This is a genomic window from Thioclava sp. F34-6 (assembly GCF_002213235.1).
Lineage (GTDB): Bacteria > Pseudomonadota > Alphaproteobacteria > Rhodobacterales > Rhodobacteraceae > Thioclava > Thioclava nitratireducens.
The window spans coordinates 565,641-607,597 of the sequence record NZ_NBOA01000003.1 but is presented as its reverse complement, the minus strand read 5'-3'; the positions used below and the strand labels follow the sequence as shown (position 1 = coordinate 607,597).

At 64.2% G+C, this 41,957-nt stretch carries 45 protein-coding genes and 1 tRNA gene (1 of these 46 only partly in view); 14 read left to right on the top strand and 32 right to left on the bottom strand.

The window, feature by feature from the left end; genetic code table 11:
* Nucleotides 1–249 precede the first annotated feature (249 nt).
* Complete coding sequence (locus tag B6V72_RS08880) at nucleotides 250–462, top strand: hypothetical protein (protein ID WP_088735351.1); 213 nt, start codon at nucleotides 250–252, stop codon at nucleotides 460–462.
* Nucleotides 463–537: 75 nt separating this feature from the next.
* On the opposite strand, the gene B6V72_RS08875 is transcribed toward B6V72_RS08880, so the two are convergent.
* The 3 genes from B6V72_RS08875 to B6V72_RS08865 form a co-directional block, all read right to left on the bottom strand.
* Nucleotides 538–1,713, bottom strand: a complete 1,176-nt coding sequence (locus tag B6V72_RS08875; protein ID WP_088735350.1) for a DUF6538 domain-containing protein — start codon at nucleotides 1,711–1,713, stop codon at nucleotides 538–540.
* Nucleotides 1,714–1,774: 61 nt separating this feature from the next.
* Nucleotides 1,775–1,850: transfer RNA gene (locus tag B6V72_RS08870), tRNA-Thr, on the bottom strand.
* 48 nt (nucleotides 1,851–1,898) lie between these two features.
* Nucleotides 1,899–3,461 (bottom strand): iron ABC transporter permease, encoded by a 1,563-nt coding sequence (locus B6V72_RS08865; RefSeq protein WP_088726141.1) that lies wholly within the window; start codon nucleotides 3,459–3,461, stop codon nucleotides 1,899–1,901.
* Nucleotides 3,462–3,738: 277 nt separating this feature from the next.
* Here B6V72_RS08865 and B6V72_RS08860 point away from each other — a divergent pair, with 277 nt between their 5' ends.
* Nucleotides 3,739–4,614: a hypothetical protein gene (locus B6V72_RS08860; protein ID WP_075774392.1), complete on the top strand. Its 876-nt coding sequence runs from the start codon at nucleotides 3,739–3,741 to the stop codon at nucleotides 4,612–4,614.
* Nucleotides 4,615–4,660: 46 nt separating this feature from the next.
* Here B6V72_RS08860 and B6V72_RS08855 read toward each other — a convergent pair whose 3' ends face one another.
* Nucleotides 4,661–4,912 carry a DUF2312 domain-containing protein gene (locus B6V72_RS08855; protein ID WP_075774391.1) on the bottom strand — a complete coding sequence of 84 codons (252 nt, stop codon included), beginning with the start codon at nucleotides 4,910–4,912 and terminating at the stop codon, nucleotides 4,661–4,663.
* A 204-nt stretch (nucleotides 4,913–5,116) separates the two neighbouring features.
* On the opposite strand from B6V72_RS08855, the gene B6V72_RS08850 reads away from it, so the two are divergent.
* Nucleotides 5,117–5,332 carry a hypothetical protein gene (locus B6V72_RS08850; protein ID WP_075774390.1) on the top strand — a complete coding sequence of 72 codons (216 nt, stop codon included), beginning with the start codon at nucleotides 5,117–5,119 and terminating at the stop codon, nucleotides 5,330–5,332.
* Between the two features lie 27 nt (nucleotides 5,333–5,359).
* Here B6V72_RS08850 and B6V72_RS08845 read toward each other — a convergent pair whose 3' ends face one another.
* Together B6V72_RS08845 and B6V72_RS08840 are read right to left on the bottom strand one after the other, a co-directional pair.
* Nucleotides 5,360–7,357, bottom strand: a complete 1,998-nt coding sequence (locus B6V72_RS08845) for an enoyl-CoA hydratase/isomerase family protein (protein WP_168173028.1) — start codon at nucleotides 7,355–7,357, stop codon at nucleotides 5,360–5,362.
* 155 nt (nucleotides 7,358–7,512) lie between these two features.
* Nucleotides 7,513–7,851, bottom strand: coding sequence for a TraR/DksA family transcriptional regulator (locus B6V72_RS08840; RefSeq protein WP_075774388.1), 339 nt, complete (start codon nucleotides 7,849–7,851; stop codon nucleotides 7,513–7,515).
* A gap of 198 nt (nucleotides 7,852–8,049) precedes the next feature.
* On the opposite strand from B6V72_RS08840, the gene B6V72_RS08835 reads away from it, so the two are divergent.
* Nucleotides 8,050–8,475, top strand: coding sequence for a YeeE/YedE thiosulfate transporter family protein (locus tag B6V72_RS08835; protein ID WP_075774387.1), 426 nt, complete (start codon nucleotides 8,050–8,052; stop codon nucleotides 8,473–8,475).
* On the top strand, nucleotides 8,475–8,975 hold the full coding sequence (locus B6V72_RS08830) for a DUF6691 family protein (RefSeq protein WP_240496906.1): 501 nt from the start codon (nucleotides 8,475–8,477) through the stop codon (nucleotides 8,973–8,975). The genes B6V72_RS08835 and B6V72_RS08830 overlap by 1 nt, the downstream gene beginning before the upstream one ends.
* A 41-nt stretch (nucleotides 8,976–9,016) precedes the next feature.
* Here the strand turns inward: B6V72_RS08830 and B6V72_RS08825 are convergent, their stop codons facing one another.
* From B6V72_RS08825 to B6V72_RS19170, 7 genes are all read right to left on the bottom strand, one after another.
* Nucleotides 9,017–9,337 carry a hypothetical protein gene (locus tag B6V72_RS08825; RefSeq protein WP_088735349.1) on the bottom strand — a complete coding sequence of 107 codons (321 nt, stop codon included), beginning with the start codon at nucleotides 9,335–9,337 and terminating at the stop codon, nucleotides 9,017–9,019.
* Nucleotides 9,325–9,990 carry a hypothetical protein gene (locus tag B6V72_RS08820; RefSeq protein ID WP_088735348.1) on the bottom strand — a complete coding sequence of 222 codons (666 nt, stop codon included), beginning with the start codon at nucleotides 9,988–9,990 and terminating at the stop codon, nucleotides 9,325–9,327. Before B6V72_RS08820 ends, B6V72_RS08825 begins: the two co-directional genes overlap by 13 nt.
* Before the next feature lie 81 nt (nucleotides 9,991–10,071).
* Nucleotides 10,072–12,798: an ATP-binding protein gene (locus B6V72_RS08815; protein ID WP_075774384.1), complete on the bottom strand. Its 2,727-nt coding sequence runs from the start codon at nucleotides 12,796–12,798 to the stop codon at nucleotides 10,072–10,074.
* Between the two features lies 1 nt (nucleotide 12,799).
* Nucleotides 12,800–13,141, bottom strand: coding sequence for a hypothetical protein (locus tag B6V72_RS08810; RefSeq protein ID WP_233243029.1), 342 nt, complete (start codon nucleotides 13,139–13,141; stop codon nucleotides 12,800–12,802).
* Nucleotides 13,141–13,536: a response regulator gene (locus B6V72_RS08805; protein WP_075774383.1), complete on the bottom strand. Its 396-nt coding sequence runs from the start codon at nucleotides 13,534–13,536 to the stop codon at nucleotides 13,141–13,143. Before B6V72_RS08805 ends, B6V72_RS08810 begins: the two co-directional genes overlap by 1 nt.
* A gap of 51 nt (nucleotides 13,537–13,587) precedes the next feature.
* The gene (locus tag B6V72_RS08800; protein WP_088735347.1) at nucleotides 13,588–14,946 is read right to left on the bottom strand and encodes a helix-turn-helix transcriptional regulator; all 1,359 of its coding nucleotides are present in this window, start codon (nucleotides 14,944–14,946) and stop codon (nucleotides 13,588–13,590) included.
* A 75-nt stretch (nucleotides 14,947–15,021) separates the two neighbouring features.
* Complete coding sequence (locus B6V72_RS19170) at nucleotides 15,022–15,189, bottom strand: hypothetical protein (protein WP_157771568.1); 168 nt, start codon at nucleotides 15,187–15,189, stop codon at nucleotides 15,022–15,024.
* 169 nt (nucleotides 15,190–15,358) lie between these two features.
* On the opposite strand from B6V72_RS19170, the gene B6V72_RS08795 reads away from it, so the two are divergent.
* Nucleotides 15,359–16,522 carry a mechanosensitive ion channel family protein gene (locus B6V72_RS08795; protein WP_088718961.1) on the top strand — a complete coding sequence of 388 codons (1,164 nt, stop codon included), beginning with the start codon at nucleotides 15,359–15,361 and terminating at the stop codon, nucleotides 16,520–16,522.
* A 44-nt stretch (nucleotides 16,523–16,566) separates the two neighbouring features.
* On the opposite strand, the gene B6V72_RS08790 is transcribed toward B6V72_RS08795, so the two are convergent.
* From B6V72_RS08790 to B6V72_RS08755, 8 genes are all read right to left on the bottom strand, one after another.
* Nucleotides 16,567–17,031, bottom strand: a complete 465-nt coding sequence (locus B6V72_RS08790; protein WP_088735346.1) for a hypothetical protein — start codon at nucleotides 17,029–17,031, stop codon at nucleotides 16,567–16,569.
* A gap of 108 nt (nucleotides 17,032–17,139) precedes the next feature.
* The gene (locus B6V72_RS08785; RefSeq protein ID WP_088735345.1) at nucleotides 17,140–18,126 is read right to left on the bottom strand and encodes an ABC transporter substrate-binding protein; all 987 of its coding nucleotides are present in this window, start codon (nucleotides 18,124–18,126) and stop codon (nucleotides 17,140–17,142) included.
* A gap of 71 nt (nucleotides 18,127–18,197) precedes the next feature.
* On the bottom strand, nucleotides 18,198–19,046 hold the full coding sequence (locus B6V72_RS08780) for an ABC transporter permease (RefSeq protein ID WP_088735344.1): 849 nt from the start codon (nucleotides 19,044–19,046) through the stop codon (nucleotides 18,198–18,200).
* Nucleotides 19,043–19,906 (bottom strand): ABC transporter permease, encoded by an 864-nt coding sequence (locus B6V72_RS08775; RefSeq protein ID WP_075774377.1) that lies wholly within the window; start codon nucleotides 19,904–19,906, stop codon nucleotides 19,043–19,045. The genes B6V72_RS08780 and B6V72_RS08775 overlap by 4 nt, the downstream gene beginning before the upstream one ends.
* 102 nt (nucleotides 19,907–20,008) lie before the next feature.
* On the bottom strand, nucleotides 20,009–20,797 hold the full coding sequence (locus tag B6V72_RS08770) for an ABC transporter ATP-binding protein (RefSeq protein WP_075774376.1): 789 nt from the start codon (nucleotides 20,795–20,797) through the stop codon (nucleotides 20,009–20,011).
* Nucleotides 20,794–21,216 carry a VOC family protein gene (locus B6V72_RS08765; protein ID WP_075774375.1) on the bottom strand — a complete coding sequence of 141 codons (423 nt, stop codon included), beginning with the start codon at nucleotides 21,214–21,216 and terminating at the stop codon, nucleotides 20,794–20,796. Before B6V72_RS08765 ends, B6V72_RS08770 begins: the two co-directional genes overlap by 4 nt.
* Nucleotides 21,217–21,222: 6 nt before the next feature.
* On the bottom strand, nucleotides 21,223–22,674 hold the full coding sequence (gene hydA / locus B6V72_RS08760; protein ID WP_075774374.1) for a dihydropyrimidinase: 1,452 nt from the start codon (nucleotides 22,672–22,674) through the stop codon (nucleotides 21,223–21,225).
* A 102-nt stretch (nucleotides 22,675–22,776) separates the two neighbouring features.
* On the bottom strand, nucleotides 22,777–24,027 hold the full coding sequence (locus tag B6V72_RS08755; protein WP_088735343.1) for a Zn-dependent hydrolase: 1,251 nt from the start codon (nucleotides 24,025–24,027) through the stop codon (nucleotides 22,777–22,779).
* Between the two features lie 127 nt (nucleotides 24,028–24,154).
* Between B6V72_RS08755 and B6V72_RS08750 the strand changes: the two genes are divergently transcribed.
* Nucleotides 24,155–24,817, top strand: coding sequence for a TetR/AcrR family transcriptional regulator (locus tag B6V72_RS08750; RefSeq protein WP_088721845.1), 663 nt, complete (start codon nucleotides 24,155–24,157; stop codon nucleotides 24,815–24,817).
* Nucleotides 24,818–24,821: 4 nt separating this feature from the next.
* On the opposite strand, the gene B6V72_RS08745 is transcribed toward B6V72_RS08750, so the two are convergent.
* On the bottom strand, nucleotides 24,822–25,685 hold the full coding sequence (locus B6V72_RS08745; protein WP_075774371.1) for a hypothetical protein: 864 nt from the start codon (nucleotides 25,683–25,685) through the stop codon (nucleotides 24,822–24,824).
* Between the two features lie 176 nt (nucleotides 25,686–25,861).
* Here B6V72_RS08745 and B6V72_RS08740 point away from each other — a divergent pair, with 176 nt between their 5' ends.
* A complete protein-coding gene (locus tag B6V72_RS08740; RefSeq protein WP_075774370.1) occupies nucleotides 25,862–26,443 on the top strand; it encodes a VOC family protein in 582 nt (193 codons plus the stop codon).
* Nucleotides 26,444–26,568: 125 nt separating this feature from the next.
* Here the strand turns inward: B6V72_RS08740 and B6V72_RS08735 are convergent, their stop codons facing one another.
* The gene (locus tag B6V72_RS08735) at nucleotides 26,569–27,894 is read right to left on the bottom strand and encodes an aspartate aminotransferase family protein (protein ID WP_088718966.1); all 1,326 of its coding nucleotides are present in this window, start codon (nucleotides 27,892–27,894) and stop codon (nucleotides 26,569–26,571) included.
* A gap of 200 nt (nucleotides 27,895–28,094) precedes the next feature.
* Here B6V72_RS08735 and B6V72_RS08730 point away from each other — a divergent pair, with 200 nt between their 5' ends.
* The gene (locus tag B6V72_RS08730; protein WP_199224627.1) at nucleotides 28,095–28,745 is read left to right on the top strand and encodes a TetR family transcriptional regulator C-terminal domain-containing protein; all 651 of its coding nucleotides are present in this window, start codon (nucleotides 28,095–28,097) and stop codon (nucleotides 28,743–28,745) included.
* Between the two features lie 112 nt (nucleotides 28,746–28,857).
* Nucleotides 28,858–29,490, top strand: coding sequence for a hypothetical protein (locus tag B6V72_RS08725; RefSeq protein WP_075774368.1), 633 nt, complete (start codon nucleotides 28,858–28,860; stop codon nucleotides 29,488–29,490).
* A gap of 10 nt (nucleotides 29,491–29,500) precedes the next feature.
* Here B6V72_RS08725 and preA read toward each other — a convergent pair whose 3' ends face one another.
* On the bottom strand, nucleotides 29,501–30,802 hold the full coding sequence (gene preA, locus B6V72_RS08720) for an NAD-dependent dihydropyrimidine dehydrogenase subunit PreA (RefSeq protein WP_075774367.1): 1,302 nt from the start codon (nucleotides 30,800–30,802) through the stop codon (nucleotides 29,501–29,503).
* 3 nt (nucleotides 30,803–30,805) lie between these two features.
* Nucleotides 30,806–32,149 (bottom strand): NAD(P)-dependent oxidoreductase, encoded by a 1,344-nt coding sequence (locus B6V72_RS08715; protein ID WP_088735342.1) that lies wholly within the window; start codon nucleotides 32,147–32,149, stop codon nucleotides 30,806–30,808.
* A 295-nt stretch (nucleotides 32,150–32,444) separates the two neighbouring features.
* Here B6V72_RS08715 and accB point away from each other — a divergent pair, with 295 nt between their 5' ends.
* Both accB and accC read left to right on the top strand, forming a co-directional pair.
* On the top strand, nucleotides 32,445–32,945 hold the full coding sequence (accB, locus tag B6V72_RS08710; RefSeq protein WP_075774721.1) for an acetyl-CoA carboxylase biotin carboxyl carrier protein: 501 nt from the start codon (nucleotides 32,445–32,447) through the stop codon (nucleotides 32,943–32,945).
* A 10-nt stretch (nucleotides 32,946–32,955) separates the two neighbouring features.
* Entirely contained in the window at nucleotides 32,956–34,299 is a 1,344-nt protein-coding gene (gene accC, locus B6V72_RS08705; RefSeq protein WP_075774365.1) for an acetyl-CoA carboxylase biotin carboxylase subunit, read from the top strand.
* Nucleotides 34,300–34,344: 45 nt separating this feature from the next.
* On the opposite strand, the gene B6V72_RS08700 is transcribed toward accC, so the two are convergent.
* Nucleotides 34,345–35,055, bottom strand: a complete 711-nt coding sequence (locus B6V72_RS08700) for a class I SAM-dependent methyltransferase (protein ID WP_088735341.1) — start codon at nucleotides 35,053–35,055, stop codon at nucleotides 34,345–34,347.
* Nucleotides 35,056–35,126: 71 nt separating this feature from the next.
* On the opposite strand from B6V72_RS08700, the gene aat reads away from it, so the two are divergent.
* Nucleotides 35,127–35,765 (top strand): leucyl/phenylalanyl-tRNA--protein transferase, encoded by a 639-nt coding sequence (aat, locus tag B6V72_RS08695; RefSeq protein ID WP_088735340.1) that lies wholly within the window; start codon nucleotides 35,127–35,129, stop codon nucleotides 35,763–35,765.
* Here aat and B6V72_RS08690 read toward each other — a convergent pair.
* From B6V72_RS08690 to B6V72_RS08665, 6 genes are all read right to left on the bottom strand, one after another.
* The gene (locus B6V72_RS08690; protein WP_075774362.1) at nucleotides 35,729–36,139 is read right to left on the bottom strand and encodes a DUF2155 domain-containing protein; all 411 of its coding nucleotides are present in this window, start codon (nucleotides 36,137–36,139) and stop codon (nucleotides 35,729–35,731) included. The genes aat and B6V72_RS08690 overlap by 37 nt on opposite strands.
* Complete coding sequence (gene mlaD, locus B6V72_RS08685; RefSeq protein ID WP_075774361.1) at nucleotides 36,136–36,606, bottom strand: outer membrane lipid asymmetry maintenance protein MlaD; 471 nt, start codon at nucleotides 36,604–36,606, stop codon at nucleotides 36,136–36,138. Before mlaD ends, B6V72_RS08690 begins: the two co-directional genes overlap by 4 nt.
* Nucleotides 36,607–36,618: 12 nt before the next feature.
* Nucleotides 36,619–36,993 (bottom strand): NADH:ubiquinone oxidoreductase subunit NDUFA12, encoded by a 375-nt coding sequence (locus tag B6V72_RS08680; RefSeq protein ID WP_075774360.1) that lies wholly within the window; start codon nucleotides 36,991–36,993, stop codon nucleotides 36,619–36,621.
* Between the two features lie 70 nt (nucleotides 36,994–37,063).
* The gene (locus B6V72_RS08675) at nucleotides 37,064–38,134 is read right to left on the bottom strand and encodes an acyltransferase (RefSeq protein ID WP_088735339.1); all 1,071 of its coding nucleotides are present in this window, start codon (nucleotides 38,132–38,134) and stop codon (nucleotides 37,064–37,066) included.
* 129 nt (nucleotides 38,135–38,263) lie between these two features.
* A complete protein-coding gene (gene clpX, locus B6V72_RS08670) occupies nucleotides 38,264–39,529 on the bottom strand; it encodes an ATP-dependent Clp protease ATP-binding subunit ClpX (RefSeq protein ID WP_075774358.1) in 1,266 nt (421 codons plus the stop codon).
* Between the two features lie 117 nt (nucleotides 39,530–39,646).
* Nucleotides 39,647–40,276, bottom strand: coding sequence for an ATP-dependent Clp protease proteolytic subunit (locus B6V72_RS08665; RefSeq protein WP_075774357.1), 630 nt, complete (start codon nucleotides 40,274–40,276; stop codon nucleotides 39,647–39,649).
* A 221-nt stretch (nucleotides 40,277–40,497) separates the two neighbouring features.
* On the opposite strand from B6V72_RS08665, the gene B6V72_RS08660 reads away from it, so the two are divergent.
* Nucleotides 40,498–41,957: the 5' portion of a methyl-accepting chemotaxis protein gene (locus B6V72_RS08660; RefSeq protein WP_168173027.1), read on the top strand. It continues 1,147 nt past the right edge of the window; 1,460 of the gene's 2,607 nt are visible here — the first part of the coding sequence; its start codon is at nucleotides 40,498–40,500; the stop codon falls past the right edge of the window.

Here is a 41,957-nt window from a genome sequence, read left to right as displayed (position 1 = left end):
GTTAGCCCTCGTTTCGCTGAGGCTTGTGGCCGATGCGGTGCCTGCAACGGGAAACAAACCCACTCCGCCGGCACCACAGCATCAGTCAAGCCATTGATTAGCCTCAGCTTTATCTCAGGATGGAGCGAGCGTAGAACATGGCGCTGCAGTTCCTCTGGAAATTAAGTCCCACCATCGATGACAGAAACCTTGTGATCCGCTGCAGGCATGATGCCTGAAGCGCTTTTACCTCAATCGAAAGGACAAACCATGGCAACGAATAACCACAAAATCGACATCGATGCCGTACGGGAAATGCACCTCGCAACCGGGCTCATCCTCCGTGACATCGAGCTTTTGGAATTAAACCTTAATACGTTGGAGTTTCTCGTTTCGCAACTTGGTGAGACCTGCACCCTTGGCGAAGCCGTTCGCCAAAACGCAGCGGAACTTGAGGCGTGTATGGCCGAACTGAACGCCTGACTTACATCAAGAAAAGCAGGGGAGAAATTCCTCCTCTGCGCTTTAGCGAATTATGCACTGCCCATCAGCCGCGAACTAAATACGAGATAGCCACTTCTGCAGGATTTCGAGCGGATAGCCTCTTCCGTAGCCTTGCCCAACACCCTCGGCCTGCCAGCCTCCGATCTGGTCAACGATGTCGGAAGGACACTCAACCGCACGAAGCCTGTCCCGCATCGAATGACGGAAGCTATGCATCGAACACTTCTTCGGGACGTTTGGCTTCATCCATTTGTTCAGGGCCGCACTTGCTGAGTTCGCATTTGTCCGGTCGTCGCGGTTGTACCTCGGGAAGGCGAACTCGCTGTCTGGGACGCGTTCATGCACTCGCTGTGCTGCCCAAAGGGACATGCCGACAAGAGGCACGATCCGAGCCGATGAGGTTGTTTTCAGCCGTCGCCACGGATGCTCTCGGATGACCACGTGGGGAATGGGATCGTCGAGCTTGAGATCTTCCTTGAGCAACCCTGCAGCTTCGGCAAGCCGCATCCCAGTGTCGGACACCAGTGCGACCAGCCAGCGAAGGTCATCATCAGTCTTTCTGCACTCTGCCTGCAGGGTGTGTATCACGTCGAGCGGAAGTGGTGATCTGTCTTCGACACCAGCGTTCCGGTCGTAGTAGACGTGTCCGAAGGGGTTCTTGATGTCGATGCCGAGTTCACTTGCGGCGAAGTTGACCACCGCTCGGACGGTCCCGAAGATGCGGGTGATGCTACTCCCAGCGAGCTTTCGCTTGATCAGGTCATCGCGGAAAGCGTTGGCATCAGCCTTCTTGTAGTCCGTGATGTCCCGGTCCCCGCAGACGTCGATCACATAGCCACAGGACCGCTCTGCAGCTCTGTGGAAGGTCACTGGCCTCCCCTGCCCCTTGAGACGCAGATAGATGCCAACCGCCTCCGAGAGCTTCACTGTTTCGGCTACTGGCGATGCGGCAGTGAGAGGGACAGTCTCGGCACCGTGCGCCTGAGCCATGCGGAGCATGTGCTTTCCGGGCAAGTCGCTGTCTTTGATCCGCAGATGATACCAATGTTCATCGAGCCGCTGTGCCGCTCTGAGGGCGCGTGAAGTAGCAACGGCGGCAGACCTCGTGCGCAACGAATAGGAGATTTTTCGGGACGTGTAGTGGTGCAACAAATCCTTAGGCACACGTCTAACGAAGTAGAAGACGCCGTCTTTGACGAATGAGTGGGGTGCAGCTTTGTTCTCCGCCATGTTCTACGCTCGCTCTATCTTGAGACAAAGCTGAGGCTAATCAATGGCTTGACTGATGCTGTGGTGCCGGCGGAGGGACTCGAACCCCCGACCCCCTGATTACAAATCAGACGCTCTACCAACTGAGCTACGCCGGCGTGACCGGCCCGCAATAGCGCGGCTGAGAAATTCGTGCAAGACGCCGCTCAGCGGGAACGCGCAAGATCTGCGCGCGCCGCATCCGCGCGGGCGAGGATCGCGACGGCGACAAGGCCCACCGCGCAGACCAGAAGCGCGGCCGGGGAGGCATCGCCCAGATTCTCGAGGCTCGCCTTTTCCTGCGTGCGCGTGGCCAGCGTCTCGAAGTTGAACGGGCGCAGCAGCAGCGTCGCGGGCAGCTCCTTCACGCAATCCACGAAGACCAGAAGCAGCGCCGAGCCGACCGACCCGCGCATCAGGGGCAGGTAGAGGCTACGCAGAACGCCCCCTGGCGTGCGCCCCAGAGACCGCGCGGCCATCGGCAACGATGGCGGCACGCGCCCGAAGGCGGCGTCGCTCGCGCCTTGGGCGATGGCGAAGAATCGCACGACATAGGCGAGGATGATCGCGAAGGCCGAGCCCGTCAGCAGCAAGCCCGGATCATAGCCGGTCAGCGCCAGTACGGTGTCGGCCAGCGCATGATCGAGACCGGCGAGCGGGATCAGGATGCCGACCGCCAGCACAGCCCCCGGCGCGGCATAGCCGAGTGTCGTCAGCGGCAGCACGGCACGCGGCAGGCGCTGTCCCGAGAGGCGCACCCCATAGACCATGAACAGCGCGAGCGTCACAGTGATCGCAGCGGCCGCGCCCCCGGTCAGGATCGTGTGCCATAGCGCGAGCCCGAGCCCCCGGCCGAACCACGCCTCGGGATTGGCGAGCGCATGCCCGCCCATCACTGCGACCGGCAGCACGAAGCCCAAAGCCACCGGGAGCACGCAGGCTAGCGTCGCCACCCAGCCAGCCGCACCCTTCAGGCGCTGCGCCTGAACCGGACGGGCCTGACGCGCGCTTTGGTAATACTGGACACGACGGCGCGAGAGTTTCTCGACCATAAGGAGCGCGAGCACGATCCCGAGGATCACCAGCGCGAGCTGCGCCGCCCCGCCTGCATTGCCGCCCGAAAGCCATGTCGAGAAGATGCCCGTGGTCAGGGTCTGCACGCCGAAATGATCCACGACGCCGAAATCCGCCACCGTCTCCATCATGGCGATCGCGGCCCCTGCGGCGATGGCTGGACGGGCGAGCGGCAGGCCTACGCGCCAGACCAGCCCCCACGGCCCGGTGCCGAGCGCGCGGGCGACCTCGTAGCTGGCGCCGGATTGCTCGCGCAGGGCCGCACGGGTGATCAAATAGATATAGGGGTACAGCGCGGCAGACAGCACGACGACCGCCGCCTCGCGCGAGCGGATTTCGGGAAACCAGTAATCGCGCGCCGAGGCCCAGCCGAAAGCGCCGCGCATGGCGGTCTGCACCGGGCCGGAATAGTCGAGGAAATCGGTGAGGGCGTAGGCTCCGACATAGGCCGGGATCGCGAGCGGCAGCAGGAGCAACCATTGCAATATGCGATGCCCCGGAAAGCGATACATCACCACGAGCCACGCGGCCCCCGCCCCGATGGCGGATGCCAGAAGCCCCACGCCGCCCGTCAGCACTGCCGTGTTGATCAGGTAGCGCGGCAGCACGGTCGCGATCAGATGCGGCCAGATATTGTCGCGCGGATCGAGCGCCATCCATCCAACGGCCAGGATCGGCGCAAGCACCAGCACCGCGATCACTACGGCCCCGAGCGACCACAGCCCACCAGCCGGACGCAAGCGCCCGCGCGATGCAGAGATGGGGCGGGCCGGGAGGGATGGGGCGGATTTTGGCACGGGCTTTCCCGATCAGTTTTGTCGGAATTGTCCCGACCTCCTACCCCGAAACGGGTTTGCCTGTCCAGAACGGAGCGGCTAGAGTGAGCGCCAACAATAAGGGCTTGACCCGGCAGACGATATTGAGGCGCGCAGAATGAAAGTCGTTTTCCATCTCGGAGCGCATTCGACCGATGAAGATCGTATCGTTGGCGCGCTTTCGAGCAATGATCGGCTTCTCGAATCTCATCGCATCGCCGTGCCCGCGCCCCGCAGCTACCGAATGGTTCTGCGCGATGCGCTGGTCTCTTTGAAAGGCGGACCGGCCCCGCAGGAAGTGCAGGACGCGATCATCGAAGCGAGCACCGACGCGCCGGTCCTCGACCGGCTGGTGTTCAGCCACGCATTCTTCCTCTGCATCCCCGAGCGGGTGATCACCAAGCGCGGGTTCTACGCGATGGCGCCGAGCAAGCTCGCGCCGCTGGCGAACCTGTTTCCCGACGCGGAGACCGAGTTCCACCTCGCGCTGATCAACCCCGCGAGCCTGATCCCGCAACTGGTCGCGCGGCTACCCAAGCGCAACTATGAGCAGATCATGGAAGGCCACGACCCGCGCGAGCTGCGCTGGGAGCCGCTCATCCGACAGATGGTGGAGGCCGCGGGCGGCCGGCGCTTCGTGATCTGGTGCAACGAGGACCTGCCGCTGATCTGGCCCGAGGTGCTGCGCTCTGTCGGCGGGCTGCCGGAGGATCAGGCGCTCAAGGGCGACATGATGGTCCTGCGCCAGATCATGCCCGAAGAGGGGATCGAACGGTTGCGGAGCTATTTCGACGCGAACCCGCCGAAATCGGTGCTGCATCGGCGCAAGATCGTGGCGGCGTTTCTCGACAAATACGCCAAGCCCGAAGCGCTCGAGATCGAGGCGCCGCTGCCGGGCTGGACCGATGAACTAGTCGAGGAAATCACCGCGCAATACGACGCCGACGTCGCCGCGATCGCGCGAATGCCCGGCGTGGAATTCATCGCGCCCTGAGCACAGGGCGGGTCGCGCCGGACCATCGCCCGGCGCGCGGTGGCGCTCAGCCCATCCCCAGCGCGGATTTGTAGAGGTCGAGAATCGCTTCTTCCTCCGCCACGTCGTCCTTGTCGCGTTTGCGCAGGGCGACGATCTTCTTCAGCACCTTGGTGTCGTAACCGCGGGCCTTGGCCTCGGACATGATGTCCTTCTGCTGCTCGGCGATGTCTTTCTTCTCGGCTTCGAGGCTCTCGAACTGTTCGATGAACTGGCGCAGTTCGTCGGCGGCGACATTGTAGGCGGCATCGTTGGGCATGGGCCTCTCCTGCTTGCGATCGGGGGTCGGCGCTCTGACTAGCCCGAGCGTCTGCGCGCATCAAGAGGCGGCGCGCGCGGATCGGCGGGTTCCGCAAGCCGATTTTTCCTGTGCGATTTCCCGCGATCACACAGGCGCCCGCGTTTTTCTTGCCATACCCCCCGCGACGGGCTAGGCAGGCGCGCGCAACTTTCGGAGGCCGCAATGGAAAATCTGATCTGGGCAGGGGCCGTCGTCTCGGTGATCGGGCTGTTCGGCATCCTCTATTGCATCGTCAAAGTGGCGAGCGCCAAACGCGCGGGCCTGCCCGACGAGGAACTGCGCGCACGGCTGCAAAAGATCATTGCGATCAATATGGGCGCGCTGTTCGTGTCGGTGATCGGGCTGATGATGGTGGTGCTAGGCATCTTCCTCGGCTGAGGTGCCCCGTCCGACGGGCGCCTCGCCTCACGCGTCGTCGAGATCGGCGAAGCACTTCCCGTTACGGATCAACACATCCCACAGCGTGACCGGCTCGGGGGCGCCCTCTTCGACCAGTTCGCGCAGCAGCTTGCGCGTGGCGAGAAGCCCGGCGCGGTCGGCGGCGAACATCACCCCGCCCATCTGTGGCGCAAAGCCCAGCACGTGGCGCGCCGCGACGTCGATATCGCCGGCCCGATGCGCCTGTGCGTGCTGCAACAGCTCCGCGCCACAATTGGCAAGCTCGGCCAATATCCGCGCGCGGATGCGCGCATTCGAGAGGCGACGCGGCACGATCCCCGCCTCGTCGCGCAACGCTGCCAGCGCCTCTGCCTGATCGGGCACCGGGCGTGGCGAGCCCTCGCTCCAATCGTAGAAGCCCTTTTGCCCCGCGCCTTTCGCCGCGGCATCGAGCGCGAGCAAACTCAACAGCGGACCGAATGGACGGTGGAGCCGCGCGAAATCCTCTAGCACGGCGTCGATGCCTAGCCGGTCGGTCAGTTCAAGCGGCGGACGCGCGCCGCCTGCCTCGCGGATCGCGGCATCGACCTGCGCGACCGAAGCCCCTGCGAGCACCGCCCGCTCTGCCGCGGCGATATAGGCCAGGCGCAGATGATCGGCGATACCGCCTATGCCTGGACCGCCGCGCAGAACCTGCATCCCGCCCTGCCGCATCAACCCTGCCATCGCGTAGAGATCGGCAGGCAGCGCGCCGTCGGGCGGCACGATTTCGCACAGATCGCCGGTGCGGCGCAGCCCGAATTCCTCCGCGCCTTCGGGCAGGTCCTCGGCATTGCGCGCGCTGAGCGGCGCGGCCGGGAAAGCCCCCGTCCCCGTCGCGATGATCGCATCCGACCCAGATAGTCCCTCGCGGGTCATCGCCGCGCCAAGCCGCGCCCAATCGGCCTCGCGGGTATCGGGCGACAAGCTGCCGCTCTGCACCGCGACTTCCTGCTTGCGCGCGATATCGGCGAAGGCGGTCTCGATCGCGGCGGGATCGGTTGCCCCGAACACCACCTCGTGCCCGGCGGCGAGCAAGCCCCCCGCCATCCCGGCGGGCTGATCCCACAGACCGATCCGCAACGGCGGCGGTGCAGTGGGATGACCTTCCCCGGGCAGATGAGCGGCGCGGCGCGTGACCCGGGCGGCGTGACGCAAGGCCCGTGACAGCGGCGCGTCGAGCAAATCCTGCAACGCCACCGACTCGACATCGAGCGCCTCGTCGAGCGGCAGCAACAGCGTCCCCTCGACCACCTCGAACAGCCGCGCACCCACTGGCGCAAGCGGCCCCTTCCCCAGCTGCGCACGCAGCGGCGCGAGATCGTTGAGATAGGCCGCGGGATCGTCCAGCGCGGTATCGGTGCGCGGCACGCCCTCGGCGATGAGCATATCGAGCGCGGCGGCTATCTGGCTGCGATCGGTCGCGCCCAGCACGAGGTCGCATTGGCCCTGCGCCCGGGCGGGCTCAGCCTCTACCTCTTCTCCGGCAGCCACGAGCGCGAGCGCTCGCGCGCCACCGATCCGCCGCGCAAGCCGCACGAGACCGCCCGCGCCGACGAAGCCGCCAAGCGCGAATTCCGGTGCCGCGAAACAGGTATCGGGATCGGCGATGCGCAGATCGGCGGCCTGCGCCAGCGCCATCGCACCGCCCGCGATCCGGCCGGAGAGCCGCGCCAGCACAGGCAGGTCGAGCGCTCCGAGCCGACGACACAGTTCCGACAGGCTCGGCACCGCGTCGCCCTTCCCGGCGCGCGGCGAGATTTCGTCGAAATCCTCCAGCGGATCAGGCGCGCAGGGCCAGCCCGACGCCCCACCCTGCAAAACCAGACCGCGAAGGCTGCTGTCACCCGCGACCCGGTCCAGCACACCGCCGATCGCCTGGCGCATCTCGGCGGTGATACCCGCCCGCGCGCCCTGATCGTCAAGCGCTGCAAGCGTCAGCCAAGCCAGCCCGTCCTGTGTACGGAATTTAACCCGTTTCGCCATCGTCCCCCACTTGTTACGGGACATCCCGTGCGATGCGCCGCCGCGCGAAGTTTAAAGCGAAGCAGGTTCAAAACAAAAGGGAAAACGCGCATTCCCACAGGGGAGGTGCAGGGGCATCGAGCTCCTCCTGCACCGTACAAAGAATGCGCTTCACGTTACTGGCGGGGTGCCTTTGCGCCCGGCGCGTGCTCGCGGCAGAACGGCGTCGCAGGCAGCAGATCGAGCCGCGCTTCGTCGATACGCTCGCCGCAGGTGACGCAATAGCCGTATTCGCCCGCTTCGATCCGGGCCAGGGCCGCGTCGATCGCGCGCATCTCGGACTGCGCCGACTGCCCGAGGTCTTCGAGAACCTCGTCGCTCTCATGCTCGATCGCGGCGTCGTCCCAATCCTTTTCCTCGTGCCCCTCAAGTTCGGATTCGACCTGTGCCATCCGCTCCGAGAGTTGGGCCCGCCGGGCTTCGAGTTCGTTCTTGCGCGTTTCAGTTGACTTCATCCTGTCCTCCTTGATCGATACAACCAGCTAATCGGGCAAGCGTTCCTTCGCTTTGACGCAAATCAACCGGTCGCATTCACGCACATATGCAGATATCAACGTGCTTGCGCCCTCGCAGGCGCGAGGGCTAGCATCCGGACCGTGACGGGTTCCGGACGGAGAGCCCGTTCGATCCGAAATGGAGCACGGGGAGAGCTCATGCATCAAGATTGGATTTGGGGCCTCGTCGGGGGCCTTATGATCGGCGCCGGCGCCGGCCTGTTTCTGCTGGTCAACGGCCGGATCATGGGCGCGAGCGGCATCGTCGGCGGGCTCGTCGATGGGTCGGGCCGCGAAACCGTGTCTGAACGCGTAGCCTTCCTCGGCGGGCTGATCGCGGTGCCGCCGCTGCTCGTGCCGCTCTACAAGACGGTCGACACCCATATGACGACATCGGTCTGGGTCATCGTCGCGGCGGGCCTGATGGTGGGTCTTGGCACGCGGATCGCGAACGGCTGCACCTCGGGCCACGGCGTCTGCGGTATCTCGCGATTTTCGCTGCGCGGCATCGTCGCCACCGCCTTCTACCTGCTGGGAGGCGCGCTGGTCCTCGTGATCTTCCGGCATTTTCTGGGAGTGATCTGATGCGCAACGTCTTCGCGTTCCTGTCGGGCGGGTTGTTCGGCGCGGGTCTCCTCGTGGCGGGCATGGTCGACACGAAAAAGGTGCAGGGCTGGCTCGACGTGTTCGGCGACTGGGACCCGACGCTGGCCTTCGTGATGGGCGGCGCGGTGAGCGTGATGGCCTTCGTCTGGATCTTCGCGAAGCGGCGCGAAACCTCGATGCTGGGCTCGCCGATGCCGGGGCCGTTCCCGCGGCTGGTGGACCGCAACCTCGTGCTCGGCTCGCTCCTGTTCGGCGCGGGTTGGGGCCTTGCCGGGCTGTGCCCCGGCCCCGCGATGGGCTCGCTCTCCTTCAATGGCTGGGAAGGCTGGCTGTTCCTGATCGCCATGGGGGTCGGCATGGCGCTGGCGCCACGGGCGAAAGTCTGGCTGAGCATGCTGGATCGCAGCACGCTGGAGGTGCCGCCCTGCGAGAACGGGACCAACGAGACGGCCACACCCCCGGCGGCGCGTGGCGCGTAAAGCTACCGCGCTTCCGTCGGCAGCTTTCGAGGCGCCTGTGGTCACAGGCCCGACTGAATCTTCAGCGGTGTTAGCTCCTCCTCGTCTTGCGATGGCGCGAGCGTGTCGAGATCGAGCGGCTCCCCGAAATCCATATCCGGGGCAAGCCCGACTAAGCCGCGCGGCTCCGAGGCGTGAACGGCATTCCCCCCTTCTTCCGCGTCGTAAGCAGGATCGAACGGGTCGCCGAGGCGGGACAGGCCGGGCAGATCGTCCGGCGTCGGCGCCTCCGCATAGGGTGACACTCCGGCATCGAACGCCCCCACCCCTTGTGCGCCAGCAGCCCCCGCAGCTTCCGCGTCACACAGCCTCAGCGCCCGCATGCCGTGGCTTTGCCCAAGCCGGGCGAGCGAGAGCTTGCGCCGCCCCTGCGCCTCGAGCGCGATCCGCTCCAGAGGAAACCGCCGCTGCGTTCGCCCGTCGCGCCGAAGCTGAGCTCTGCCGTCCAGACACGATAGCTGACATCTTCCAGCAGCAAGCCGAGCGGACGGGGGTCGTCGAGATGCGAGGCGAAGCGGAAGCCCCCGGCCCATGAAATAGCCGGCTCGCTGATCAGGGCCTCCTCGATCTCGGCCAGCACCGCATCGACGAAATCGGCGGCGATCGCAGCATCGATCCGGGTGGGTTTCCGCGGGGCGGGCATGGTCTTGCCGAACCGCCCCATCGTCTGCATCTCGATCAGCGTCGCCAAAGTGGCGGGCGGAAGTGCGAGGACGCCGAGCGCCTCCGCCGGCCCTTCGATCACCGCAAGCAGTGACAGGTCTTCGAGCATCTCCGGCAAATCGGCGAGCGACCGCATCACCTCTTCGATCGCAGTGACCTGCAACGGTAGATCAAGCCTGTCCTGCGCGGCCTTGGACAGCGCGAGCGTCACCGCACGGGCAGCGGTGATCGGGGCCGTGCCCGCACCCGTCTTCGCCGCCTCGGTCTTACGCCGCAGCACCGATGTCTCGCGCTCGTGAACCATGACCTCCATCCGCCCCGCTTTCGGGGTCTCTTTCCCAGCTTTGGCAGGTCGAGGTTTACAAACCGTTTCAAATGCTACGGCGATCGCGTCTTAGCGTGAAAGCGTTGCGCTCTCGGAAGCCTCGTCGGAGGGTGCGCGCAGATCACTGCGCCGGAGTGGAAGGGTTATGCGGAACGCGGCCCCGCCCTGCCCCGGCACATAGTCAATCGTGCCACCCAGATTGGACATGATCTCGCGGCAAATCGCGAGCCCGAGCCCCGCGCTACCGGCGCGGCTTTGGTCGGTCAAGCGGGCGAATTTCTCGAAGATCAGCTTTTGGCTCTTTTTCGGAATCCCCGCGCCGTTGTCGATGAAATCGATCTGCACCCGCTTGCCGCGGCGCTTCACCTCGATCCGCAGCACCGCCTTCTCGGCATCGCAATACTTGCGCGCGTTCGAGATCAGGTTGATCATGACCTGAACCAACCGGTCGGCATCGGTGAAGATCGGCATATGCTCGGTCGGGAAATCGCGCTCGATGCGGAATGTCCGTTCGGGCCGCGTCGAGGAGGCCGATTGCACCGCGCGGTTGATCAGGTCGTGCAGATTGGCGACCGAGACATTGAGCTGCGCGCGACGGTTTTCCAGCACGGACAGGTCGAGCAGATCATCCAGCAGACGCGTCAGGCGGCGCGCTTCTTCATGGATGATCTCGGCATATTGTGCGCGCATCGAATCCGGCAGATCGGGCTCCATCAGAATCTCGGAAAACGCCCGGATCGAGGTCATGGGCGTGCGCAGCTCGTGACTGATCTGGCTGAGGAAGCTGTCCTTCTGCACCGACAGATCCTGCAGCTTGTCATTGGCCTCGCGCAGCGCACGCGCAACCCGGGCCAGCTCCTCGGATTTCGCCTCTAGCCGCGCGGTGTATTCCTTCGCTTCCGCCGTCTCGCCCGCCACCGCGATCAGATCTTGCATCGACACGGAGGTGCCCCCGGTGAGCTGCGCGATCATCGCATGCGCCGTCGAGGCACCGACCGAGCCTGCCAGCTTCCGCTCCAGACGGGCGAGGAAATCGGGCGTGGTGTCGGGCAGGAACCCGGCCTTGCCCTGCCCCGCCGCCTGCGCCTGAAAGAAATGTTGCGCAGGCTCGGCGCCCAGAATGCGCTGCGACATCGACAGCAGGTCCTCGGCCTCGGCACCGCCTTGCACCCAGGATCGCGCGGCGGGGCTCTGGTCGTAGATATTGACAAACGCCACGCCCTGCAGCCGCTCCATCGGGCCGGGGAAGGACAGCATCGAGAAGATCAGGAAGGCCAGCGTGTTGAACAGCAGAGACCAGAACAGCGCATGCAGCAGCGGGTCGAGCCCCGCGATCCCGAACAAAGCATGCGGGCGCAGCCATTCGAACCCGAAGAGGCCGTGATCGAGAACGATCTGCGGTATCAGCCCGGCATCGCCCACCGACGGCAGGAACAGCGTATAGGCCCAGAGCGCGAAGCCGATCACCAGCCCCGCCGCCGCGCCCACATGGGTCGCGCCGCGCCAGAAGATGCCGCCGATCAACGCTGGCAGAACCTGCGCCGCGCCCACGAATGCGATCAAGCCAATCGCCGCCAGCGCCTCGGAGCCCCCCGACATCCGGTAATAGGCATAGCCCATCGCCAGCACAGCGATGATCGAGACCCGGCGCGACGCTAGAACCAACCCGCGCACATCGCCTTGGGCGCGCGGCCCTTCCCGGCGCAGCGCGAGCCAAAGCGGCGTCACGATATGGTTCGAGACCATTGTCGCGAGCGCAATCGCCGCGACGATCACCATCGACGTGGCCGAGGAAAACCCACCCAAGAAGGCCAGCAGCGCCAGCTTCCCCTGCCCTTCGGACAGCGGCAGCGTGAGGACGAACAGATCGGGGTTCGCGCCCTCGGGCATACGCTCCAGCCCCATCACCGCGATCGGCACGACGAAGAGGCTCATCAGCATCAGATAGGCCGGAAAGGCCCAGCTTGCGGTGGCGAGGTGCCGCTCGTCCACGTTCTCCACGACCAGCACCTGAAACATGCGCGGCAAGGTCAGGATCGCGGCGGCGGAGACGAAGGTCAGCCCAGCGAAGCGCCCCGGGTTGAGATTCCACTCCGCGATTTTCGACGCGTCGATCCGGGCAAGCATGTCCATCGGCCCGCCGCCCAGGCCCCAGACGACGAAAACGCCCACCGCGACCAGCGCGACCAGCTTCACCACCGCCTCCAGCGCGATGGCGGTGACAACACCATGGTGACGCTCGTTCGCATCGAGGTTTCGGGTGCCGAAGAGAATTGTGAAGATCGCGAGCCCGCCCGCGATCCACAGCGCCGTCGCCCCTTGATCGGGCAATGCCCAGCCCTCGGGCGTCCCGGCGGCGAAGACGCCGAAGCTCAGCGTCACCGATTGCAGCTGCAGCGCGATATAAGGCGTGGCGGCGGCGACCGACATCAGCGTAACGATGACGCCCAGCGTGTTCGATTTCCCGTAGCGGCTGGAAATCAGGTCCGCAATCGAAGTCACGCGATGGGTGCGCCCGATCCGCACGAGCTTGCGCAACACCCACCACCAGCCGACGAAGACAAGCGTCGGGCCGAGGTAGATGGTCAGGAATTCCAGCCCCGAGCGCGCCGCGTAGCCGACGGCGCCGTAGAACGTCCATGCGGTACAGTAGATCGAGAGCGAGAGCGTGTAGATCACCGGCGAGCGCAGAAATCGCAGACGGCGGCGCTCTGCACGGCGTTCCGCGACGAAGGCCACCGAGAAGAGCACGATCACATAGGTCAGGCAGACCGCGACGAGATTATTGAAGGGCATCTCAGCCCTCCGGCGGCGGCGCGTCCGGCGCGCGGCGTGTGGAGGCGGCGTCCATCCGGTCGTCGTCCGCGTTGGCCGTGCCTTCGGCCACATCCTCTGCATCGAGCACCGGGCCAAGCCCGCGGGCGATCGCGAAGGCCGCGACGATCAGGGCGATCCAGACCCCAAACAGGTAGAGCCCTCCACGACCGGTATCGGGCATCGGGGTCTGCGCCGGATGCCACAGGCCCGGGATCAGGATCAGCACGAGCCCGACGAGCGGCAACAGCCGCGCCGCATCCATCAGGCGGCGGCGGCGATAGGAACGGCGGGCAAGAAAGAGCGGCTGGCCCGTCTGCGGCATCAGGCGGGCTCCCGGCGCGCCGCGCCCCCGCCGGTGATCGCCTCGAGCTGATCGAGCACGTCGCCATTGGCAAAAGGTTTGGCGAGGAAGGCCGTCGCCCCGGCGCGGGTCGCGGCATCGCGGTCGCGTCCCTGCCCGCGCGCGCTGAGCATCAGAACCGGCAGATCACGCAGCGCGGCATCCGCGCGCATATCGGCAAGGATTTCGAGACCGGACCGCCCCGGCAACATCAGGTCGAGGATGATTGCATCTGGCGGATCGCCGGTGATGCGCGCCATTGCCCGCGCGCCGTCTTCGAGCACCGACACCGTCCAGCCGGCACGCGTCAGGATGAACCGGATCGCTTCCGCGATATGCGGCTCGTCCTCGATCAACAGCACCTGTCTTTGCGCCATAGCCATCCCCCTCACCCGACTATCGCCACCGTGTCGCGCCCTGTCAAACCCTCACGCCCGCTCCGCCGATGCATCCGCGACGATCGAGGGCTCGCGCCGCCCCGGACAGTCGTCACGCGGGCAAATACGGCACGACGCACCGATCGGGCGCGCCGGGGCATCGGAGCTCTGCGGCGGCGCGGGCAGGATCAGCATCGTCGCGCGCATCAGCACGGGTCCGTCGAAGCCGGTCGGGCGCGGTTCGGAGACTGCATATGTCAGGAAGCGTTGCGGCAGCCGCCCGGCCATGTCGACCAGCGCCCGGATCGGCTGCATCGGACGCGCGAGCGCCTCGTAGAGCGGCCAGAGGGGACAGGCGGCGGCGAAGCGCGGCAACAGGAATCCGGGCGCTGCGCGGCGGAAGGTCAGCGTGCCCGAGCCGTCGCAGATCACGAGCCCCGGCTGCCCCAAGCCCGGCGCGCCCGCCGGCAGCGCCGCGAGCCGCCGCAACACCTGCGCGAGCGGCACCGCGAAGCGCGCGGCCAAGCCCCCCGGATCGGGCCCGAGCTCGGCCAGCGCCGCCAGCAGCGGATCGAACGGCAGCGCACGCGCATCCTCCGCCTGCCGCCGCAGATGGTTGCGCGCCAATTCCCGAGCCGCCGCGGAGGCCAATTCCGGCGCGCCCGCGATCAGCTCGGCCGGATCGGTCCCGTCCCCCTCGAGTTCCGGGAAATGCCAGCCGCGCGCCTCGAGCCACGCCTCCACCTGTTCCTGCGGCGAGGACAGACCGGTCTCGGCGGTTTCCATCTCGTCGAGATAGCCGACCAAGGCCTCCGCCGTCCCCGAAAGGCGCAGGCTTTCTTCCTGGATCGTGTTGAGAAACCGCGCGCGCCATTCTGGCTCGATATCCTCGGTCTCGACAAGGATCGCAGCGGTAGAGCGCAGCGACGTCACAGCCGAGAGCACCTCGTGAAGCGAGGTCAGCAGGAACGGGTCCTGGGCCATGCGCTCTGCATAGGTCTCGACGACGCGCTCCAATTCGGCCAGCCGCGCCTGACGGTTCACCAGAAGCGCGGCCCAGGCGGGAAAGCGGCCCACGAATTCCTCGATCCGGTCGAGGTCGGGCGCAAGCTGGCTGACAGTCGCGGCGCTGCCAGCCTCGCCGGCCTCGGCCAGCTCCACCGACGCCGCCGCCTCGCGCAACCCTGCGAACAGCGCCCCCTCCGCCCCCTCGCCCAGCGTGACCGGATCAATGCCCATCGCGCTCGCGATCCGCTCGATCAAGGCATCGCTGACGCGGCGGCGGTTGTGCTCGATCAGGTTGAGATAGGCGGCGGAAATTCCGGCGGCCCGCGCGAGGTCAGCCTGTTTCAAACCGAGCGAAGTGCGCCGCTCGCGAATGCGGGTGCCAGTGAGTGCGGAACGGGCCATGTGCGATACTCCTGCCCTCGCTTTTACAGGCAAGTGCAGGAGAAGAAAATCATTTTACAGCGTTTTACACGCCCTTCAGCAGGTTCCCACGCCCGACGGGGCGACCGTGGCCATACCGGACATCCCCGCGACGCCCGGCTCGCATTCCCCGATGTCGCGCTCAAGCTGCGTACAGCCCGCGAAGGCGACCAGCGCGAATAGGGCTGCAAGCTGCGCGATGGTTGCAGAAAAGCGGTGTCTCATAGCTCCCTCCAGTGCTCGGAACGGGATGTTTTCCCGAATGTCATTCTACATTCCCGCCTTTCGGCCTCGATGATCTGCGTCAATGTCCAGGCCGATTTGACAGCGCAGATCGAAGCGCCATCATCAATGCGGCAACGCAGCAAAAAGGCGTGGCATTGCGGAGACGCGGATGGAGCCCGATACGATCGAGACCGAACTGGCCAGCGCCATCGATACGGCGCAGAAATTCCTGCCGGACTGGGCGGTGGCGTTGATCACCTATGTCGCGGCGGCACTGCTCGCTCTGCTGCTGTTCCGGGTGGTGTTCACGGCGCTCAATCGCGCGGTGGCCGATCGCGATCTGTTCTGGCGCTCGCTGATGGCGCGCGGCGCGCGACCGATGCGGCTGATACTGCTGATCGTGGCACTCGGCCTCGCGAACGGGGTCGCCCCGGCCGGCGCTGCGGTCACCAGTGCAATCACGCATATCCTGTTGGTCGCGCTGATCCTCTGTCTGGCATGGATTGCCTATACCGCACTCTACATCTGGACGACGATCCATCTGCGGCGCTTCAAGCTCGACGCGGAAGACAACCTGCTGGCGCGCAAGCACGTCACCCAGACCCGCATCCTGATGCGCGTGGCCAAAGTGATGATCGTGATCATCGCGGTCGCCACGGCGCTGATGACTTTCCCCGCCGTACGCCAATATGGCGTGTCGCTCCTCGCGGCGGGTGGCGCGGCGGGCCTTGTGGTAGGCCTTGCGCTGCAACCGGTACTGAAGAACCTCTTCGCTGGCATCCAGCTTGCCCTGACCCAACCGATCCGGATCGACGACGCGCTAATCGTCGAAGGCGAATGGGGCAATGTGGAGGAAATCACGTCCACCTATGTCGTCATCCGCGTCTGGGATTGGCGGCGGCTGGTGGTGCCGCTGAGCTATTTCATCGAACAGCCGTTCCAGAACTGGACCCGCGAAAGCGCAGAACTGATCGGCACCGTGATGATCTACCTCGATCACACGGCCGACATCGCCGCCATCCGCGCGAAAGCCGAAGAGATCGCCCGTGCCGATCCATTGTGGGACGGCAAGGTCTTCGCGCTGCAAGTCACCGATTTCCGCGAGCGGGTAATGGAAGTGCGTATCCTCGCCTCCGCCCGCAACGGTCCGCGCACCTTCGATCTGCGCTGCCATATCCGCGAGGAGTTGGTGGCGTGGATTCAGGCCGAGATGCCGCACGCCCTGCCCCGAACCCGGGCCGATCTGTCCCCGGCCGAAGCTGCATTCCTCGGGGGGCCCGCAGGTGAGGCGTCCTCGGCTGACGCGCCACCAAGTGACGCGCCCTCTCCCTGAACAGGTTTCTCAAGCGCCTTCCTTCGAGTCCACGTATCTCCGCGCTAATCGAACGCGTCGAAATGCGCCCCGTAATTCACCGCGCGGTTGGAACATTTGTCCATCGCATCGACGAGCCATTGGCGATCCGGTACGGGCCTGCCAACCAGATGACGTCCCAGCGCATCTTCCCCCTTCGCGATATTGCCTGCGACGTCGCCGCTGAATTCCAACAACCGTTCCAGCCAGAAATCCTGCGCCTCTCCGACATAGCCACCGCTTCCCCCGCCCGAGAGTCCCCGCACCACCGCGAGGCAATAGGCCGCCTCGATCGGCTGGGTGGGCGTATCGAAGAGATAGCTCGGCGGGGCCGCGAACTGGCTTTTCCATGCGAGGTAGAACAGCGCGCCCGCAAACCCGATCACGAAGATCGAGTAGAGCGCCATCAGGGCCGGGTGCGTGCGCTGCTGGCGCTTGCGAGCCCGGGCGCGAGCCCGCGCACGTTGCGCGGTGATTGATCGATCGGCCATGCGACTGCCTCCTGCCGCTCACCAAAGCCGATTCCCCTTAAGAAACCGCGAACATGGAAAAGCCCTCCGGCGCACCGGAGGGCTTCGTCATCAGCAACAGGGCCGCGTTTATTCGAGGCCAGCCTTGTCGGTCACGTCATGGGTCCAGGCGCCTTCCGGCTTCTTGGTGATAACCGGGTCCGAGCCGCCCGACATCAGAACATCGACGGTGCGATCGTAATCCGCGGGATCGAGCGTGCCGTTCGAGCCTGCGGTCAGCTTCGAGACCTCTTTCATCATGCCCAGCTGGTGCTCCATCGTCTGCGCACCGGTCTCGTCATTGTCGAGCACGATCTGCGCGGCTTCCTCCGGATGCGCCTCGGCGTATTTCCAGCCTTCCATCGAGGCCTTCACGAATTTCGCCATCTTGTCGACGAAGGCCGGGTCCTTGAGGTTGTCTTCGAGAACGTAGAGGCCGTCCTCGAGCGTCGCCACGCCCTCGTCTTCGTATTTGAAGGTGACGAGCTGGTCCGGCTGGATCCCGGCTTCGAGCACCTGCAGATACTCGTTATAGGTCATGGTCGAGATACAGGCCGCCTGTTTTTGCAGCAGCGGATCGACGTTGAAGCCCTGCTTGAGAACGGTCACGCCATCGTCGCCACCCTCTGTGGAGATGCCCAGATGGTTCATCCAGCTCAGGAACGGGTATTCGTTCCCGAAGAACCAGACGCCCAAAGTATGACCCGGGAAGTCCTCGGGGGTCTTGATGCCGCTTTCCTTAAGGCAGGTCAGCATCATGCCTGACTTCTTGAAGGGCTGGGCGATATTCACCAGCGGCAGCCCCTTCTCGCGCGCGGCCAGCGCCGCCGGCATCCAGTCGACGATGACATCGGCGCCGCCGCCGGCGATCACCTGCTCGGGGCCGATATCGGGGCCGCCCGGCTTGATGGTCACCTTGAGACCCGCATCGTCGTAGAAGCCCTTGTCCTGCGCGACATAGTAGCCTGCGAACTGGGCCTGCGTGACCCATTTGAGCTGCAGCGTCACGTCCTCGTTGGCCCAGGCGGCCCCCGCCATGGTGAGGCTAGCCGCCACCCCTGCGATCAGTTTCTTCATCTTTCACTCCACTGTTGGCCCCGGATCTTTACGCCCGGGATTTTGGGTTTTTCTCAGGCTCTTCCTTGCCCTTACGTCCGGGCCCGTTGCGACGGGTGCCAGAAAGTCACCAGCTTCTCGATCAGGGCGACAAGCCCATAGAAGCCCGAGCCCGCGAGGGCCGCAACGGTAATTTCCGACCACACGAGCGGCAGATCAAGCTGCCCCACCGCGGTCGAGATGCGAAACCCCATTCCTTTCGTCGGGCTGCCGAAAAATTCGGCAACGATCGCACCGATCAAAGCCAGTGTCGTTGCGATCTTCAACCCGTTGAAGAGAAAGGGCATCGCCGCAGGCAGGCGCATCTTGAAAAGCCCCTGCCAATAGCTTGCGGAATAGGTCGCCATCAGGTCGCGCTGCAGCGCATTCGTGGCCGCCAGCCCCGCCACCATGTTCACGAGGACGGGGAAGAAGACCATAACCACGACGACCGCCGCTTTGGACTGCCAGTCGAAGCCGAACCACATCACGAGGATCGGCGCGATCCCGACGATCGGCAGGGCCGCGACGAAGTTCCCGATCGGCAGCAGCCCGCGTTGCAGGAAGGGCGAGCGGTCGATCAGGATCGCCACGCCCACGGCGGCACCACAGCCGATGACATAGCCCGACAGCGCGCCTTTCAGGATGGTCTGCACGAAATCCTCGCGCAGCACCGCAGTCGAGGCCATCAGGCTCGCCGCGATCTGACTCGGCGCGGGCAGGATCACCGGGCTGATATTCAGACCTCGAACCAGACCTTCCCACAGAAGCAGGAGGGTGATGCCGAACAAGGCCGGGATCAGGAAACGCGCCCAACGCTCCGAGCCATGATGGCGGGCAAGCCAGGTGTTGAGCGCCCAGGCCGCCAGCCAGAAGACGATTGCGAAAATAAGCCAGCTCATTGCACCATCCCCATCCGCTTGAGCGTGATCTGTTCGATGATGCCGACCACCACCACGAGGATCGCAGCCAGCGCCGCCGCCGCGAACAGAGCGGACCAGATCTGCACCGTCTGCCCGTAATAGCTGCCCGACAGAAGCCGCGCGCCAAGCCCTCGGGTCGCGCCCGCCGGCAGTTCGGCCACGATCGTGCCGACGAGGCTCGCCGCCACGCCCACTTTCAGCGAGGCGAAGAGGTAAGGCATCGACGACGGCAACCGCAGCTTCCAGAAGGTTGCGCCCTGGCTCGCATTATAGGTCTTCAGCAGGTCGAGTTGCATGTGATCGGGCGCGCGGAGTCCCTTCACCATGCCGACGAGCACGGGGAAGAAACTGAGATATGCCGCGATGATCGCCTTGGGCAGAAGCCCCGTTACCCCGAGGCTCGCCAGCACCACAATCACCATCGGCGCAATGGCGAGGATCGGGATCGTCTGGCTCGCGATCGCCCAGGGCATGACGCTCAGGTCCATCGCGCGGCTATGGGTGATCCCCACCGCCAGCAGAATGCCCAGACCGGTGCCGAGTGCGAAACCCGCAAGCGTCGCCGACAGCGTGATCCAGCCGTGGAAGACGAGGCTCCGCTTGGAGGTAATCTTCTGCCCGGCCACGCCTTCCCAAAGGCCGACAGCCACCTGATGCGGGGCGGGCAGAACGGGACGTTTCTGGGTCAGCGTGTCGGTGACAAGCTCGGAGAACGTGACCTCTTCTCCGGCCCGTGCGGCCTGGTCGTAGGTCCATTGCGAATTCATCCAGACGGTCGCGGCGTACCAAAGCAGCAGGATCGCGGCCAGAACCGTCAGAACGGGTGCCACCATTTTCATGAGACCGCCCTCCCCGTCGGCTTGGCCGAAATATCCTCGGGGAGTGAATGGCGCAGCCTGAGGGGGGCAGACAGCCCCCCTTCCGGGGTCGGGGTCATAGCGTCATTCATCATAGGCATGCCCCGCTCGCAGCCCTTCGCGCACCCGGTGTGCGATATGCAGGAATTCCTCGCTGTCGCGGATATCGAGCGGACGCGGGCCGTTCGGCAGCGTGCTCTCGATCACCTCGTGGATGCGACCCGGACGGGGCGACATCACCACGATTTTGGTCGAGAGATACACCGCTTCCGGGATCGAGTGGGTCACGAACCCGATCGTCTTGTTCGTGGCCGACCAGAGCTTGAGAAGCTCCTCGTTGAGCTTGTCGCGCACGATCTCGTCCAGCGCGCCGAAAGGTTCGTCCATCAGCAGGATCTCGGCGTCGAAGGCCAGCGCCCGCGCGATCGAGGCGCGCTGCTGCATCCCCCCCGAAAGCTGCCATGGGAACTTCTTCCCGAAGCCTTCGAGATCCACCAGAGAGAGCACTTTTTCAACGCGCTCTTGCTGCTGCGCCTTGGAATAGCCCATGATTTCCAGCGGAAGTTTCACATTTCCCGCAATCGTGCGCCAAGGGTAAAGCCCGGCCGCCTGGAACACGTAGCCGTAGCTGCGCGCCTTGCGGGCTTCCTCGGGCGAGATTCCGTTCACGGTCAGCGCCCCGCCCGTGGGCGTTTCCAGCGCCGCGATGCAGCGCAGGAAGGTGGTCTTGCCGCAGCCCGAGGGGCCGATGAAGCTCACGAATTCGCCCTTCTCGATATCGAGATCGATATCCTTGAGCGCGTGAACCGGACCGTCATTGGTCTGGAAGGTCAGGTCGAGCCCGCGGGCCTGAATTACCGGTGCGTCCGTCATCCGCGCCTCCACAGGGTTTTGTCCGCGATCTCGACGCTATTTCCCGCCGGGTCGCGCAGATAGATCGATCGCGCCCCGTTCGGCCAATAGAAGTCGGCCTCAATCTCCACGTTGTTGTCCCTCAAATGTCGTTCCCATTCGTTGAGTTGTTCCGCGTCCGCCGCGAGGCATACATGCCCGGGTCCGACCGCACCATGCGGGGGGACCGGCAGCGCCGCCTCGGGATCGGGTGGCTCACGCGTGGCCTGAGCGATGAAGGTCAGGATCACGCTGTCGCCACAGCGAAAAAAGACATGTCGCCCGTCTCGACGGGTTATCCGATCAAGCCCCAGCAGCCCGCCGTAGAAGGCTTCGGTCTTGTCGAGATCCTCGACATAGACCGCAGCCTCCAAGACGCCGGAACTGACCGGGGCCGCCATAGCGCCTTATACCCCGGTCGCCGGGATACCGCTGCGCTCCACCGGACGCGGCGCGGTGAGCTCTTTCCAGGTGGACAGAGCCTTGGTCACCGGCATGCCCGGATCGCGGGCGACGAATTCGCCGTGGCCCTCGGGCGTGTGGATCTTGCCATCCGCCCAGGCGACGACACCGCGGCTGAGCGTGTAGCGTGGCAAGCCCTTGACCTCCTTGCCTTCGAACACGTTGTAATCGATGGCGGATTGCTGGGTCTCGGCCGAGATCGTCTTGGTCGCCTCCGGATCCCAGACCACGAGGTCGGCATCCGCGCCGACGAGAACTGCGCCCTTCTTCGGATAGACGTTGAGGATCTTCGCGATGTTGGTCGAGGTGACGGCCACGAATTCGTTCATCGTGATCCGGCCGGTCTCGACCCCGTAGGTCCAGAGCATCGGCATCCGGTCTTCCAGACCGCCGGTGCCGTTCGGGATCTTGGTGAAATCGCCCACGCCATAGCGCTTCTGCTCGGTCGAGAAGGCGCAGTGATCGGTCGCGACAACCGAGAGCGAGCCCGAGGCGAGACCCGCCCAGAGGCTGTCCTGATGCTGCTTGTTGCGGAAGGGCGGCGACATCACGCGGCGCGCGGCGTGATCCCAGTCCTTGTCGAAATACTCGGACTCGTCGAGCGTGAGGTGCTGGATCAGCGGCTCGCCCCAGACGCGCTTGCCCTGCATCTTGGCGCGGCGGATCGCTTCGTGGCTTTCCTCGCAGGAGGTGTGCACGACATAGAGCGGCACGCCTGCCATATCGGCGATCATGATCGCGCGGTTGGTGGCCTCGCCCTCGACCTGCGGCGGGCGCGAATAGGCGTGTCCCTCGGGGCCGTTATTCCCTTCGGCCAGCAGCTTCGCAGACAGTTCGGCCACGACGTCGCCGTTCTCGGCATGAACCAACGGGATCGCCCCCAGCTCGGCGCAGCGCTTGAAGCTCGAATAAAGCTCGTCATCGTTCACCATCAGCGCGCCCTTATAGGCCATGAAGTGCTTGAAGGTATTGATGCCGCGCTCAGTGACCTGCTTCATCTCGTTGAAGACCTGCTCGCTCCACCAGGTGATCGCCATGTGGAAAGAATAGTCGCAATGCGCGCGCGTCGATTTGTTGTCCCAGCGCTTGAGCGCCTCCAGCAAGCCCTCGCCCGGTGCGGGCAGCGCGAAATCGACGACCATCGTGGTGCCGCCGGCCAGCGCGGCGCGGGTACCGCTCTCGAAATCGTCGCTGGAATAGGTGCCCATGAAGGGCATCTCCAGGTGGGTATGCGGATCGATCCCGCCCGGCATCACATAGCAGCCGGTCGCGTCGATCTCTTCGTCGCCTTTCAGGTTCGGGCCGATCTCGATGATCTTGCCGCTGTCGATCAGCACATCCGCCTTATAGGTCAGATCCGCGGTGACGATGGTTCCGTTCTTGATGACTTTGGTCATGTTTTACCTCCCACGAAGGTCTTCCGCCTTCGATTATTTCAAGTATTCCGGGGGCTGGGCGCGCGAGCGCCTCAGGGGGCCGCGCCCCCTGCTCCGCCCGTCTCAGCTTACGATTTCTGCGGTTTCCAGCACGGCGTGGAACAGCACATCGGCACCCGCGCTCGCCCAGTCCTTGGAGATATCCTCGGCCTCGTTATGGCTCAGCCCGTCGACGCAGGGGCACATCACCATCGCCGTCGGCGCGACCGCGTTGATCCAGCAGGCATCGTGGCCCGCGCCCGAAATGATGTCGCGATGCGAATAGCCCAGACGCTCGGCTGCGCTGCGCACGGCGCTCACGCAGGTCGGATCGAACGTGACCGGGTCGAACCCGCCGGTCTTCTCGAACTCCACCTCAAGGCCCATCTCGTCGCAGATTTTCTTCGCTCCCTCGCGCAGTCGCTTTTCCATGTCTTGGATCACGCTCAGATCGGGCGAGCGGAAATCGACGGTGAACACGGCTTTGCCCGGGATCACGTTACGCGAATTCGGGTAGATGTCGATATGGCCCGCGGCGCCCACCGCGTGGGGCTTGTGCGACCAGGCGATCTCGTCGACCAGTTCCAGCACGCGCGCCATTCCGAGACCCGCATTCTTGCGCATCGGCATCGGGGTGGAGCCGGTATGCGCGTCCTTGCCGGTGATCGTCACTTGGGTCCAGCTGAGGCCCTGCCCATGCGTGACGACGCCGATATCCTTGCCCTCTGCCTCGAGGATCGGGCCCTGCTCGATATGCAGTTCGAACATCGCGTGCATCTTGCGCGCACCGACCTCTTCGTCGCCTACCCAGCCGATGCGTTTCAGTTCGTCGCCGAACTTCTTGCCTTCCGCGTCCTCGCGATCGTAAGCCCAGTCCTGCGTGTGAACGCCCGCGAAAACGCCCGAGGCCAGCATCGCCGGGGCGAAGCGCGTGCCCTCTTCGTTGGTCCAGTTCGTCACGACGATCGGGTGCTTGGTCTTGATGCCCAGATCGTTCATCGAGCGCACCGCCTCCAGCGCGCCGAGCACACCGAGGACGCCGTCGTACTTACCGCCCGTGGGCTGCGTGTCGAGGTGGCTGCCCATGTAGACCGGCAGCGCATCGGGGTCTTCGCCTGCGCGGGTGGCGAACATGTTGCCCATCGTGTCGACGCCCATCGTCATGCCGGCATCTTCGCACCATTTCTGGAACAGTGCGCGGCCTTCGGCATCCGCATCGGTAAGGGTTTGGCGATTATTGCCCCCGGCGACGCCGGGACCGATCTTGGCCATCTCCATGAGACTGTCCCAAAGGCGATCGGGATTGATGCGGAGGTTTTCTCCGGGTGCTGACATTTCATTACTCCCTGTCGGCTGCGTGGGGGTTATCCCCTCTTGCGACGAATCTTTTTCTGACCGTATGGTCAGGTTGAGTGGGCCACGGTCTGACCATTCGGTCAACAAAAATCAGGACGCAGTTCGAATGAAAGATGATGAGAGCGGCAGGCGCTCAAAAAATGGGCAAGCGAGCCGCGGCAGTCGGGCCGAGGCCCGGCGCGCTACCGAAGAGTCGATCCTGAAAGCTGCCGAGCGGGTCTTCGCGGAGGCCGGATTCGGCGGCGCCACGATGCAACTGATCGCGGATGTGGCGGGGCTGCCGAAAGCCAATCTCCATTACTATTTCGAGACGAAGGAATCGCTCTATCGCCGGGTCGTAGAGCGCATTTTCAACATCTGGCTGGAAGCGGCGGATGTGTTCGACGCGGCAAGCGGCCCCGCCGAGGGGATCGGTGCCTATATCGACGCCAAAATGGAGATTTCGCGCAATCACCCGAACGGCTCGAAGGTCTGGGCGTCGGAGGTGATGCATGGCGCGCCGGTCATTCAGGACTACCTCGAGACCACGCTCCGCGACTGGACCGAGGGCCGCGCGGTCATCATCGAGCGCTGGATTGCGGAAGGCAAAATGGCCAAGGTCGATCCCCATCACCTTCTCTACATGCTCTGGGCCACCACCCAGCACTATGCCGATTTCTCGCATCAGATCGAGACCTTGAACGGCGGCGCCCCACTGAACGACGCTCAGTGGGAAGACGCGAAGACCTGCGTAAAAAGCATCGTGTTGCGCGGGATCGGCGTGAGCTGATCGCTCAGTTCGCTGCCGGATCGGCGGTGATATCCGGCGCGCCGACGGGTGCCGCGTTGGAGCTCGCCGGTGCGGGCGATTGCGAAGCCCCCTCCGACGCATCCGGCGCATTTGCGTCTGGCGCGGCTGGCAGCGTCTCGGTCTCGACCGGGCGCATCGGTGCACCGGCCACGCCTGCGGGCAGATGCGTCTTGGGCAGTTTCGAGCCCAGCAGCTCCTTCCCATCCGAGATCGGCTCGACCGGGTCGGCTTCGAGCCCCACCGCCTCCGCGCCGGTATCCGAACAAATGTAAATCGCGCCACCGACGACGACCGCGGTGGCCGCAAGAGCGGGCGCCGAGGCTCCGGCCAGCACGCCGAGGCCCGCATCGCGCAGCTTCTTTTGCAGGTTGCCGGCCTGATCCGACACGATCATACCGCCGATTTTTTTGCCCAGAACCTTGCTCGCCGCGTCGCCCACGGCGCTTTCGGCCTCGTCGCGCAGATCGCCGGCGGCCTTTGCAGTCCCCTTGAGGCGCTCGCAAATGCTTTTCGACGGCTTGCGGCAGAGCCCGTAGGCGTCGCGCTCACCGCGGTCGTAGCCCAGATAGGTCTCGGCCTCCTTGTCCCATTGCAGGCAGAACGGGGCGCGGCTTTTGTCGTCCATTTCGGGCGTCAGCGCCCGCAGCGTGACCAGTGCCGGGCAGGTTACCTCCCCCTTCTCGCCGAAGAGCTTTTCCCGCAGCGAGCGGCTTTCCTTCAGCGCCGCATTGTCCGCGTCGTAAACGTAGGAATAGGTCTTGCCGCGAATGGAAGTTTCACACGGCACCAGTTCGGCCATGGCCGGCAGCGGGCATATCAGGGCGAGAACAAAGGTCAGGCGCAGCATCGCGAGTCTCCGGGCATCGCTGCGCACCATAGCTCACCCCCGCGCCGCGACAAGCTCGCGCACCGCTGCGTGGCGACGCTCGGCGGGGTTTCGCGCGGCCCCGCACAGATCCTGTTCCTAGACCTGAGCGCTGCACGGGTTATCTTGATCGAGAGGCAATTCAGGCAGAGGACGACATGCGCAAGATGCAGGTTCAGGGGGTTCACCACATCACGCTGACCGGCGCGGATCGGCAGAGCTCCATCGATTTCTGGGAGGGTGTTCTGGGGATGCCGTTCATCTTCGATCAGCCCAATCTCGACAATGCCGACGAAGGGCATCTCTATTTCGATCCGGGTGACGGGCGGCTGATCACGATCTTCACGAACGAGACCCGCAAGCCTGTTCACGACCGCACGCCCACCGACCCGGGCTGCGTGCATCATCTAGCCTTCAATGTCTCGATGGCGACGCATCGGCAGGTCGTGGCAAGGCTCGATGCGCGCGGGATCGCGCATTCCGGCGTGAAGGATCGCGGCTTTATGGATTCGATCTATTTCAAGGATCCGCTGGGACTCCTGATCGAGCTTGCCACCTACAAGTTCGAACCGCCGCGCGGAACGTCCCATGCCGAGGTCATGATCGAGGCGCATCGCATCCGGGTGGCGCGCGGTGACAATGCCATCGGTGAGGAACATCTCGCCGACGCGATCGAGATGATCGTCGAGCGCTCGCAGCAATCGCTGAGCGAGGATCGCGGGGCGAAGAACCCGTACTGAGCGACGCGCCGTCTCGGACGTCAGAATGGCGCGGGGCGACTAGCCCCGGGCCGCGCATCAACCCGCAACGAGAAACGGCCGCGCAGTCCCTGCGCGGCCGTCTTGTCATCTAGGCTTGAGCCCGATCACTCAACCTCTTCGAGCACCTCTTTGAGCGTGCCGACCAGCTGGTCGATCTGCTCTTTCGAGATGATCAGCGGCGGGCTCATCGCGATGATGTCGCCGGTCGTGCGGATCAGGATGCCTTTCTCATAGGCCTTCAGGAAGGCCGAGAAGGCGCGCTTCGTGGGTTCGCCCGCGATCGGCTCCAGCTCGACCGCACCGATCAGGCCCTCGTTGCGGATGTCGATCACGTTGCGCACGCCCTTGAGCGAATGAAGCGCATCTTCCCAATAGGGAGCGAGCTCGGCGGCCCGCTCGAACAGCCCCTCTTCGCGATACGTCTCGATCGTCGCAATCCCGGCCGCGGCGGCGATCGGGTTGCCCGAATAGGTGTAGCCATGGAACAGCTCGATCATATGCTCGGGGCCGTTCATGAAGGCGTCGTGGACCTCGGCCGTCGTCAATACCGCGCCCATCGGGATTACGCCGTTGGTCAAGCCCTTTGCGGTCGTGATCATGTCCGGCACGACGCCGTATTTCTCGGCAGCGAAGGCCGCGCCCGTGCGCCCGAAGCCGGTGATCACCTCGTCGAAGATCAGCAGGATGCCGTGCTTCTTGGTGATGTCGCGCAGCTTCTGCAGGTAGCCCTTCGGCGGCAGCAGCACGCCGGTCGAGCCCGCCACCGGCTCCACGATGACGGCAGCGATGGTCTCGGCGCCATGCAGCGCGATGATCCGCTCGAGGTCGTCGGCCAGATGCGCACCATGCTCGGGGCAGCCCTTCGACCAACGGTTCTCTTCGGGCAGATGGGTGTGCGGCAGGTGATCGACCCCTGGCACGAGCGGACCGAAGGTCTTGCGGTTGGTGACGATGCCGCCCACTGAGATACCGCCGAAGTTCACGCCGTGATAGCCGCGCTCGCGCCCGATCAGGCGCGTGCGAGCCCCGTCGCCGCGCGCACGGTGATAGCCGATGGCGAGTTTCAGCGCGGTCTCGACCGATTCCGAGCCCGAGTTGGTATAGAACACATGCGCCATCTCGTCGGGCGCGATGTCGAGGATGCGGTTCGCAAGCTCGAACGCAATCGGGTGGCCCATCTGGAAGGCGGGCGCGTAATCGAGCTCGGCCGCCTGTTTCTGGATCGCCTCGGTGATCTTCGGGCGGCAATGGCCCGCGTTGCAGCACCACAGGCCTGCCGTGCCGTCGAGCACCTGGCGCCCGTCGGAGGTGGTGTAATGCATATCCTTCGCGCCCACGAACATGCGCGGGTTCTTCTTGAACTGGCGGTTCGCCGTGAAGGGCATCCAGAAAGCGTTGAGATCATTGGGGGACTTGCGGTCGAGCGCCATGGGAAAACTCCGGTCGGAAGGCCGGGTCGGAACGCGGCCGGGATGTCTAGTTTGACCGAACGGTCAGACTCACGCTAGCACAGCTTGGGAACCAGTCAAGCGGCCTTCACCTGGCGTTTATAGCGCGCTCTCCTGCCTGTAGCGATTGATCCTGCAGTCACGCTTCGGTTAACGTAAACGACGCATTGGGAGACGAATACTTGGCAGACGACCTCGAACCGCGCGACTTCACCGGCGACGACGACGGCAAGCGCCCGCTGACCCGGATTCAGAAGGTCAATCGCGGCAAGATTCTCGAGGCGGCGCTGGACGTGTTCTCCGCGCATGGTTTCCGGGGTGCGACGCTCGACCAGATCGCAGCGGAAGCGGGGCTGAGCAAGCCGAACGTGCTCTATTACTTTCCCTCCAAGGAGGCGATCCACGAGGCACTTCTGGAAGGGCTTCTCGATATCTGGCTCGCGCCGCTGCGCGCGATCTCCGCCGAGGGCGAGCCGCGTGAGGAAATAATGCGCTACATGCGTCGCAAGCTCGAGATGAGCCGCGAGATGCCGCGCGAAAGTCGACTGTTCGCCAACGAGGTGCTGCAGGGCGCACCGCGAATGGGCGCGGAATTATCCACCGATCTCAAGACCTTGGTGGACGAGAAAGCGCGGATCATCGAAGGCTGGATCGCTGAGGGCCGCCTCGCGCCCGTCGATCCGCACCACCTGATCTTCTCGATCTGGGCGCTCACCCAGCATTACGCGGATTTCGACACGCAGGTGCGCGCGGTCCTCGGCCCGGGCAAGGAGCCGCTGGAAGGGGCCGCCCCCTTCCTAGACCTGCTCTTCGCGCGGCTTCTCGCGCCCTGAGCGGTTAAGCCTTCCGCAACCATTTCCGAAGTTTCCGCCGGATCTTAACGGTCTGGTAACACCCTCGACGCAGTTTGAGCATGCGTGGGGGCGCAAGAAAATGGAGCTCGGAATGGACCGGATTTCGGGGTTGATGCCTCAGATCGGGTGGTCGCCTCTATTGACGGTCGCGGCCCCGAAAACAGCGCCTGCCAGCAAGGTGGAGGCGCCTGCGGATGCGGCCAATACGAACGGCGGCCTCGGCGCAAACGTAGACACCCAGACGTCGCAGGATCGCGCGAAGCAAGTGCGGGCCCTGGAGGCGCACGCGGCGCGCAGCGCCGATGCGTCGAAAGAGGATGGCCAGGATCGGGGCGCGGAGGACTTGAACCAATCATCCCGCGCACTTGGCATGAGCGATGGGGGTGCACGTCCCGATCCCGACGCCTTGACCGGCCCGATCCCGACCTTCGAGGTCACGCCGCTCGAAGCGCAGGCGGCAGCACTCTGGGCGGCACCTGATCTTATGCCAACCCCGGAGGGCCCTGCGCCTGAGCCGGTACGGATTGTCACCGCCCCGCTCGCCGACACATCGACGGCGAAGAAAGAGGCCGAAACCTCCGACGCTGCCGAGTTCCATCCGGAGACTGCGCTACAGACGGCAGAGAAAAAAGACGCGCCGCCCGATACTCGGAACAGCGCGCCTCAGGAGGGTTGGTCTCAGGTGCCCCCGCAGGTCGCGCCGAACCTCGACGTGACCCGCTAAGCCCCTGCCCTTATTCGGCTGCGGTCGCAGCGGAGGGGTTGTTGGGATGGCTCGTCCAGTTGGCATAATCGCCGACCGTCTCGCCAGTGCGTGGATCCACCTCACCCTTGTCCATCTTGCGCATCGTGATGCACTCAACCGGGCAGACCTCGACGCAGAGGTTGCAGGCCACGCATTCCTCGTCCTTGACCGAATAGACACGGTCGTCGGACACCGCGATCGCCTGGTGCGAGGTGTCCTCGCAGGCGGCATAGCAGCGACCGCATTTGATGCAATCTTCCTGATTGATCTCTGCCTTGGTGACGTAGTTGAGATTGAGATACTGCCAATCGGTCACATTCGGCACCGCGCGGCCCACCAATTCGGAGGTCGAGGTAAAGCCCTTGCGATCCATGTATTCCGACAGGCCGGAAATCATCTCCTGCACGACTTTGAAGCCGTAGGTCATCGCCGCCGTGCAGACCTGCACGTTGCCAGCCCCGAGCGCCATGAACTCTGCCGCATCGCGCCAGGTGGTCACGCCACCGATGCCCGAGATCGGCAGACCGGCCGTATCGGGATTGCGTGCGATCTCGGCCACCATGTTCAGCGCGATCGGCTTCACCGCCGGACCGCAATAGCCGCCATGGGTGCCTTTGCCGTCAATGGTGGGCTCCGGCGCGAAGTCGTCCAGATCGACCGAGGTGATCGAATTGATCGTGTTGATCAGCGAGACCGCATCGGCCCCACCGCGCTTCGCGGCTTCCGCCGGGCGACGGATATCGGTGATGTTCGGCGTGAGCTTCACGATCACCGGCAGGCTGCAATATTGCTTACACCAGCGGGTGACCATCTCGATATATTCGGGGACCTGACCGACAGCCGACCCCATGCCGCGCTCGGCCATGCCATGCGGGCAACCGAAGTTCAGCTCGATCCCGTCGGCGCCGGTTTCCTCGACCAGCGGCAGGATCGCCTTCCAGCTTTCCTCGTCACAGGGCACCATCAGCGAGACGATGATCGCGCGGTCCGGGTAGTCCTGCTTCACCGCCTTGATTTCGCGCAGGTTTGTCTGCAGCGGACGGTCGGTGATCAGCTCGATATTGTTGAGACCGAGCAGACGACGATCCGCGCCATAGATCGCGCCGTAGCGCGGGCCGTTCACGTTGACCACGGGAGGCCCTTCCGAGCCCAGCGTCTTCCAGACGACCCCGCCCCAACCGGCTTCGAAGGCACGGCGGACATTGTATTCCTTGTCCGTCGGCGGCGCGGAGGCGAGCCAGAACGGATTGGGGGATTTGATACCGATGAATTCAGAAGTCAGATCGGCCATCTCTTAGCCCTCCATCAGGAATTGGTGGATTTCTTCAGCTGCATCGCGCCCCTGCGCGACCGCCGTCACGGTCAGGTCTTCGCCGGCATGGATGCAATCGCCCCCCGCCCAGACCCGTTCGACCGAGGTGCGGCCCGCGCCGTCCACCTTGATCTTGCCGCCCGCGACCTCGACTTTCGGAGGCATGTCGCCCAGCGTCTGACCGATCGCTTTGAAGACCTGATCGGCGGGCAGTTTGAAGGTCGCGTCGGTCATCTCGAGACCGTCGGGGCCCTTCTTCGTATAGGCGAACTCGACCTGACGCACCGCGCCATTGCCGTGGATGGCGATGGGGGCGGCGTTCTCGATGATGTTCACGCCATGGGTCAGCGCGTGCTCCTGCTCGACCGTGCTGGCGGGCATCTCGGCGCGAGAACGACGGTAGACGAGGGTCACGTTGAGCGCCCCCAGCAGCTTCGACTGCACTGCGGCGTCGACCGCCGTCATGCCGCCGCCGATCACGACCACATCGCGCCCGATCGGCAGTTCGGCCAAATCGGAGGCCTGACGCAACTCCGCGATGAACTCGGTCGCGGGGCGGATACCGTCCTTGTCTTCGCCATCGAGGCGCAGCGCGTTCACGCCCGACAGGCCCATCCCGAGGAAAACGGCGTCAAAATCGCCCAGCAGCTCGGCCAGATCGCCGTCACCGGCGCGGCCCAATTGCCAGTTTTCGACCACGGTGATGCCGCCGATCTGCAGCAGCCAGTCAACTTCCGCCTGCGCGAACCCGCCCGGCGCCTTGTAGCTTGCGATACCGTATTCATTGAGGCCGCCTGGCTTCGAGCGCGCGTCATAGACGGTGACCTCGTGGCCCTTCATCGCGAGACGGTGCGCACAGGCGAGACCTGCGGGCCCGGCGCCCACGACGGCGACCGATTTGCCCGTGCTCGCGGCGCGAGTGTAGGGGTGGCTTTGCTTGGCCATCAGCGTATCGGTCGCGTAGCGCTGCAGCGCGCCGATCTCGACCGGCTCGCCCTCCGACTCCATACGAACGCAGGACCCTTCGCAGAGATTTTCCGTCGGGCAGACGCGGGCGCACATACCGCCCATGATGTTCTGATCGAAGATCGTCTTCGCTGCGGCTTCCGGTGTTCCGGTCGAGATCTGCCGGATGAACAGAGGGATGTCGATCGCGGTCGGGCACGCCTCCATGCATGGCGCATCATAGCAGAAATAACAGCGATCGGCCGCGATGCGGGCCTCTTGCGCCCCAAGTGGCGGCGCGTGATCGGCGAAATTGGTGCAGTAGCTTTCCGGGTCGAGCCGTGCTGGCGCGATCCCTTCGGTGAGCTGGCTATTGGACACTTGCGGGCTCCCTGTCAGTTTTTCTTGTTCCCTACGCTCGCACAGGATTGAATTTTATCAAGTGGTAAAATATGCCGCAGCGCGGCGGGCCGCCAATTTCCCGCCCGATTGCCCGGTTGTTGAGCAGTTTCTACCCCACACATGCTCAAATACCGGGCAATCACGAGATCGCGACCCCCTGACAACCGGACGGCCGATGCGCCTTTTCACCGCGCGTTACCTCGCGTATAACCGCCCTCAGCATCAAAGAGCCCCGCAGAATGGGCTCCATTTCAAAGCACCCTTCGAGGACCGCATGACCAAAAATACCCGTGACAACGACGTGGCCTTCATTCAGGCCCTTGCCGAACTGCTCAACGCGAACGAGCTGACCGAAATCGCCGTGACCCGCGATTACGCGCAAGATGACAGCCTGAAAGTGCGGGTGTCGAAACAGACCAATATCGTGCACGCTGCCGCCCCTGCCCCCGCAGCAGCCCCCGCTCCGGCACCCGTTGCTGCCCCGGCTGCCCACCCCGCGGCCGCAGAGCAATCCGCGCCTGTCGAAGACCCCGCCGATCACCCCGGCGCCGTGGCCTCGCCCATGGTGGGCACCGCCTATCTCTCGCCCGAGCCGGGCGCATCGGCCTTCGTGAAGGTCGGCGACCAGGTCAAGGAAGGCCAGACGCTGATGATCGTCGAGGCGATGAAAACCATGAACCATATCCCCGCCCCGAAGTCGGGCACCGTGAAGCGCATCCTCGTCGATGACGGTCAGCCGGTCGAATACGGCTCGACCCTGATGATCGTCGAATAAGGGGGCCGGTATGTTCGACAAGATCCTGATCGCCAACCGGGGCGAGATCGCGCTGCGCGTGATCCGTGCCTGCCGCGAGATGGGGATCGCCTCGGTCGCGGTCCATTCGACGGCGGATTCGGACGCGATGCATGTGCGCATGGCCGATGAATCGGTCTGCATCGGCCCGAACTCCTCGAGCCAATCCTACCTTTCGGTGCCCGCCATCGTCGCGGCCTGCGAAATCACCGGCGCTCAGGCGATCCACCCGGGCTACGGGTTCCTGTCCGAGAATGCCGCCTTCGTGCAGGTGCTCGAGGATCACGGCATTACCTTCATCGGCCCGTCCGCCGCCCATATTCGCATCATGGGCGACAAGATCACCGCGAAGGAAACCGCGAAAAATCTTGGCATTCCGGTCGTTCCGGGCTCGGCGGGCGGTGTTCCCGATACCGAATCCGCGAAGCAGATCGCGGCCGATATGGGTTATCCGGTCATCATCAAGGCCACCGCCGGCGGCGGCGGTCGCGGGATGAAGGTCGCGAGGTCCGAAGAAGAACTTGAGGTCGCGTTCCGCACCGCGCGTTCCGAGGCGAAAGCCGCCTTCGGCAATGACGAAGTCTATATCGAGAAATACCTTCAGAAGCCGCGCCATATCGAAGTGCAGGTCTTCGGCGACGGCAAGGGCCGCGGCGTCCATCTGGGCGAGCGCGACTGCTCCCTCCAGCGCCGCCACCAGAAGGTGCTCGAAGAGGCCCCCGGCCCGTCGATCACCCCAGAAGAGCGTGCCCGCATCGGCAGCATCTGCGCCAACGCAATCGGCGAAATGGGCTATTCCGGCGCCGGCACGATCGAGTTCCTCTACGAGGATGGCGAGTTCTACTTCATCGAGATGAACACCCGCCTTCAAGTCGAACACCCGGTGACCGAGGCGATCTTCGGCGTCGATCTCGTGCGTCAGCAGATCAAGGTTGCCGCCGGCGAGCCGATGGAGTTCGATCAGGACAAGCTGTCGATCCGCGGTCACGCGATCGAAGTACGGATCAACGCCGAGAAGCTGCCGAACTTCGCTCCCTGCCCCGGCAAGATCACCCATTACCACGCGCCGGGCGGCCTTGGCGTGCGGATGGATAGCGCGCTTTATGATGGTTATTCGATCCCGCCCTATTACGACAGCCTCATCGCGAAGCTGATCGTGCATGGCCGCGACCGCCACGAGGCGCTGCAGCGCCTGCATCGCGCGCTTGGCGAGCTGATCGTGGACGGGGTGGATACGACCGTTCCGTTGTTCAACGCGCTCCTGCAAGAGCCAGACATCCAGAGCGGCAACTACTCGATCCACTGGCTCGAGAAATGGCTCGAGAAAAACCTCTGAGCGGGTCGACATTGACGAAAACGCCCCCGGTTTCGGGGGCGTTTTTCATTTCGGGGTCAGCAGGCAGGTGCCGCGCTTTTTCTCTTTATCCTTGGGGCGATAGTAATCGCCGATATGGCTGCGTTGGCCTTGTCCGATCTGCTCCCAGTCGAGCCAATGGCAGTCGTAATCGAGCACATCTGCCATTGCGGTCATCGCCGGGAAGGATGGAATTCCGATCAACGCTTTCTCCTGCCCGTCGATCTGCGGGATCGAGTTCAGCTCGTTATCGGTGCGCTCGCGCATCAGCAGGATCACCGGGCCGGGGCGCTGCGCGAATTCGCTGTCCACGATCACCAGTTCCGGCCCGAGCTGGCGCACCAGCTGGAACAACCGGAAATGGTCCATGACGTGGTAGAGGATACCGAGGACACCGACCACGTCGAAGCGCTCGCCCGCGTCGATCAGCTTCTGCATCCCGTCGAAGATGTCGTCGCAGATAAGCTTCACCTTCTCGCGCAGATGCGCGCGGGGAAATTGGTCGAAGCGGTCGATCAGCTCCTGCCGCCCTTCGATTCCCACCACTTCCGAGGCTCCCGCAGCGGCGAAGGCATAGGCCCAGCGACCATCATGCGCCGCCAGATCGAGCACACGCTTGCCCGCGATCTCCTGCTCGAGCGGCTTGATGATCATCTTGTAGCGCAGGTTCATCCGCTCCACCGTGCCGGGATCCTCGGCATATCGATCGATCTCGGGGAGGAAATCGTAGAAACCCATATTTGCGCTCGGCCCCGCTCTGGTTCATCTTGTTGGCGAGCCTAGGCGTAACGGGAAAACCGGGCAAGACAATGACGGACAGACTGAGCGCGGAACTACTTCTCGCGGGATATGCGCAGGGCATCTTCCCGATGGCTGAAAGCCGCGACAATCCGCAGCTTCACTGGTTCGACCCAGCCTTGCGCGGGATCGTCCCCTTGGACAAATTCCACATTTCGCGCTCTCTCGCGAAGGTCATCCGGCGCGGGGATTACAGTATTTCGACAAATGCCGCGTTTCGCGGCGTGGTCGAAGGCTGTGCCGACCGCGACGAGACATGGATCAACGGACCGCTCTTCGCGCTCTACGATCAGCTCCACGCCGCAGGCTTCGCGCATAGCCTGGAGGTCTGGCAGGATGGAACACTCGCGGGCGGCATCTTCGGGATTACCCTTGGCGGAGCGTTCTTCGGAGAGAGCATGTTCTCGCGCCGCCCCAATGCCTCGAAAGTGGCGCTCGCCTACCTGGTGGACCGGCTGCGTCAGACGGGGTTCAGCTTGCTCGATACGCAATACATCACGCCGCATCTGGCTTCGATGGGTGCGGTCGAGGTGACCCGAAACGAATATCGCGCGCGGCTCGCGCAGGCGCTGCCCCGAGAGTGCGACTTCACCTCAGGCGCGATCCCCGCGCCTCAGTCACTTTTGCATCGGATGACCCAGACGTCGTAACGCGGGTGATCGAGTGCCGAGAGCGCCGGGCTCGAAGCAATCATCCAGCCTGCGAAATCGGGCTGCGGCTTGTCCTCTTCGGTTACCGTCACATAGGCATAGGCATCGGAGGACGGATCGTCGGCCGGGTAGCGGCATTCGCGTAGCGTTACCGTGATGAACCCGTATTTCACGCTCTGCCCGACATTCAGATTGATGTCCGAGGCGATGCCCGACACCTTGTCGAGCCCGCGCAGCATCGCGCCCGTACCGTCAGCCAGCCCTTTCGCGGGCTCATCCTGCGGGATCTGGTCGTCCGGCGTCGTTTGCGTGAAGTCCTGTGCGACAGCGAGCCCTGGAACGAGTGCTGCGATCAAAACCAAAGCGCGGATCATTGCGCCCCCTCCCCTGCGCCGTCGCCACTGCCGCCACCTGCGAATTTCAGCATCAGGTTCAGCATCGAGACCGCGCTCTGCGTGTCGAGAATTTCATCACCCGGCTTGAGATCGTCGATCGCTCCGCCGGGGATCAGTTCGATATAGTTCGCGCCCAAGAGCCCGTCTTGCGTCACCGCGATCACCGTATCCTCGGGCAGCGCAACGCCCTTCTTCACCGAGATCGTAGTGTCGGCGAAGAACGTCTTGGGGTTCAGCGCGACATCCGTCACCGTCCCAACCTTCACGCCCGCAAGTCGCACATCGGTGCCGGGCACGACGCCCCCGATCGACCGGAAGGAGGCATGCAGCGGATAGGAACCGCCATCGGCCCCGATTCCCATGCCACGCCCCGCCCAGAGCAAAAAGCCCAGTGCCACGACCAGCACGATCGCGCCGGTAATGATCTCGGTGCGGTTTTCGCTCATAGCGCGGTGGCCTTACTCGGGCTGCCAAGCCTCGTAATCGCGGCGCTCGACCGGGTGCGCGAGGCGAATCGACCCCGGCGGCACATAGGCCGCTTCGGTGCCGGTGTGGTTCTGCTCATGCGGCTTTTCCCATGGCTTATGGGCCAGCGGTTTGTCGGTCGGCGGCTCGTCATAGGTGAAGTGGATCCAGCCATGCCAGTCCGGAGGAATACGGCTCGCTTCGCTCTCGCCGTTATAGATCACCCAGCGGCGCTTGGCGTCCTTGGTGCGGTAATAGATGTTGCCTTGCTCGTCCTCGCCAACTTTCACGCCCTTGCGCGCGGTGAAAAGCTGCGTGCCGACGGTCGAGCCGTTCCACCAGGTGAGAATTCGAAGCAGAAACTTCATGGGGCAACCTCCGCAATGCGTCCCGCCTGTTATATCCGCTGGGGCGTCGAGGTCCAGTACCCGTGCGGGCTCAAGGCGCCTGCGAAGCGGAATTTGCCTGCGGAATCTGCCCGCGGCGAAGGATTTTCATCGCCGGACGCTCGACCCAGTGCCACGACAGCATCGCGAGCGCGACGGTGATCGGCGTTGCGAGGGCGATATTGGAAAGCGGGCCCATCTCGCCCAAGAGCGCCACGACCATCCCCTGCACAGGGAAAGCGTAGATATAGATACCGTAGGAGTAGTCGCCCACCCGATTGAACTCGCGCAACCTTCCCGAAGGCAGCCCCGCCAGCCAGAGCGTTGCGTAGGAGACAGCGAGTGCCATCGACGGATACGCCAGAGGGCCGTGAATACTGATAGCCGCCAGAACCGCGAGGGGAAGGGCGACCACCGGCGAGGCCGGGATGCGCGCACGCATCAGGTAGGCCCCCATGCCGAGGAAAAAGGGCAACCCCGGATACCAGAGCGAGCGAAGCGCATAGGCTCCGGGAAAATCGAATGCGGGGGCTTGGCTGAGGCCCGCTAGACCTACTAGAACCGCGGTCATCAGCAGGAGCGGCTTGCGCATCAAGCCAAGCACGCCGAGCAACGCGACGACCACGTAGAGCCGTATCTCGACCGGCAGCGTCCACAGCGAGCCCTGAACCGTCGGATAGGGATTGCCCTCGAAAACACCAGGCAGATGGTAATCGAGCCGGACGAGACTCACATTGCCGAGCCATGCCAGCCATGTCTCGACCGAGGCGAGGTAGTCGACCGGGGACAGTCGGCTGAAAATCGGCCCGATGACGAAGGTGACCAGCGAGATCGAGACGATCAACCCGGGGTAAATCCGCGCCACGCGGGCGCGGACATAGCGCCATGGGCTGCTAGAACGCTCGAAGCTCGCCGAGATCAGGAAGCCCGAAATCGCGAAGAACACGAAGACCGCAAGCGCACCGAGGCTGAAGCCGGTCGCGGCCTCGAGCGGTTCCAGCGCTCCCGGTCCGAGGCTGATCGGCCAAGCATGCGACACGAGCACGCAGGACGCTGCGATCAGGCGGATCAGGTTGAGATTGTTGTTCTGCCCGGCTGCGAGCGGTGCAAAGCTCTGCCTCATGTCCTTGCCCTTCTGCGAGGGGAATGCGCCAAGAACTAGCGCAAACCCTTCCGCACGAGAAGAAACATGTCGCAAAACAAAGGGGCGAACCGAAGCTCGCCCCTTGCTGAATCGTTGCTTACGTCGCGATCAGCTCGCCGATTTGCCTTCCTTCTTGGCTTCGGCATAGATCAGCAGCGGTTTTGCGTCGCTCTGGGTCACGGCCTCTTCGTTGACCACGACCTCTTCGACCTCTTCCATGCCCGGCAGTTCGAACATCGTGTCGAGCAGGATGTCTTCCATGATCGACCGCAGACCGCGTGCACCTGTCTTCCGCTCGATTGCCTTCTTGGCGATGGCGGTCAGCGCATCGTCGGTAAAGGTCAGCGACACACCCTCGATCTCGAAGAGACGCTGGTACTGCTTCACCAGCGCGTTTTTCGGCTCGGTCAGGATGGTCACCAGCGCCTCGGCGTCGAGATCGGTCAGCGTCGCGATGACCGGCAGACGACCGACGAATTCCGGGATCAGGCCGAATTTCAGCAGATCCTCGGGCTCGAGCTCCTTGAACAGCTCGCCGATATTGCGGTCTTCGCTATCCTTTACGTCCGCGCCGAAGCCCATAGCCGAGCCCTTGCCCCGCTGCGCGATGATCCGGTCGAGACCCGCGAAGGCGCCGCCGCAGATGAACAGGATGTTCGTCGTGTCGACCTGCAGGAATTCCTGCTGCGGATGCTTGCGCCCGCCCTGCGGCGGCACGGAGGCCACGGTGCCCTCCATGATCTTCAGCAACGCTTGCTGCACACCCTCGCCCGACACGTCGCGCGTTATCGACGGGTTGTCCGACTTGCGGGTGATCTTGTCGACCTCGTCGATATAGACGATGCCGCGCTGCGCCCGCTCGACGTTGTATTCCGACGCCTGCAGCAGCTTGAGGATGATATTCTCGACATCCTCGCCCACATAACCGGCTTCGGTCAGGGTCGTCGCGTCGGCCATCGTGAAGGGCACATCAAGGATGCGCGCCAGCGTCTGGGCGAGAAGTGTCTTGCCGCAGCCCGTCGGGCCGATCAGCAGGATGTTCGACTTCGCCAGTTCGATGTCGGTCTTCGTGCCGTGGTTGAGACGCTTGTAGTGGTTGTGCACCGCGACCGAGAGCACGCGCTTGGCATGTTCCTGGCCGATCACGTAATCGTCGAGCACCTGGCAGATATCGCGCGGGGTCGGCACGCCTTCGGTGGATTTCAGCCCGGCCGATTTCGTCTCCTCGCGGATGATGTCCATGCACAGCTCGACGCATTCGTCGCAAATGAACACGGTCGGACCCGCGATCAGCTTGCGGACCTCATGCTGGCTTTTGCCGCAGAACGAGCAATAAAGCGTGTTCTTGCTGTCGGAGCCGTTCGAGTTCGCCATCTCTTACCTCTGCTGCCCGGGCCGCCCCGGGCTTCGTGAATTGGCCTGTCCCTTCAAGACTAGGACAGGCCAACCGTCACCTCAATGTCAAAATCGTCCCGAAGTTAAGCGGGAGGATCACTTTTCTCCGTCGTCGCTGACCCGGCTTTCAAGGATCTCGTCGATCAGGCCCCACTCCTTCGCGGCCTCGGCGGACATGAAGTTGTCGCGCTCGAGCGCGGCTTCGACGGTCTCGTAGTCGTTGCCGGTATGCTTGACGTAGATTTCGTTCAGGCGACGCTTGAGCTTCTCGGTCTCGCGGGCGTGGATCATGATGTCGGTCGCCTGCCCCTGGTAGCCGCCCGAGGGCTGGTGGACCATGACGCGGCTGTTGGGCAGCGAGAAGCGCATCCCCTTTTCGCCCGCGGTCAGCAGCAACGAGCCCATCGAGGCCGCCTGCCCGATCACCAGCGTCGAGACCTTGGGTTTGATGTATTGCATCGTGTCGTAGATCGACAGACCGCTCGTCACCACGCCGCCCGGCGAGTTGATGTACATCGCGATCTCTTTCTTCGGGTTCTCGGCCTCGAGGAACAGAAGTTGCGCGCAGATCAGCGTCGACATGCCGTCATGGACCGGGCCCGACAGGAAGATGATGCGCTCCTTCAGCAGGCGCGAGTAGATGTCGTAGGCACGCTCGCCGCGCGAGGTCTGCTCGACCACCATCGGCACCAGCGTGTTCATGTAAAACTCGTGGGGATCTTTCATCTCGGCCCTTCCTGGTCGTTCGACGCTCTTCATAGCGTGTGATCTTTACAGAAGTCTTAGTGACCGCATCGGGGACCTTCAAGGGCACTGACTGCGGGGAAAATGCGCTTGCGGCGCAAATGCTGACCTGCAGCAGGTCCGCGTTAAGGGCATCGAAAGGGGATGGACGTAGCGTGTCCGCGATTTTGCGGGAATGCCCCCGTGTGGAAAAAGAGGCGGAGATGTCCAAATCCGAGGCTGGTGCAAGCGCCTGGCACACCGTGATGGTCAAATTGCTGGCCCTGATCGCGATCGTCGGCATCATGTTCGCGGCGCTGATGACGTTGCTCACGATCAATTCGAACCATCGCCGCGCCAACGAGGCCGCGAGGACGCAGCTCGACCAGATCCTGCCTATGCTCGGTGATTCGGTAACGGATGCGCTGATCACGGGACGGATCGCAGACGCGTCTCATGAGGTCAAAGCGGTGCTCGCGGGCTCCGACGGCGCCGGTCAGTCCGCGCTGGTGCTCAACTTGCGCGGCGACGTTCTGGCTAAGGCGGGCGAGGCCGACCCAGCCTTGGTCACGCTTGCGCAAAACGCGATTGAGGCGCAGGGCCTGAAGAAATCGGCAGACGGGCTGAGCGAAGCAATTCCCCTGCGCATTTCCCCGCAAGACGACCCGCTCGCCGTGCTCGCACTGCGATGGAGCCCGGCACCCGCCATCGCGCGCGCTGCCGAGGACATGATACGCAACCTCGCTTTCACGGCCTTGATTTTTGTGGCCATTCTCGGCGGCGCGATGCTCGGCGTACGCTGGCTTATCGCGCGCCCGCTCACCCGCGTGACGCAGGCGATGCGCTCCGTAGTCGCGGGGCAGCTCGATGCCGAAATCCCCGCCACCAAGCGGCACGACGAAATCGGCGCGATCGCCCGCGCGCTGCAAACCTTTGCGTCCGAGCTTGCGATCGCCGAATCGCGCAACCGCGCAGCGCGGGTCCACAGCGCCGCACTCGAAAGCGCCTCGGTCGCGATCATTCTCACCGGCAACGATCACGTCATCACCTTCGCCAACGAGGCCGCTTCGGATCTGCTGCGCCCCTTCGCGCCAGAAATCCGATCCTACAACCCGAGTTTCGACCCCGATAAGCTTGTCGGAACCCGCGCGGACCAGATTTTGCCAGCGGGGACGACCGCGGCCGCAGCGCTCGACGGCGGGGCACGCGACACCCTCACCCTCGAAGGCCGAATGCGCGCCGGATCGCTTCGCTGCCTCGTCAGCCCCGTGACCGACGAGGCGGGCGAAAAGATCGGCCATGTCTCTCAATGGCGCAACACCACGGAAGAACGGCGCAATGCCTCGCTGATCTCTGCGATCGACGCCAACCTCCTGCGCGTGGACCTACGTCCCGATGTAACGATCGACACGCTCAATCACGCGTTTGCCGAAGTCTACGGCGCGCCCCGCGAAGATATGGCCGGGATGTCCGTAGCCGGCCAGATTACCTTCGAGGGCACGCCGGTCTGCGAAATTCTCCGGCGCGATCCGCAGCCATTCGCGGGTATGCTGATGCTGCGCTGTGCCGACGGCCGCCAGGCCTGGCTCGAAGGCTCGGTCAACCCGATCCTCGATTCGGACGGCACGATGGTCATGTTCACCGTGCTCGCGAGCGACCGCACCCAGCAGCATTTGGAGGCTGA

Coding starts and splice junctions, on each gene's coding strand:
- B6V72_RS08880 (WP_088735351.1), top strand. CDS start 250: ATGGCAACGAATAACCACAAAATCGACATCGATGCCGTACGGGAAATG.
- B6V72_RS08875 (WP_088735350.1), bottom strand. CDS start 1,713: ATGGCGGAGAACAAAGCTGCACCCCACTCATTCGTCAAAGACGGCGTC.
- B6V72_RS08865 (WP_088726141.1), bottom strand. CDS start 3,461: ATGGCGCTCGATCCGCGCGACAATATCTGGCCGCATCTGATCGCGACC.
- B6V72_RS08860 (WP_075774392.1), top strand. CDS start 3,739: ATGAAAGTCGTTTTCCATCTCGGAGCGCATTCGACCGATGAAGATCGT.
- B6V72_RS08855 (WP_075774391.1), bottom strand. CDS start 4,912: ATGCCCAACGATGCCGCCTACAATGTCGCCGCCGACGAACTGCGCCAG.
- B6V72_RS08850 (WP_075774390.1), top strand. CDS start 5,117: ATGGAAAATCTGATCTGGGCAGGGGCCGTCGTCTCGGTGATCGGGCTG.
- B6V72_RS08845 (WP_168173028.1), bottom strand. CDS start 7,357: ATGGCGAAACGGGTTAAATTCCGTACACAGGACGGGCTGGCTTGGCTG.
- B6V72_RS08840 (WP_075774388.1), bottom strand. CDS start 7,851: ATGAAGTCAACTGAAACGCGCAAGAACGAACTCGAAGCCCGGCGGGCC.
- B6V72_RS08835 (WP_075774387.1), top strand. CDS start 8,050: ATGCATCAAGATTGGATTTGGGGCCTCGTCGGGGGCCTTATGATCGGC.
- B6V72_RS08830 (WP_240496906.1), top strand. CDS start 8,475: ATGCGCAACGTCTTCGCGTTCCTGTCGGGCGGGTTGTTCGGCGCGGGT.
- B6V72_RS08825 (WP_088735349.1), bottom strand. CDS start 9,337: ATGCGGGCGCTGAGGCTGTGTGACGCGGAAGCTGCGGGGGCTGCTGGC.
- B6V72_RS08820 (WP_088735348.1), bottom strand. CDS start 9,990: ATGGAGGTCATGGTTCACGAGCGCGAGACATCGGTGCTGCGGCGTAAG.
- B6V72_RS08815 (WP_075774384.1), bottom strand. CDS start 12,798: ATGCCCTTCAATAATCTCGTCGCGGTCTGCCTGACCTATGTGATCGTG.
- B6V72_RS08810 (WP_233243029.1), bottom strand. CDS start 13,141: ATGCCGCAGACGGGCCAGCCGCTCTTTCTTGCCCGCCGTTCCTATCGC.
- B6V72_RS08805 (WP_075774383.1), bottom strand. CDS start 13,536: ATGGCGCAAAGACAGGTGCTGTTGATCGAGGACGAGCCGCATATCGCG.
- B6V72_RS08800 (WP_088735347.1), bottom strand. CDS start 14,946: ATGGCCCGTTCCGCACTCACTGGCACCCGCATTCGCGAGCGGCGCACT.
- B6V72_RS19170 (WP_157771568.1), bottom strand. CDS start 15,189: ATGAGACACCGCTTTTCTGCAACCATCGCGCAGCTTGCAGCCCTATTC.
- B6V72_RS08795 (WP_088718961.1), top strand. CDS start 15,359: ATGGAGCCCGATACGATCGAGACCGAACTGGCCAGCGCCATCGATACG.
- B6V72_RS08790 (WP_088735346.1), bottom strand. CDS start 17,031: ATGGCCGATCGATCAATCACCGCGCAACGTGCGCGGGCTCGCGCCCGG.
- B6V72_RS08785 (WP_088735345.1), bottom strand. CDS start 18,126: ATGAAGAAACTGATCGCAGGGGTGGCGGCTAGCCTCACCATGGCGGGG.
- B6V72_RS08780 (WP_088735344.1), bottom strand. CDS start 19,046: ATGAGCTGGCTTATTTTCGCAATCGTCTTCTGGCTGGCGGCCTGGGCG.
- B6V72_RS08775 (WP_075774377.1), bottom strand. CDS start 19,906: ATGAAAATGGTGGCACCCGTTCTGACGGTTCTGGCCGCGATCCTGCTG.
- B6V72_RS08770 (WP_075774376.1), bottom strand. CDS start 20,797: ATGACGGACGCACCGGTAATTCAGGCCCGCGGGCTCGACCTGACCTTC.
- B6V72_RS08765 (WP_075774375.1), bottom strand. CDS start 21,216: ATGGCGGCCCCGGTCAGTTCCGGCGTCTTGGAGGCTGCGGTCTATGTC.
- hydA (WP_075774374.1), bottom strand. CDS start 22,674: ATGACCAAAGTCATCAAGAACGGAACCATCGTCACCGCGGATCTGACC.
- B6V72_RS08755 (WP_088735343.1), bottom strand. CDS start 24,027: ATGTCAGCACCCGGAGAAAACCTCCGCATCAATCCCGATCGCCTTTGG.
- B6V72_RS08750 (WP_088721845.1), top strand. CDS start 24,155: ATGAAAGATGATGAGAGCGGCAGGCGCTCAAAAAATGGGCAAGCGAGC.
- B6V72_RS08745 (WP_075774371.1), bottom strand. CDS start 25,685: ATGCTGCGCCTGACCTTTGTTCTCGCCCTGATATGCCCGCTGCCGGCC.
- B6V72_RS08740 (WP_075774370.1), top strand. CDS start 25,862: ATGCGCAAGATGCAGGTTCAGGGGGTTCACCACATCACGCTGACCGGC.
- B6V72_RS08735 (WP_088718966.1), bottom strand. CDS start 27,894: ATGGCGCTCGACCGCAAGTCCCCCAATGATCTCAACGCTTTCTGGATG.
- B6V72_RS08725 (WP_075774368.1), top strand. CDS start 28,858: ATGGACCGGATTTCGGGGTTGATGCCTCAGATCGGGTGGTCGCCTCTA.
- preA (WP_075774367.1), bottom strand. CDS start 30,802: ATGGCCGATCTGACTTCTGAATTCATCGGTATCAAATCCCCCAATCCG.
- accB (WP_075774721.1), top strand. CDS start 32,445: ATGACCAAAAATACCCGTGACAACGACGTGGCCTTCATTCAGGCCCTT.
- accC (WP_075774365.1), top strand. CDS start 32,956: ATGTTCGACAAGATCCTGATCGCCAACCGGGGCGAGATCGCGCTGCGC.
- B6V72_RS08700 (WP_088735341.1), bottom strand. CDS start 35,055: ATGGGTTTCTACGATTTCCTCCCCGAGATCGATCGATATGCCGAGGAT.
- aat (WP_088735340.1), top strand. CDS start 35,127: ATGACGGACAGACTGAGCGCGGAACTACTTCTCGCGGGATATGCGCAG.
- B6V72_RS08690 (WP_075774362.1), bottom strand. CDS start 36,139: ATGATCCGCGCTTTGGTTTTGATCGCAGCACTCGTTCCAGGGCTCGCT.
- mlaD (WP_075774361.1), bottom strand. CDS start 36,606: ATGAGCGAAAACCGCACCGAGATCATTACCGGCGCGATCGTGCTGGTC.
- B6V72_RS08680 (WP_075774360.1), bottom strand. CDS start 36,993: ATGAAGTTTCTGCTTCGAATTCTCACCTGGTGGAACGGCTCGACCGTC.
- B6V72_RS08675 (WP_088735339.1), bottom strand. CDS start 38,134: ATGAGGCAGAGCTTTGCACCGCTCGCAGCCGGGCAGAACAACAATCTC.
- clpX (WP_075774358.1), bottom strand. CDS start 39,529: ATGGCGAACTCGAACGGCTCCGACAGCAAGAACACGCTTTATTGCTCG.
- B6V72_RS08665 (WP_075774357.1), bottom strand. CDS start 40,276: ATGAAAGATCCCCACGAGTTTTACATGAACACGCTGGTGCCGATGGTG.